This is a genomic window from Kaistia defluvii (genome assembly GCF_040548815.1).
Taxonomy (GTDB): domain Bacteria; phylum Pseudomonadota; class Alphaproteobacteria; order Rhizobiales; family Kaistiaceae; genus Kaistia; species Kaistia defluvii_A.
The window spans coordinates 1-56428 of record NZ_JBEPSM010000002.1 but is presented as its reverse complement, the minus strand read 5'-3'; the positions used below and the strand labels follow the sequence as shown (position 1 = coordinate 56428).

Here is a 56428-nt window from a genome sequence, read left to right as displayed (position 1 = left end):
ACCGCGACCCCGATGCCGAGCGGCTCACGGCGGGCGGAAGCGAGGGTGCGCGAGGTGCACGTTTCGATGGCACTCTCTATGTCGGCGATCCTGGGGTTCTCGACCGGAAACCGCACGCTGTGCTCGGCCGAGATGGTGCCGGCCAGGGTGACGAGGCAGGTATGGACGGCGTCCGGCATCAGCATCATGCCGCAGATCGGCCGGGCATCGGGCGAGAACCAGAGCGGTCGCGCCGGCTTGCCGCCCGCCTCGCTCGGACGGATCGGATTGCCCTCGACCAGCACCTGCTGGTCGAGCAAAGGCTGGACGATGCCGGATATCGTGGTGCGGTTGACGCCGGCCAGCCGCGCCAGCTCCGCCCGGCTTGTCGGGCCGAGGTCGAACAATGTCTGCAGGACCCGGCCGCGATTGGCGGACCCGACCATGGAGGACGACAGCAGCGACCGACCGTGCGGCACCGTCCGCACGTCGCCGGAGACATCCTCCTCGTCCATGGACCAACGCTGGGTGGAAGGTTCGCGCTCCAAGCTGCCCTCGTTGTGCTCGCGGCGGGGTATGTCCGCCCTCCGCTTCCTATACGGAAACTCGGCTGGGTGCGCGCGCTGCCAGTCCGACCTCCGAATTAATTCTTAGCCGATCATCGGGTCGTTGACGAGTTAAAATGTTTGTGCGAGCCTCATACTAACAAGACGATCCGGACGCCGCCACAGCCTTCGATGGGAACCGAGGCTGCATCGGCCAGTAAGAACCCGTGCTCGTCGTGATCAACGAGCGCCAGGCATGGATCTGGCGCCGGACAATGCTTCCAAGAGGAGAGTGGGGACATGAAGTCTGGATTCGATTTCAATCTTTCGCGTCGAAGCCTACTGAAAAGTGGTGCGGCGCTTGCTGGCACCGCGGCCGTTGGCGGCGGGCTGATGCCGCGCCGTGCCATGGCTGCCGACAAGACCTTGCGCGTTCTGCTTGCCGGCGACCCGTTCTACTATGCGATCGAGGGCCTGAAGGACCAATTCGAGCAGGAGACCGGCATCAAGCTGCAGATCGAAGCGATCTCGCTCGAAGCGCTGCAGGCGCGCCTGACCTCGTCCTTCATCAGCAACGAGCCGGACGCCGACGTCATCTCGGTCGACCAGATGTGGCTCGGCCAGTATCTCGAGAGCAAGTGGATCACCCCGCTCAACGAGTTCATCAAGGCGGATAGCGACACCCATATCGAGGATTACATCCCCGAGGTGCTCTATTCGCTGAATACCTGGCGCGGCCAGATCGGCACGCTGCCGGTCGCGGCCTATGGCCAGATGGTGCTCTACCGCAAGGATTTCGCCGACAAGGCCGGCATCACGGTGCCGGAGGATGGCAGCTGGTCGTGGAACGACTATCTCGCAGCCGTGCAGAAGATGAACGGCCAGGATTTCGACGGCCACAAGATGAGCGGCACCGTGCTGGCCGGCCAGCAGCCCGCCCCTGTCGTGCACATGTATTCGCAGCTCGCCGCCAGCATGGGCACCCGCTGGTTCAAGGATTTCCCGGCCGCGACGGCCTGGGACTTCCAGCCCACCATCAACAGCCCGGAAAACCTCGCCGCGCTGAAGATCTTCGCCGAGCTCTACAAGAACGCGCCGGCTGAATCGGTCGGCTACAACTGGTTCGACGCCGGCATGCGCTTCGCCAAGGGCGATGTCGGGATGTTCTACTGGTGGACGCCCTATGCCTACCTTTGCAAGAAGGACGGCTATATGAGCGGCAAGGACTCGGTCGTCGCCGATAAGCTCGGCATCGCCCGCCTGCCCAAGGGTCCGGGCGAACAGGTCGTCTCGCTCGGTGGCCACAGCCTCGGCATCACCGCGAACACCGCCAATCGCGACGCTTCCTGGCAGTTCGTCAAATGGGCGACCTCGGCCAAGACGCAGAAGGCCATGGGCCTCTACAACAAGTATGGCTACCAGTTCTCCGACTTCGCCCGGCCGTCGCTCTACAAGGACGCCGAGCTGCTGAAGATCTACCCGCATCTGACCGCCCAGCTCGGCGATCTGGAGCGCGGCAACGGCAAGATCGTCCGTCCGCCGGTGCCGGTCTATACGACGCTCGAAGGCATTTACGGCCTCAACCTCAACAAGGTCCTGACCGGCCAGCTGACGCCCGAGGCCTGCCTCTCGGATACCTCGACCTTCTTCGAGACCATCCTCAAGGGCAACTTCCTGATCCCGTACCAGCAGGCATCGTTCAACGATACGCTGGATGCGACCAAGAGCCTGCTCAAGTCGCTCGCCTGAGTCTGGCGGCCGGCCGGAACCTCCCTGCCAGGCGGTTCCGGCTTCAAGCAGACCCTCTACCTGAGAGCAAAGAGCCCAAGATCTTTGCTTGACCAAGAGCGGACGGGGCTACCCTCCCGGCCCCGTCCGCTCTCTTTTCCATTGGAGCGTCCATGTCCGCAGTATCCATCGCCACGCCGCCGCGGGCGCGACGGCGCTTGCCCGATTACACCCCGTGGCTGCTGATCAGCCCGTCCATTCTACTGCTGGTGGCGCTGATCGCCTTCCCGCTGCTGTTCGCGCTCAAGAACAGCTTCTATTTCTGGAACCTGCAGATGGGCCCCTCGCCGATGGGCTTCATCGGCTTCGACAATTACAAGATGGCGTTGTCGAACGGCATGTTCCTCGACTCGCTGAAGACGACGCTGATGATGACCGTCGTCGGCACGGCGGTGGAATTCACGCTCGGTCTCGCCATCGCGCTCCTGCTCCTGCGCAAGCTGCGCGGCATCAAGCTCACTCGCGTGCTGCTGATCATGCCGACGACCATCGCGCCGATCGTCGTCGGCTTCCTGTTCCGCTACATGTACGACCCCAATGGCGGTCTGATCCCCTGGCTGCTCACCTCGGCCGGCATCCCCCTGCCCGCCGCCGGCCTGCTAGGCTCGCCTTCGACCGCGCTCTGGGCGGTGCTGTTTGCCGATATCTGGCAGTGGACGCCGTTCTTCGCCATCGTGCTCTACGCCGCCCTGCTCGCCGTGCCCGGCGAGATCGTCGAGGCGGCGAAGATCGATGGCATCACGCCCTGGAAGCAACTGCTGCACATCAAGCTTCCGCTGATCCGCAAGACCGCGATGATCGTGGTGATGCTGCGCTTCATGCAGATCTTCAATACGTTCGACCTGGTCGTGGTGCTCACCAAGGGCGGGCCGGGAACGTCGAGCCGGACGCTTGGCTACAGCCTCTATCAAGCCGGCATGGTCGATTTCAACATCGGCCTCTCCAGCGCCATGACGTGGATGATGGTCATCGTCGTCAACGCGATCATCGGCCTCTTCGTCTTCTTCGCGTTCAAGGATTGGGATTGATATGGAAGGCTCGGAAAGCGTCGCCGGCCGGCTGCTCGGCTATGCAGCCATGGGGCTGCTGCTGCTGATCTTCATCGGCCCGATCCTGTGGTTCGTGCTGCTCGCCATCCGGCCGGCGGAAACCTATTTCGCCATGCCGCCGGTGCTGTCGTTCACGCCCAACTGGGAATCGATCCGGTACACCTTCTTCAACCCCGGCAACAACGCGCCGCAGCTGATGAACAGCCTGATCGTCGCCGTGGGCGCGGTCGCGCTGAACCTGCCGTTCTCGTTTCCGGCCGCCTATGCGCTGTCGCGCTACAAGATCCGCGGCCGCAAGCACATCATGCTTTGGTATCTCGGCCTGCTGATGGCGCCGCCCGTCGCCTTCCTGATCCCCTACTCGATCCTGGCGAGCCTCGCGGGCGTCAAGGGCACCTATTTCTCGATGATCCTGATCTCGCAGACCCTGACCATCCCGTTCTCGGTCTGGCTGATGCGGAGTTTCATCGATGAGGTGCCGATCGAGATCGAGGAGGCCGCGCGCATCGACGGCGCCGGCACGACGACGATCCTGCTCAAGTTCATCCTGCCGATGGTGATGCCGGGCCTGATCGTCACCTCGATGTTCGCCTTCGTGTTCTCGTGGAACAACGCGGCCTTCCCGCTGGTGCTCGCCAACCGCAGCACGACGACGCTGCCGGTCGGCACGCTGCAATATTTTGGCACCGCCGGCGTCACCTGGGGCTTCATCGCCTCGGCGGCCGTCGCTGCGATGATCCCACCCATGCTGATCTTCCTCGTGCTCGACCGCTATGTCGTCCGAGGCCTGACCTTTGGTTCCGTGAAAGGATGAAACGGAAATGACGTCATCGCGCAAAGTCCGCTTCGGCGTAGTGGGAGCGGGCCTCTGGGGCTCGTTCCATTGCAAGACGCTCAGCGCCATCGAGGGCGCGGAGCTCGCTGCCGTCTGCGATCTCGATCCCGCCCGCGTCGCCGACATGCAGAAGCAGTTCGGCGCGGCCAAGACCTATACGGATTACCGCCAGCTGCTGGCCGATCCCGATATCGACGCCGTCACCGTGGCGACGCCCGATTTCGCCCATGGCGACATTGTCCTGGCCGCCATCCAGGCCGGCAAGCATGTGATGAGCGAGAAGCCGCTGGCGACCACGCTGGCCGAGGTCGAGGCGATCGCCGCCGCGGCCGACAAGGCCGGCGTCAAGGTGATGGTCGACTTCCACAACCGGGTGAACCCGGCCATCGTGGCCGCCCGCGAGGCCATCGCTGCCGGCGAGATCGGTATGCCGCTGCACGCCTCCGCCAAGCTGTCGAACACCGTATTCGTGCCCTATGACCTGCTGTCCTGGGCCGGCCGCTCCTCGGCACTCTGGTTCCTGGGCAGCCATTCGCTCGACGCGCTGCGCTTCATCATGGGCGCCGAGGTCAAGCGCGTGCAGGCGATGGTCCGGCGCGGCTATCTTGCGTCGAATGGCGTCAACACCGCCGACGTGCATCTCTCGATCCTCGAATTCGACAATGGCGCCATCGCCCAGATGGAAAACAGCTGGGTGCTGCCGCGCGACATGCCCGGCGTCGTCGATTTCCGGATGGAATTCATCGGCGAGAAGGGTGCGATCCAGACCGACACGGCGCAGAACAGCGCCTTCAGCAAATATACCGGCTCCGGCCGGCGCGCGCATGACCTGCTCGGCGTGACGCCGGCGGCAGGTGGACGCATCGGCGGCTTCGTCATGGAGGCGATCGCCCGCTTCATCGATTCGGTCGCGGATGACGCGCCGCTGCTCGCCGACGCGCAGGACGGCCTGCGCGTGACGCGCGTGCTGACGGCGATCGAAGAGGCTGCAGCGACGGGCAAGATCATTACGCTTGCCGACGGCGTCTAGGCGCGACGAACACAAAAAAGGCAGCGCGGATCCCTCCGCGCTGCCTTTTGATTCCGGTTTGGGCTCAGCGCCCCTTCGGCTTTGGCTTGGACTCGGAAGCGATGCTCTTGCGCAGCGCATCCATGATGCTGACCACATTGCCGTGGCTTGCTGGCGCTTCCTTGCGGGCCGGGGGCTTCTTGCCCTTCTTCTTCGCCGCGATGATATCCAGCAGCCGATCCTGCACGGGATCGCTGACCATCACCGGCGACCAGGGCTTGGTGCGCTCCTTGATCAGCGTCTGCATCATTTCCATCAGCTTCGGGTCCGCCTTGGCATCGCCGATCGCCTCGAAATAATCGTCCTCCTGGCGGATTTCGTCGCCGTAATGGAGGGTCCAGAGCTCGATGCCATTGTCGCGTGGTTTCAGCATCACGGCCCGCTCGCGCCGATAGAGCACCAGCCGGGAAATGCCGACCGTGCCCGTCGCCGCCATCGCGTCGCGAATGACCGAGAAGGCCTCCTCGCCGACCGGATCGTCGGGCACGAGGTAATGCGGCTTGTCGTACCAGATCCAGCCGATGTCATCGGCCGGCACGAACATCTCGATATCGATCGTCCGCGTGCTTTCCAGTGCGACGGAATCGATCTCGTCGTCCTCCAGCATCAAGTACTCGTGCTCGCCGCGCTGGTAGCCCTTGACCTGCTCGTCATCCTCGACGAGGTCGCCGGTTTCCGTGTCGACATACTGGCTGACGACGCGGTTGCCGGTGGCGCGGTTCAGCGTGTGGAACCGGACCTTCTCATTGTCCGTGGTAGCCGGGATCATCGCCACCGGGCAGGTGACAAGCGAGAGCTTCAAATAGCCTTTCCAGAACGAACGCGGCGCCATGATGCTCTCCGACCTCGGCGGCTACTGGATCATGAAATAGACGGCGAGGAAGCCGAGCACCACCGCCGCGATGCCGGCCACCAGCATGTAGCGCAGTCGATGCGGCGCAACGGCCTGCCGGGCTTCGGTGGTGGTCGCGTGTTCTTCGGTAGACTGTCCTACTCGCCGGTCCATGATTGCCTCTTTCTGTCGTGGGGAATTGGGACCGATAACCGTGCGCTCAACCATGCGCCCGATGCTCCGCATTGCGCTTTCGGGTGGCTGCGGCCTTCCTGGCAGCGGCCGATCGATCGGCTGCTGGACGGGCTGCCGAAGCGGCCCCGCCTTTTTCGCCGCCCTTATGCGCGGCGGGATGGCCGGTGTCGGCCCCGCGGCCGGAGCCGGATTTCTTGCCGCCGCCATCGTCCTTGTTGACGGTGGCCCAGGCGCGGCGCTCCGCTTCCTTCTCGGGAACGCCGCGCTCTTCATAGCCTTCGGCGATATGATCGGCCTTGCGTTCCTGCTTGTCGGTGTATTTCGATTTGTCGCCCCGGGGCATGACGCACCTCCGTTTGCTTCAACCGGGGGTCAACGCAGCGGCGCAGCGGGGGTTCCGGCCAGGGCCGCCTGCGGTCAGGCCGCCTCGTCGCACAACGCGGCATAGACCTGCTCGGTCAGCACCGCCTGGCGGATCGACTTGACCACCTTGGGCGAGCGCAGCTTGCGCGCCATGGAGGCCAGCACGTTCAGATAGGTCGTGGAGCTCTGGCCCGGCATCAACAGCAGGCAGACGATGTCGACCGGGATATCGTCGATCGACTCGAAATCGATCGGCTTCTTCAACCGGATCACCATGCCGAACGGCGTCTCGAGGCCGGGAACCGGCGCATGCGGAATGGCGATGCCCTCGCCGACGCCGGTGGAGCCCAGCTTCTCGCGATTGTGGATCGCCTGAAAGATGTCGTCCGCCGGCAGGTCCAGCGCCAGCGCGGCCTGGTCGGACAGGCTGCGCAGCAGCTTCGTCTTGGACGGGGCCGGAAGGTCAATCATCACGCTTTCGGGCTTGATGAATTGGGAAAGGATCATCGTCTCACTCGCATCGGCGCCAAAGGGCGCTTCGGATCACGGCACGGCCTGTGCCAGTTCGGTTCATTCGACGTCGCGCAACCGGTAACCGACACCCGTTTCGGTGGTGATATATTCGGGCTGGTCCGGCTGACGTTCGATCTTCTGGCGGAGCTGGCGCACATAGACGCGCAGGTATTGCACATCTGTCGACCCACCCCAAACCTGGTTCAGGAGATATTGGTGGGTCAGCACCTTGCCGGCGTGCTGAACGAGCACGCGCAGGATGTCGTATTCCTTCGGCGACAGCTTGATCTCCCGGTCTGCGACCTTGACGATCCGCTTGACGAGATCGACAGAAAGCTCGCCCGTCTGGAAGATCGGCTTCTCGCCCTGCTGCTGCAACTTGTGGCGGAGGGCAACGCGAATGCGCGCAACCAGTTCCTTCATGCCGAAGGGCTTGGTCATGTAGTCATCGGCGCCGAGCTCCAGCGCGCGCACGATACCGGCCTCGTCGGTGCGGCTCGATAGCACGACGATCGGGAGATCCGGCAGCTCCGTCCGCCAGCGGCCGATCAGCTCATGCCCAGGCATGTCCGGCAGGCCGAGATCGAGCAGGATCAGGTCCGGCTTTTCGGCCGCGACATGCTCGATCGCGGTGCGGGCATTGGTCGCCTCGTCGATGGCAAAGCCCTCGGATGTGAGCCCGACCCGAAGCAGGCGGCGGATCGGCGGTTCGTCGTCGACGATCAGGATTCGTACCATCGGACTGGTCATGGCAGCTCTTCCAGCGTGGCGGCGTCGGCCGGGACCGGCATCTTGATGGTGAAGACCGCGCCCGAGCGGTCGGTACGGTTGCTGGCCTCTATCGTTCCGCCCATCGCCTCGACGAAGCCACGGCAGATCGAAAGCCCCAGCCCCGTTCCGGCCAGCACATGGTCGGTCTTGCGCACCCGATAGAAGGTATCGAAGACGCGTTCAAGGTCGGCGGGCGGGATGCCCGGCCCCTCGTCCATCACCTGAAGAAGCACGGAGCCGCCATCGGCCCAGCCCTGGATCCGTACCGTCGAGGCCACCGGCGCGTATTTGGCGGCATTGTCGAGCAGGTTGAACAGCACCTGCTCGAACAGAACGGGATCGAGCCGCACCATCGGCAGGTCCGAGGGAATCTCGACCTCGACGACGTGATGCGACAGGATCTTGGCCGCCCGGCGCAGCGCGGTGCCGACGACGTCGCCGACATATTGCGCCGAGGCATTCGGCGCCATCGCGCCGGATTCGATCCGCGTCATATCAAGCAGATTGGCGATGAAACGATGCAGCCGCTCGGACTCGTCGATGACGGTCGAAAGCAGCTCGACCCGGTCGGCCTCGGGAATGGTGTCGGGATAGTCGCGCAGCGCCTCGGCCGCGCCCATGATGGCGGCGAGCGGCGTCTTCAAGTCGTGCGAAATCGAGGTCAGCAGCGCGGAGCGCAGCCGGTCCGCCTCGGCCGCGAGCCGAGCGCGATCGACATCGGCGACCAGTTCAATCCGCTCGATAGCGAGCGCCGCCTGGTCGGCGAGCGAGTCGAACAGCCGCTGTTCTTCCGGCGTCAGCAAGGGCCCCTGCCCGTCATCGTCGAGCCCGACGACGCCGACCGCCGTTCGGCCGGTGCGCAGCGGCAGATAGAGCCGCCGGGCCCCGGGCAGCGTATCGGCGCCCCGCCCGGCCGGGCGATCGTGCTCCCAGGCCCAGCGCGCGGCGGCGATGTCGGCGTCGACCAGCGTGTCATCCGGCGGATAGCCGGCGCGCACGGCAATCGTGCCGCTCTCCGGCAGCAGCACGACAACGCGCACCTTCAGCATCGAGGCGATCTGGTAGACCGTCGCCCACAGCACGTCTTCGAGCGTGCCGGCGCCGGCCAGCTTCTTGCTGAAGAGATAGAGCCCTTCGGTGGTGCGGGCCCGCTGGCGCGCCGCTGCCGCCTGGCGCTGCACGCGGGCGGTCAGGTTGCTGGCGATAACAGCGACGCCGAGGAAGAAGACGAAGGCGATCACGCTCTCCGGATCGCCGATGTTGAGCGTGTAGAGCGGCGGCAGGAAGAAGAAGTTGAAGGCGAGCGCGGCGACGGCCGAGGTGAACAGCGCCGGCCAGAGCCCCGCCGTCACCGCCGAGGTCAGCACCGCCATCAGGAACACCAGCGCCAGGTTGCGCACGTCGAGCACATGCAGCAGCAACATGGCGAAGCCCAGCCCAATGCCGACATAGCCGACGCCGAGCACATAGGGGCGCAGGCGGAACCGGGACGGCGCAGCCAGCGCCACGCCCCGGGCCGGTGGCGCTTCGCGATCGTCGCCGGAGATGACGTGAACGCTGATGTCGCCGGCGAGCCGGATCAGCTCATGCGACACCGAGCCTTCGATCGCCTCGCGCCAGCGCGACTTGTCGGGCTTGCCGACGATGATGTGCGTGACATTGTTCGCCAGGGCGTGGCGGACGATGTCCCGGGCGACGTCCTGGCCCGGCAGCGTGATCGCCTCGCCGCCCAGTTGCTCGGCCAGCCGCAGCGTCGCGGCGATGCGGTCCTTGTCGGCTTCCGACAGGCCGGCGGAGCGCGCCGTCTCGATATAGATCGCCGCCCAGGGCGCCCGCAGCCGGTCCGCCTGGCGGCGTGCATAGCGCACCAGTGAGACGCCGCGCGGCTGCTCGTCGATGCAGACCAGCACGCGATCGCCCGCCGCCCAGGGGCCGGAGATGGCGTGCGCCTGCATGTGGCTGACGAGTTGCTCGTCGACCCGCTGCGCCGTGCGGCGAAGCGCCAGTTCGCGCAGCGCCGTCAGATTGCCGGGCGAAAAATAGTTCTCGATCGCCCGCTTCGCCGTGCCGGCGAAATAGACCTTGCCCTCATGCAGGCGCTTGATCAGGTCGTCGGGGGTGAGGTCGATGACCTCGACGTCGTCGGCGCGGTCGATGATCGAATCCGGCACCGTCTCGCGCACCCGGATCCGGGTGATCTGGGCGACGACGTCGTTCAGGCTCTCGACATGCTGGATGTTGAGCGTGGTGTAGACGTCGATGCCGCGCGCCAGAATCTCCTCGACGTCGAGATAGCGCTTGGGGTGGCGGCTGCCCTCGGCATTGGTGTGGGCGAGCTCGTCGACCAGTACCAGCGCCGGCCGGCGCGCCAGGATGGCGTCGAGGTCCATCTCTTCGAGCACGCGGCCGCGATAATCGACCGTCTTTCGCGGAACGACCTCGAAGCCCTCGACCAGCGCCTCCGTCTCGGCCCGGCCATGCGTCTCGACCACGCCGATGACGACATCGACGCCGTCCGCCTTGCGGGCCCGGCCGGACATCAGCATCTCGTAGGTCTTGCCGACGCCGGGCGCGGCGCCGAGGAAAATCTTCAGCCGGCCGCGCGTCTCGCGCGTCGCCCGCTCCAGCAGCGCCTCCGGCGATGGCCGGTTCGGTGCGTCTCGACTGTCGTCAGGCATCCAATCTTGACCCATCTGTCCAAACGGCCGGAACCGGCGCCGGGGCGCTGGTACCGGCCCCTGCCTGTCATTGCGCGCCGGCTGCGTCCAGCGCAAGGTTCAAGGCGAGCACGTTGACGACCGGCTCGCCCAGGAAGCCGAGCTGCCGGTCCTCGACATGCGCCGTGACCAGCGCCTTCACGGTGACCTCGTCCAGCCCGCGCGCCTTGGCGACGCGGGGCACCTGGAACAGGGCGGCCTCCGGCGAGATATCGGGGTCGAGGCCGCTGCCCGAGGTGGTGACCAGGTCGATCGGCACGGCGGCGCCGGGGTTTTCCGCCTTCAGCTTTTCCGCGTCGGCCTGGATGCGCTCGATCAGCGCCGGATTGCTCGGGCCGAGATTAGATCCGCCGGAAGCCGCTGCGTCATAGCCCTTGCCGGCGGCCGAGGGGCGGCCGTGGAAGTAGCGGTCGGTGGTGAAACCCTGGCCGATGAGTTCGGAACCGACGACCTTGCCATCGCGCTCGATCAGGCTGCCATTGGCCTGGCGCGGGAACAGCGCCTGGGCGATGCCGGTCATCCCCAGCGGATAGATCAGGCCGGTGATCACGGTGAGCGCGACGATCATCAGGATCGCAGGGCGTAGCTGTTTCAACATGACAGATATCCTTCAGACGAGGCCGAGGGCCGTGATGGCCATGTCGATGGCCTTGATGCCGGCGAACGGCACAATGAGACCGCCGACGCCGTAGATCAGCAGGTTGCGCGACAGCAGGGCTCCGGCGCCGACGGCCCTGTATTTGACGCCGCGCAGCGAGAGCGGGATCAGCGCGACAATGATCAGCGCGTTGAAGATGATCGCCGACAGGATAGCGCTCTGCGGGGTGGAAAGACCCATGATGTTGAGCGCGCCCAATTGCGGGTAGAAGGCCAGGAACATCGCCGGGATGATAGCGAAATACTTGGCGACGTCGTTGGCGATCGAGAAGGTGGTGAGCGCGCCGCGCGTCATCAGCAACTGCTTGCCGATTTCGACGATCTCGATGAGCTTGGTCGGATCGCTGTCGAGATCGACCATGTTGCCGGCCTCGCGCGCCGCCACTGTGCCGGTATTCATCGCCACGCCGACATCGGATTGCGCCAGCGCCGGGGCGTCGTTGGTGCCGTCGCCGCACATCGCCACCAGCTTGCCCTTGGCCTGCTCCTCGCGGATCAGAGCGAGCTTCATCTCGGGCGTGGCCTGAGCCAGAAAGTCGTCGACGCCGGCCTCGGCCGCAATGGCCGCTGCCGTCATCGGGTTGTCGCCGGTGATCATCACCGTGCGGATGCCCATCCGGCGAAGCTCCGCGAAACGCTCCCGGATGCCGCCCTTGACGATGTCCTTGAGGTGGACGACGCCCAGCAGGCGGCCATCCTTGACCACGGCCAGCGGCGTGCCGCCGGTCTTGGCGATCTCGTCGGCGATGGTCTGGAGTTCGCGGATCGTGCTGGTGCTGGCGCGGTTACCACCGGTAGCCGCGCTCGCCTGGTCGACATGCTTCAGCACGGCGTCGACCGCGCCCTTGCGGATGGACGACCCGTCGAGATCGACGCCGCTCATCCGGGTCTGCGCCGTGAACGGCACGAAGGTCGCATGCAGGCTCTGCATGTCGCGGGCGCGGATGCCGTATTTCTCCTTGGCGAGCACGACGATCGAGCGGCCCTCTGGCGTCTCGTCGGCAAGCGAGGCGAGTTGCGCCGCGTCGGCCAGTTCCGGCTCGGTGACGCCGCGCACCGGGCGAAGCTCGGTCGCCTGGCGGTTGCCGAGGGTGATCGTGCCGGTCTTGTCGAGCAGCAGCGTATCGACGTCGCCGGCCGCCTCGACAGCGCGGCCCGACATGGCGAGCACGTTGAAGCGTACCAGCCGGTCCATGCCGGCGATGCCGATCGCCGAGAGCAACGCGCCGATCGTCGTTGGGATCAGGGTGACAAACAGCGCCACCAGCACGACGACCGGAATGTAGCCGCCGGCGTAGTTCGCAAAACTCGGGATGGTCACGACGGCGAGCACGAAGATCAGCGTCATGCCGGCGAGCAGGATGTTGAGCGCGATCTCGTTCGGCGTCTTCTGTCGTTCGGCGCCCTCGACCAGGGCGATCATGCGGTCGATGAAGGTCGAGCCGGCGGCCGCCGTGATGCGGACGCGGATCCAGTCGGACAGCACCTGCGTGCCGCCGGTGACGGCCGAGCGGTCGCCGCCGGATTCGCGGATCACCGGCGCGGATTCACCTGTGATCGCCGCCTCGTTGACCGAGGCGACGCCCTCGATGACCTCGCCATCGGACGGGATGATGTCGCCGGCTTCCACCAGCACGACGTCGCCGACCCGAAGGCTGGTGCCGGGCACCAGCTTGAAGGTGGCGGGGTCGTTGCCCGAAAGCAGCTTGGCCTGCGTCTCCGTGCGAGTACGACGGAGCGATTCCGCCTGCGCCTTGCCGCGCCCTTCGGCGACGGCCTCGGCGAAATTGGCGAACAACACGGTGAACCACAGCCAGATGACGATCTGCAGCGAGAAGCCGAGATTGGCGCCGCCGGTGGCGAGATCGCGCAGGAACAGCACCGTGGTCAGGGCCGAGACGACGGCCACGACGAACATCACGGGATTGCGCGCCAGGCTGCGCGGATCCAGCTTGCGGAACGCGCCGCCTATGGCGGGAACGAGGATGCGAGCGTCCATTATGCTCGCGGATTTGGACTGGCTCATCAGAGACTCCAGCATGAAGTTCCGGGACAGGCGGTTGGACCTTCAGGTCGCCGCGATCCACCGGATGAAAAGGTCAACGACCAGCGCGAGCACGAACATCGCCACGGTCAGCCCCAGGATCAGGGACGACGCGCGGGGCGCCCTCCGCTTCCCCCGCGCCAAACCGGCGCGAGGAGATTGGAGCGAGAGGGCGAGGTGCGGGCTGGCCAGCCAGGAACGGTAGCTCATGATGCTTCCTCACAGCCCCGGCGCCTGGATCATGGCGAGGTGTTCGACGATCGGGCCGAGCGCCAGCGCCGGGAAGAAGGTCAGGCCGCCGACGATCAGGATGACGCCGACCAGCAGGCCGACGAAGAGCGGCCCATGCGTCGGGAAGGTGCCAGCCGAAGCGGGGGCGACCTTCTTGGTCACGAGCGAACCGGCGATCGCCATGGCCGGGATGATGACCAGGAAGCGACCCATGAGCATCGCCATGCCGAGGGTGACGTTGTACCAGGGCGTGTTGCCCGACAGGCCGCCAAAGGCCGAGCCGTTATTGGCGGCTGCCGAGGTATAGGCATAGAGAACCTCGGAGAAGCCATGCGGGCCGGGATTGGCGATCGAGCCCAGGCCCGTCGGCAGGACGATCGCGATCGCCGTGAAGCCGAGCATGGTCAAGGGCAGGCAAAGCACGGCGAGCATCGCCATCTTGACCTCCTTGGCCTCGATCTTCTTGCCGAGATATTCCGGCGTGCGGCCGACCATCAGGCCGGCGACGAAGATGGCGATGACGATGAACAGCAGGATGCCGTAGAAGCCGGCGCCGACGCCGCCAACGATGATCTCGCCCAGCATCATGTTGATCATCGGGATCATGCCGCCCAGCGCCATGAAGCTGTCATGCATGGCGTTGACCGCGCCGCAGGAAGCGGCCGTCGTCACCACGGCGAACAGGGCAGAGAGCACGATGCCGAAGCGGGCCTCCTTGCCCTCCATGTTGCCGCCCTCGATGCCGAGCGCATGGACCAGCGGGTTGCCCGACGCTTCCGCCCAGTAGCAGACGACGACACCGGCCAGGAACAGCACGCCCATGGCGGCCAGGATCGCCCAGCCCTGCTTCTCGCTGCCGACCATGCGGCCGAACACGTTGGTCAGCGCCGCGCCGATGGCGAAGATCATCACCATGTGGATCAGGTTGACGAGCGCGGTCGGGTTCTCGAAGGGATGCGCGGCATTGGCGTTGAAGAAGCCGCCGCCATTGGTGCCGAGATGCTTGATCATCATCTGCGAGGCGACCGGCCCCTGCGCGATGGTCTGCTGCGCGCCTTCCAGCGTGGTCGCGACGGTATAGGCGTTGAGGTTCTGCGGCACGCCCTGCCAGACCAGCACCAGCGTGCCGATGACGCAGATCGGCAGCAGGATGTAGAGCGTGGCCCGGACGATATCGGCCCAGAAATTGCCGAGCGTTTTCGCCGACTTGCGCGAGAAGGCGCGGATCAGCGCGACGGCGATGGCGATGCCCGAGGCGGCCGAGACGAAGTTCTGGACGTTCAGCCCCGCCATCTGCACGAAATAGGACATCGTGCTTTCGCCGGCATAGTTCTGCCAGTTGGTGTTGGAGACGAAGCTCGCGGCGGTGTTGAAGGCGAGTTCCGGCGGCACGGCGCCCATGCCGGCTGGATTGTAGGGCAGCCCACCCTGCAGCCTTTGCATCGCATAGAGCAAAAGCAAGCCGGCTAAGTTGAACAGCAAGAATGCACCGGTGTAGGTCGTCCAGTGCTGCTCCTCGCGGTCGCTGGTGCCGGCAAGCCGGAAGAGCCCGCGCTCGAGCGGCCCGAAGACAAAGGAGAGGATTGTGCGCTCGCCGTTGAAGACGCGGGTCATGTAACCGCCGAGCGGCTTCACGAGCGCGAGGATGATCCCGCAGAAGAGCAGGATCTGTAACCAACCGTTGACGGTCATGGGACGTGCTTTCCGAGAATGGCGTCTCGAACGGGGATCGCGCTGGCGATCAGAACCGTTCCGGGCGCACCAGCGCGTAGGTGAGATAGACGAGCAGGAACACCGTCACGGCGCCGCCCAGAATGTAATCGACAAGCATGGTCGGCTCCGGCTCTACAATTTCTGGCAGAGTTTCACGTAAGCGAGGGATGCGGCGAAGAACAGGACGCCCATCCCGACGACGATGAAATCCATAATCATGACTCCTTGCAGTGTTCAGCCCATCCCCCTGCCAATTTCGAATATCGATGCCGTGCAACGACAGGCAAAGCCTGCGCATCCACGTTTGCCGGATCGCTCGGCTGGATCGAAGGACGACGGGAATATGGCCCCGAACCGCATAGGCGTTCGAGAGAGGCCGGGGAGCCAAGATATAAAGATCCCATAGGAATCCGGCCCCGCGGCACTGCCTGTCCGGTCGCATTGGCGTGCGTCGCCGCGGCGTCGCCGAACCTTGGCGAGTCGAGCCGGCGTTCAGCCGGTGAGGCAGAACATCAGCAGGGCCATGCCGCCGAAAAAGGCCATGACCGCGAGAAGGCGGAGGGCAAGGCCGAGTTCTTCTGGATGCTGGCGCGCCAGGGCTACCGCCCTGAAGCGTCCGGCGGCGCGATGGCCGGGACGCGGCGACGAAGCGTCCGAACCGCGCCAATCGTGGCTGGAGGGCAAGACGTCAAAGGGGCTGCGAAGCTGCATGATTCCAATCCTTGTCCGGTCGGCATGCCAACGCGCTTCGCGCCGAAGGCGGCCGGAGGATCCGGACGCGAAATCGGCGGCGCGTCGCTGCGACACAGAAAAGGTAGATCGAACCGCATAGGTTCTCGATCGGGCTGGCGCAGCAACTCTATAAAAATATCATATAGAAAAGATTCGACTTCGTTAATTTTACATCCCGGAATCACGGTTCGACTTGCCAGCGCCATAGCAAGCGCGGCTCGCATCTTGCGGAGGCGACATCCCGAGACGGAACGATCTTGCCAAGCCGGCCGCCTGGTTCACCGCCAGGCGCTTCCTCGGCCGATCGGCCGATATCCGGTTGAACATGGCAGGGTCCATCGCCAAACTATAAGCGAGCCGGATCAACGGGAGGATTTTCGATGTCGCATAATCTGCAGTTCTATATTGACGGCGCCTGGGTCGACCCCGTCGTCCCCAAGGTCATCGACGTGATCGATCCCTCCAACGAGGACGCCTTCGCGCAGATCTCGCTGGGCTCGAAGGCCGATGTCGACAAGGCCGTGGCCGCCGCCAAGCGCGCCTTCGCCACCTTCGGCTTCACCAAGCCGGCCGAGCGGCTCGAATTGCTGCGCAGCATCCTCGCCGTCTACAACAAGCGCGCCGACGACCTCGCCGATGCGATTTCGCGCGAGATGGGCGCGCCGCGTCCCTTCGCGCTCGACAGCCAGGTCGGCATCGGCCGCGCGCATCTCGAAAAGATCATCGAGGTTCTCGGGGACTTCCAGTTCCAGCATCCCAAGGGCACCTCGCTGGTGGTCAAGGAGCCGATCGGCGTCGTCGGCCTGATCACGCCCTGGAACTGGCCGCTCAACCAGATCACCTGCAAGGTCGGCCCGGCGCTGGCCGCCGGCTGCACCATGATCCTGAAGCCGAGCGAGATCGCACCGCTCGACGCCATCATCTTCGCGGAGATCCTCGACGAGGCCGGCGTTCCGCCGGGCGTGTTCAACCTGGTCAATGGCGACGGCCCGACCGTCGGCGAGGCGCTTTCCAGCCATCCCGACATCGACATGATGTCATTCACCGGCTCGACGCGCGCCGGCATCCTGGTGGCCAAGGCCGCAGCCGACACGGTGAAACGCGTGGCGCAGGAGCTTGGCGGCAAGTCGGCCAACATCCTGTTCCCGGACGTCGATTTCTCCGTCGCCGTGCCGAAGGGCGTCGCCAATTGCTTCGGCAATAGCGGCCAGTCCTGCAACGCGCCGACGCGAATGTTCGTGCCGCGCGAGCGCCAGGACGAGGTGATCGGCTACGCTCGGGAAGCGGCGGAAAAGTTCGTCGTCGGCCCGGCCGATGCGCCGAACACCAAGCTCGGCCCGGTGGTCAGCCAGGTGCAGTACGACAAGATCCAGAACCTGATCGAAAGCGGCATCGCCGAAGGCGCGACGCTGGTGACCGGCGGTCCCGGCCGTCCGGCCGATCTCAATCGCGGCTATTATATCCGCCCGACCATCTTTGCCGACGTGACGCCGGACATGCGCATCGCCAAGGAAGAGATCTTCGGGCCGGTGCTGTCGATCCTGCCCTATGACAGCGTCGAGGAAGCAATCGAGGAGGCCAACAACACGGTCTACGGCCTCGCCGCCTATATCCAGTCGGCCGATCTGCAGACGGCCCGTGACGCCGCCGCGAAGATGCGGGCCGGCGCCGTCCACATCAACTATCCGGCCTGGGATTCGGGCATTCCGTTCGGCGGCTACAAGCAGTCCGGCAATGGCCGCGAATATGCCGAATACGGCCTCGAGGACTTCTTGGAGACCAAGGGCATCCTCGGCTACGAGGCGGCTTAAGCAAAAGGGGGAGCCGATCGCATCGGCTCCCCCTTTTCCGCTAAAGATCGGTCCGCTCTACCCGCTGCTGGCGGCCAGCGAAATCAGGGTTAGCCCGCTTTCCGGATCCTCGCGCTTGCGCAGATGGGCGGGCGATTCCGTCAGGATGATCTCGAGAGTCGGGCGCACGACGCCGCTCTTCAGATGCCCCGCGAGGGCGGATCCGTCGGCGCGTCCCAGCACCGCATGCAGATGCAGGGCGGGCTTTCCATCCGGCCCAAGCGCGACGTCGCCGATCAGCGAGGCAACCTCGACCTGCTCCTTCACGGGGATGGTCGAATATTCCTTGGTCTGCCAGTCGAGAAAAGCGAGTTCCGCGCGTTCGAACGCGCCGATTGCCTTCAGACTGGCGGCGGAAAGACCGGCTTCCACGGCGAAGGCCTGGAGGCAGGCCATCACCTCGTCGCCCGCCGAAAGGATCACGGCGTAGGTTTTCTGGCCGTCCGCCTCATGGATCAGTTTGCTTTGCAAGCTCGCCTCCTTTTCCGGCTTAGCACACGCCCCGTTCGGCCAACGCCAGCGGGCCAGGGAACGTTGCCGCGCTGAAGATCGCGCGGCGGGGCGCGGAACCCTGCCCCGCGCTCTCCGTTGCCTCCCATAACCCTCGCGAAGGAGGCCATCATGTCCAATATGCCGCTGGTACCGCCGATTCTCCCGTTGGTGGAAGACGAAGCGAACAAGCCCGAGCCGGGCAGCGAAGCCGAGGCGCGCGAAAAAGCCGAGCGGATCGACCGCCTCGAAAAGGGCGAAGGGACCGTCGGGGACGACCCGTTGGGCGAGCCCGTCGCCGATACGGTACGCCGTGAGATCGAGGAAGCCGAGCGCCTCCAGCGGAACGAACGCGACTCGTAGACAGGGTTGGGCATTGATTCAGAGGCCTGCCTTACCGAGGGAGGGCGGGCTTTAATTGTCCTGATACAACCCCGCGCGCATCCAATCCTCGGATACGCTCGTAAAACCTCTCGGACGACGCTTATGATGTACCGTTGGACGCCTGCCCACCGGCCCATCACGACGACCGAACGGCAAGGTTCAGACTGAATGAATGTATATCCGATTGGAACCATGGATCTCGAAGAGCGCCGGCTCGCGGCGCTCGCGAGCTATGACGTTCTGGATACGCCGCGCGAACGCGAATTCGACGAAATCGCACGCCTGGCATCGGATATCTGCGAAACCCCGATTGCCGTGGTCAACCTGATCGGCACGTCGCGCCAGTTCTTCAAGGCCGAGGTCGGCCTCGGCGTCCGGGAGACGCCTTTCGAGAGTTCCTTCTGCGCCCGGGCCATTCTGGAGGACGACTTCCTGCTCGTCCCCGACGCGACCAAGGACAAGCGCTTCGACTGCAACCCACTGGTCACGGGCGAGCCGCATCTGCGCTTCTATGCCGGTGCGCTGCTGAAGACATCCGACGGCCTGCCAATCGGAACTGTCTGCGTTCTCGGCTACGAGCCGAAGACGCTTACCGAACTGCAACAGCGCACCTTGCGGGTGCTCGCCGGCCAGGTCATGGCCCAGCTGGAGCTCCGCAAGATCCTGCGCACGCAGGCGCGCGAGCTCGCAATCGAACGCCGACTGAGCGCCCGCCGCCAGGCCCAGGCTTCCAAGCTCGGCCGGGTCAGCGACGAGGCGCGGCTGGAGGAAGAACGCTACCGGGCGGCGCATGGCGCCGGGCGCGTCGGCGTGTTCGAGATCGATGTGCCGACCGGGCAGATGACGGTCTCCGAAGAATTCTGCCGCATTTTCGGCGTGCCCGTGCGCCGGCACTATCCGGCCTCGACCTTCGAGAACATCGTGCTGCCGGAAGACCGGCGGGCGATTTCCAGCGACGATAGCCGGCGCGAGGGCACTGCCGAGCTGGATGTCGAATATCGCATCCGCCGCGAGAACGATCAGAGCCTTCGCTGGATATCGCGGCGCGCCCGCTTCACCGTTGGCGAGACCGGCGTCGACCGCATGATCGGCATCATTCTCGACATCACCGAGAGCAAGCAGAAGGACGTGCGGACCCAGGCGCTGCTCTCGCTCGGCGACCGGCTTCGCGTTGCCCAATCGACGCAGGAGGCGGTGCGCATCGCCGCCGAGACCCTCGGCGAAGGCCTCGGCGTGAACCGCGCCGGCTATTCGACGATCGACCTGCCCGCCAATGCCTTCGTCATCGAGTTCAACTGGCTCGAGCCCGGGGCAAGCTCAATGGAAGGGCGCCACCCGCTCACCGCGTTCCAGTCCACCATCTCCCGGCTGGAAAACGGCGAGACCCTGGCGGTCCCGAACATTCCGGCGGCGCCCTGGCTGGGCGAGGACGCCCTTTCCTATGAGGCGGAGGGCATCCGGTCCTTCATCAAGGTCCCCATACTCGAAGCGGGCACGCTGATCGGCATTCTGTTCGCGCATGACGATACGCCGCGTTTCTGGACCAATGACGAGATGGCGTTCGCCTGGGGCGTCGCGGACCGCACCTATGCGGCGCTCGGCAAGCTCAGGGCGGAAGCGCAGCAGCGGCTGCTGAATGAGGAGTTGAGCCACCGGCTGAAGAATACGCTGGCCATGGTGCAGGCCATCGCCGGGCAGACGCTGAAGAACGTTACCGAGCAGGTGGCAGTGAAGGCATTCACCAGCCGCCTCCAATCGCTGAGCGCAGCCCATGACGTGCTGCTGCAGCAATCCTGGACCGCCGCCGACATGCGCGAAATCGTGCAGGCGGTGCTTCGTCCGCATGCCGAGCCGGAACGCTTCTCCATCTCGGGTCCCGAGCTCAAGATCGGGCCGAAGGCGGGCCTGTCGATCTCGCTCATCTTGCATGAGCTCGCGACCAACGCGCTCAAATATGGCTCGCTTTCCAACAGCGAGGGCCATGTCGACATCTCCTGGGAAATCCAGGGCGAGGCAGGCGACAGCCGGCTTGTCTTCACCTGGGCCGAAAGGCTTGGCCCGCCCGTCACCGAGCCGTTGCGCAAGGGTTTTGGTTCCCGGTTGATCCGCATGGGAATTATCGGAACCGCCGACGTGGATAAAAGTTACTTTCCCACGGGTCTCGTAGCAGTCTTCCGTGCCCCGCTGGGGTTGGTCCGGGAAGTCGGATAGAAAGAGCAGACGTGGCATCAGCGCAAAAACCAGTCGCCGCCGTTCTTGTCGTCGAGGACGAGCCCCTGATCCGCATGTCCGCGGTCGACCTTGTCGAGGAAGCGGGCTTCAAGGCCGTCGAAGCCGATAATGCGGACGAGGCCCTGGCTATCCTTCAGAGCGGCGAGCCCATCCATGGCGTCTTCACCGATATCGACATGCCGGGCTCGATCGATGGCGTGGGATTGGCCAATGTGGTCCGCAAACAATGGCCGGGGATCGTGATCCTTGTCGCGTCGGGCAAGCGGCGCGTTTCCGAGGTTCAACTGCCGGATGGGGCTCACTACTTCCCCAAGCCCTATGACGCGAAATCGATCATCCGGACTTTGGAAGATCGCTTGCCGGACTAGCGCATCCGGCCGAGGTAACGCGAGTGCGCCCGACGTCGCAGAAGGCGGGCGCGTACGGCGCGACCGACGCTATCTGGCCAAGAACGCTGGCTGCGAGGAGTCCGGTTTTCCTTGTAAACACCAGGAAACCCGAACTCGGCACATCCGGAACACTTCCTCCGAAGCCAATTTAAACCATAGTATTGTAAACTTATCGACGAGCCTATCGCACAGGTCAATTCGTCGTGAGCCTTGTACTTACACGCTGAACGCGAGTTCAATTCGCACTACTGTTGCCGTGGACGGGGATTTCAGAGGGATACCCGACCATGAAACGTTATCTTCTGATAGCCATTGCAGCTCTGTGTGTCGGATTCGCTGGCCAGGCCACGGCCAAGGAAGTCGACATGTCCAAGCTCACCTGCAAAGAGGTTGGCGCCATGCCACCGGCCAGGATTGCGGGCGTCGCCATGTGGATGAGCGGCTATGTCCATGGCAAGGCCGGCAACACCATGGTGGACAGCGAGGCCGCTCACGCCAATGCCGAGAAGATCGCCGCCTATTGCAAGAGCAATGCGAGCGCCACGCTGACGAGCGCCGTGGAAGCCGTCTTCAAGAAATAGACGAGATGTCCAAGGGAGCGGCCCCTCGCGGCGCTCCGGGTCATGCGCGCCGAGCGCCAAACTCGGTACGAAAAAGGCGCCCTTCCGGGCGCCTTTTTTGTCTTCGACCACTTTCCGCTACCGCGACGGTCCCCCGCCACCGCAGGCTGGGCCAAGCCCAGCTAGATCTGGCGCCTCAAGGCAATCAGCAACTTGCCCTGTTCGGTGGGACGCCAGATTCCGGCAACCCGCTCGATCAGGCCGCGGACCCTTAAAAAATCGAGGTCGGACTCCAAGTTTTCGAGGTCCAATACGCCGAGTTCGATAGCGTTCATGAGTATCCACTGCGGAACCGTCAACGGCGCGCTATCGTGTTCGGACATCGATTTTTCCTCCGTTGTGCGGTCCAACGCCCGACGTCGGAAATTCGTTCACCACCCCGTTCGAATTACTCGCCTGGCGCGAGTGCCGATGCAAAAGCTCCGTTTGCTGCGGCGGCTGCGGCAAAATAGGCTTTTGGGCATATTATACGGGTGCCCATGAAACCGACCGTGACCCTGGCGCGTATCCATCCCCTAGCGGCATCGGGATCGATCGGGGTGGACGTGAGAATGCAGGATTCGGACACGGACAAGGGCCCCGCCATGGAAGCGGCCGAGCGACGCTTGGAAAAATCCATCAAGAAGGGGGCAGCCGCCCTGCGTCGTTCCGCCGATGCACTGAAGAAGATCGACGATCTGCTCAAATCACGGAAGAAGACCCGACCGGGCTCCTGAACGGGTGCTCGAGTTGGCCACCGCGAGGGTCCCTCCCTTGTTCTGCTGCTAGTCGCATATGCTGAGCGTCAGCACGCCGGCGAAGGTGAAGAACGTCGCGACCAGGGCGGCGAGGCTGGCCTGGAGCGCGAGGATGGCCAGGAAGTGCTCCGACGCCTTGCCGCCGCCTCGTCGCCGGGCAAGCAGCGCGGCGACGACACCGGCGCAGGCGGCGAGACTGACGATGAACACCGCGACGAGTTGCAGGCGCAGCAGGCTGAACGATCCCACCACAACGATCTCGTTCCACCCGTAGGCGCACCCGACCGAGAGGAGCGCATAGAGCGCCAGGAAGCCGACGGCCCAGATGGAAAACCCTGCTACGAGGAAGAATGGCTGGCCGAGGAAGGATGTGCGGCTCATCGGGCTCTCCTAGGGGGCGGACCCGATCCACGCAAACAGAAGCGCGATCGTGACGACGACGGCCGAAGCGCCGTGCCACATCGCGCCAATGCGCAGATCGACGCTGCGGGCCGGGGAAAGAAGCCCGCTTCTTTCCCGCCAGAGGCCAAAGGCAGCAAAGATCATTCCGAGCGCCGCGTGGAGGGCTGCGAAGGCGAGCAGGGCGAAGATCGTCGCGCGATTGGCATGAACGGTCGGATCGCCCAGCGCCACTATCATCGCGACCAGGAGCGCCATCGCCGCCAGATGGGCTCCCGCGCAGGCGACGAGCGCCACGGCGAGCGGACGGCCGGACAGGAGACGCCGCACGGCGTGACGACCCGCCAGGGCGGCCAGCCCGGCCGCGGCAATCGCCGGCAGGGCTAGGCGAAGATCCAGCACGGGACCCTGCGAGGCCGGCCAATCCGGCGACACCACCCGCAGGAACAGCACGCCGAACAGCAGCGAGGCGAAGAAGACCCCATCCGCCGTCAGCGTGAAGCTCATCGCCCACCAGGACGGGGGCCGCTCGACCTGCCAATGCGGCGGAGCGGTCTTTCCCGGCGCAATCGGGAGATCCTCGAGATCCCGCCGGCTGCCGGAGCTGACCGTCCAGGCGAGGAAAAGCCCGAGCACGACCAGGAGCGGCACGATCGACAGCGCATAGGCCTTGAACAGCAGGCACAGCACGAAGGCCCCGGTCGCCAGCGCGGTGAAGAGCGGCAGATAGGTCGGCCTGGGGAGGATGACCACTTCGCGCGGCTCGCCGGAGGCGATATCGACGCCGAGCGTCTCCATCCATCCGTTTCGCGCGGCGCCGAGATAGCCGCGGCCAGCGGCGAGCTCAGGCCCGATCCGATCCGGATCGAGACGATCCGCCCGGTCCGAAATGACCGGCAGCGAGGCGAAGGCATAAGAGGGCGGCGGCGTGGGCGTTGCCCATTCCAGGGTCCGCGCGCGCCACGGATTGCGCCGGAACCGCTCGCCGAAGCGGAGCTGAAGGACGATGTCGACGGCGAAGAGCGCGAAGCCCGCTGCCATCACGAAGCTTCCGACCGAGGAAATCAGGTTGAAGATGTCCCAGCCGGCAGCCTCGGGATAGGTCCAGACGCGGCGGGGCATCCCCAGGAGCCCGGTCAGGTGCATGATGAAGAAGGTCAGGTTGAAGCCGCCGAACAGCAGCCAGAAAGCCGGGACGGACACGGAATGCCGCGCCATGCGGCCCGTGATGTGGGGCAGCCAGTAATAGGTGGCGGCGAGCAGCGGAAAGACGAAGCCGCCGACGAGCACGTAATGGAGATGGGCCACGACGAAATGCGTGTCATGAGCCTGGAAGTTGAACGGCACCATGGCCAGCATGACACCGGTCAGCCCGCCCAGGATGAACACGACGAAGGCGCCGCCGAGATAGAGCATCGGCACGTCGAAGCGGGGCCGGCCTTGGGCGATCGTCGCGATCCAGGAGAAGAGCTGGACCGCCGTCGGGATCGCGACCAGCCCGCTCGCGGCCGAGAAGAAGGCGAGCGCGAGATGCGGGATGCCGACGGTGAACATGTGATGCACCCAGAGCCCGAAGGAGAGGAAGCCCACGGCCATCACCGCCAGAATGACGCTGCGATATCCGACGAGCTCGTGCCGGGCAAAGGTCGGGATCATCATCGACACGGCTCCGGCCGCCGGCAGGAAGATGATGTAGACCTCGGGGTGTCCGAACAGCCAGAAGAGGTGCTGCCAAAGCAGGGAGTCGCCGCCGCGCGTCGGATCGAAGAACGGCAGGTCGAACGCCCGCTCCAGCTCGAGAAGGATGGAGCCCAGGATGAGCGGCGGAAAGCCGAACAGCATCATGAAGGCGGTGACCAGCAGGTACCAGGCCATGATCGGCATCCGCTCGATCGACATGCCCGGCGCCCGCAGGCGCAGGATGCTGACGATGATCTCGATCGCCGCCGACAGCGCCGAGATCTCCACGAAGGTGATGCCGAGCAGCCAGATATCCGCGTTGATGCCCGGCGAATAGGGCTGCGAGTTGAGCGGCGTGTACAGGAACCAGCCGCCATTGGGCGCCACGCCCGCCAGCAGCGCCACGATCAGGATCGAGCCGCCGAACAGATAGCACCAGTAGCCATAGGCGGTGAGGCGCGGAAAGGCCATGTCGCGCGCACCCAGCATCTTCGGCAGCAGGTAGATCGCGAACCCCTCGAACATCGGGATCGCGAACAGGAACATCATGATGGTCCCGTGCATGGTGAAGATCTGGTTGTAGATCGGCGCGCCGATGAAGGCGCTGCCGGAGGTCGCCAGCTGCGCGCGGATCAGCATGCCCAGCAATCCGCCGATCAGGAAGAACACGAAGGCGGTCAGCATGAAGCGCTTTCCGATCGTGGTGTGGTTCACCGCGGCCAATCGCCCCCAGCCCGGCGGCGCATCCCAGATGGCGCTGAGCTCCTTGTGCAGCCTGATGCTGCTCCGGGCCCGGGTGTTGCCTTCGTCCATGCTTCCTCTCTGTCCAACGCCGGAGGCAACGGGTCGACGATCCCTCATCAAAGGTCGTTCCGCCCAAGCTGCTGCAGCTGATTCATGAACGCGGGCTCTTCGTGCGCCTCGACGGAAAAGTGCATCTCCGCATGCCGCTCGCCGCAGAATTCGGCACAGATCCCGCCAAAGCGGCCCGGCACATCGGCGTGCAGGCGGATCCGGTTCCGATGCCCCGGAATGGCGTCGATCTTGCCGCCGAGACGGGGTACCCAGAGGCTGTGAATGACATCCTCGGTCGTGACGACGAGATCGACGTCTTCGCCGGCCGGCAGGTGCAGAATGTCGAGCGAGGTCGAACCGCCGGGATAGCGGAATTCCCACTGCCACTGGCGGGCGACGGCTTCGATCTGGATCCTGGCCGGCGCGTCCCGGCGGACCAGAAGCCGCTCGCCCAGCGCGAAGGCCGAGCCGACCAGCGCCACCAGGATCGCCGATGGCAGCACCAGTCCACCCCACAGGATCAGCGTCCGCGACCGGCGCTGTCCGAGCCACGCGGGGCGCCACCAGGCGACGGCAAGGGCCATCGTCGTCGCCGCGAAGATCGCGAAGCCGGCGAACAGCATGATCCACCAGAGCATCGCGATCGCGCTGGCGGAAGGTCCGGCCGGGGACAGCGCCGAAAGGTTGCCTGCGCAGCCGCTCAGGGCGAAAGCGGAGAGCAGCGCCACACTGCGCGGGATCCGACGAAGATGCGGCAGGCCCGGGAACCGGACGGCGGGTCTGGGACTTTGTCTCCGACAAGGAGACAACCGATGAGCGAGACCGCGAATATCGAAAACCCGGTGATCGAGGCGGTGGCCGACAAGAGCGTCACTTCTGCCGTCGCGGTGGCGGGCCACCCGATTCATGCCATGAGCGTGCATTTCCCGATCGCCTTCGTCATGGCGACGCTGGGCACCGATCTTCTCTACTGGCTCACGGCCGACGTCTTCTGGATGCGCGCCGGCCTCTGGGCCTCGGGCATCGCCTTCTTCGGCGGCGTCTTCGCCGGCCTGATCGGATCGGCGGAGCTTCTGCTCGTGCCCGGAATCCGGGGACGGGTCGCCAGTTGGACCCATGCGATCGCCGCCATGATGCTGATCGCGATTTGCGGCATGAACTGGGGGCTGCGGCTCGATTCCGACTACAACGTCCTGCCCAACGGACTCATGATCTCGCTTCTGGCGGCGGTGTTCACCGGCGTGGCTGGTTGGCATGGCGGCAAGCTCGTTTTCGATCATGGCGTGGGTCTCATGATCTCGGAAAAGGAATGAAGTCGGCCAGCAGGTCCCCCAGCGCGCCCGGCCGGCTCATGGCCGCGGGCAGCAGGTCCGGGATATCCGGCTTCGCCAGCACCACAACGAGGATGAGCAGCACGATGGCGAGGTTCGCAGTCGTTGCGGCGGACATGCGCCAGCCCGCGTAGGTCTTGTCCGGATCGAACAGCCGGATGATGACGAGGCCGGCCAGGACATGCATCGCGACCAGGAGGCCCACCAGCCCAAGCTTCACGCCGAACCAGGGCGCATAGGTCGCGCGCAGGAAGATCAGGCCTGTACCGCTGGCGACCGCCAGGAAGGCGGCGGGCGACATCACCACGACATAGAGCCGGCGCACCAGCCGATGCAGGCGGTTCAGGTCCGGCTCGTCCCGCACGCTGTTGCGGCGCAGGAACAGGAGCGGCAGGCCGAGCATGCCGGCGCACCAGACCGAAATGGCCGCGATGTGCACCAGCTTCAGCCAAACCACGCTCCGGCCCTCCTTGTCGAGGCGGGCTCGGCCAGCGAAAGCGACACGCGGTAGAGCGCGGCGGCAAGGTATGGCAGGGCCGCCGGAACCCACATGATCAGGCCGGCCAGTTGCTGGTCGTCCAGTGGGCTCATCCCGAAGACCTGGGTGGTGCCGAAATGCGCGGCGTAGAGCGGCGTGCCGGCAAAAACCAGCAGGGCGCCCAGCATTCCCATCTGCACGATCGTGCCAAGGAGAACGAAGAGAACGGTCCCGGTAGGCTGCCGGCGGTCGAGCACGGCCCGCCAAAGCAGATAGCCGCTGCCGAGCAGGGAAAGCTGCATCAGCCAGTAGAGCGGCGCGCTCACAATGGCGCGCTCATAGACGGCAGGCACGTGCCAGAACCAGAGGATGCCCGCCTGCAGCACGGCGATCCATCCGAGCGGCAGCAGCGTTCGGGCTGGCCCAGGCCCGCGATAGGCCATGGCCAGGAGCGGCGCGACGATCGCGATCAGCAGGACGTGGTGCAGCGCGCGTCCGGCAAACAACGCACTGGTCAGCGCGCAGAGCGGCGAGAGGAACAAGAGCGCCAGAAGGCCGATCCCGAGCGAGAAGACGGCCGGACGGCCGCCTCCCGTCCGGAAATGCAGGGCGACCAGTACGATGCAGAGCCCGATCGCAACAGGATCGTACTGCCACGCCCAGGCGAGGGTCTGCGGCGTTGGCGGTGGCCCGCAATAGACCTGGTCCATCATCCTCACCCGATTGCCGCGGAGCGCGCCGCGCTGGAAACCGCGCCGACTACTCGATGACGCCGCATGCCAGCCTGTCTCCGGCGCCGCCGGAAGGTTGCGTCGCGTAGTCGTCCGCCTTGGCGTGGACCATCAGGGCGCGGCCCTTGATCCCCGTTGCGGCGTCGTCCAGCGTCACGGCAGCGTTCAGGACCTGTGCGCGCAAGGTCCCGTCGGACCCGACATACTGGTTGGGCATGTCGCCGGCATGGGCGCCTTCGGCGACCTTGAAGCCGTGCTTCTTGTCGCCCGGGTTGAAGTGCCCGCCGGCCGATTCATGCTTGGTCGCAGGATCGCAGCTTCCCGTCTCGTGCACGTGGAAAGCGACCCAGCTCCCCGCCGGCAGCCCCGCGACCTCGACCTCGATCAGCACGCCCGCCGGTGTCGAGGAGAGCGACGCGGTGCCATTGGCGGCACCGTCCGCGCCGACAAAGCTCGCCTTGGCCGCCTGCTCCGCCTGCGCGACTACCGGCGCGGTCATGGCGAATGCCGCCAGCACGCCGAATGTGAGGAATGTCTTCATGGCTACCTCCCTGTTGGTTTGCAGGAGAGGATCCTCCCGCAACAGCGTTTCGTTCCGGCGCGGATTGAGCGCCTTGCGAATGGCCGCGCCTTCCCGCTCCGAAATCGCCGAAGCCAAATTTGCGAAGCTGGATATCGGTCGCCATAGGGCGAGGACCCGGCTCCGCCTGGAAGCGATGGCGACATACGCATCGAGACAATCGTCACTGCGGACGGTCCGACGGCGTGACGCCTAGAAAGCTCCGTCGAGAGACCCGCCCCTGCCATACCTTTTTCTCCCCTGAAGAAACATCAATGCGGAGCGGGTGCATGTGTTCCAAAAAATATGTCGAACTGCATGCGTCTTGCCGGATCGCCAACTCCTGTGATTATTCGAAGCGCCAGGTCGCAATGATGTGGGGGATTTATTATGCTTCTGCAGAAGTATTTTACTTCGTATTCTCTCGAATTGCTTGAAGGAATGACCGAATTGGCATGTAGTCGACCAATGACAATGACGAAGCTGAAATGTCCGGCATCTCTTCTGTCGCGCTTCTCGTTTGCCCAAGCGAGTTGAGAAGCTCGCAAAGCTCGACGAGCAGAGACGGCGCACCAGGCTCCTGACCAACAAACCAGCAGCCAAGAGAAACCGCTCAGGAGCCGCCATCGGGCCATCCGCTCCGTATCGCAACTGGCAGGGAAAGAGCAGGTGTCGTATGGTAAGGTTGTGGACGAGACGGGTTCAACCTGTCGTTCAGCCGATGGCGGAATTCTGGATCTTGGAAGACGAGAACTGGAACCGTCTGGGTCGGGAGCGTGAGGCTCTATCAGCGCGGCCCGAGGCAATAGAAGGGCTCAGCGCCTGCTCGCTAGCGAAGGGGTCTACACCACATGACCTTACCAACTCTGGCCTGGATAGCCGTGGCAGCCTACGCCGTTCACATGATGGAGGAATTCTCTTTCAACTGGCGGGATTGGGCCCGCGCCGTCATCAAGCTTCCCGTGGAATGGGGCGATTTCTACGTCACCAACGCGGTGGTTATCGTATTGGGAATTGCCCAGGCCTTCCTGGCCCCCACTCTGGCCGTCGCGCCGCTCGGCTTCGCGTCCCTGATGGCCATGAACGCCATCTTCTTTCATATCCTGCCCGTCATCGTGACAAAGGGGCGCTTCTCGCCAGGACTGTTCACGGCCGTCGTTCTGTTTTTGCCCGTCGCGTGGGTTGTCTGGGCAAGAGCAATCGAGGATGGGCAGGTCGATGCCAAGACGGCCACGATCGCGATCCTCGGGGCGGCGCTCCTGATGGCCTACCCGATCGTCATGCTGCACCTCCGATCCCGTCCCTACTTCCGGCAGACGTGACAACGTTTCAGCGCCTGGGCCGACATCGCATTCTATTGGCTGCGCCCGCGCCTTCGGCGGCGGCTTCCTGATCGACCACACCGCCCTGCCCCCTAGCCGAAGAGCCTCAACTCCGGCGGCATCGAATTCCACGGTCTTCTCGCTGGCCTGTTCATGGACGAGGCCGATAGATCCCGCCGCGCCCGACGCCGACCTGACAGGCTGAAAGCGATCGGCTACACAGATTGTTCAGGACAATTTCGTCAACCAGGACACGCATATGAAGCTTATGGCGAAGCCGATCAGTGGACTGCTCGCAACGGCTTTGGCGGCGCTCGGTTTAGCCGCGCCGGCACAAGCCCAGACTGCGGCGCCCACGGCCGCCGTCTTCGAGAATGTCCGGGTGTTTGACGGCGCCGGACTGACCGCCCCGATGAATGTGCTCGTCGAGGGCAATCGGATCGCCACGATTTCGGCGGAGCCCATCCAGGCCTCGGACACGGCGACCCGCATTGCGGGCGAAGGCCGGACGCTCATGCCCGGGCTGATCGATGCTCACTGGCATACCTTCATGGTACGGCCAACCATGGCCGTGGCGTCGACGGCGCCGATGACGCTGATCACCTTGATGGCGGGGGCGGAAGCCGAAGCGACGCTGTTGCGCGGCTTCACCAGTGTTCGGGATCTTGGCAGCCCCTCCTTCGGGCTCAAGATGGCAATCGACAGGGATGTCGTCGTCGGTCCCCGCATCTGGCCGTCCGGCGCCATGATTTCGCAAAGTGGCGGCCATGGCGATTTCCGCATGCTTCACGAAGTGCCGGCCACTCCTGACAGGCTGAGCTACCCCGAACGGATGGGCATGTCGGCGATCGCCGATTCCCCGGACGAGGTGCGCAAGCGAACCCGGGAGCAATTGCTGCAGGGCGCCAGCCAGATCAAGCTGACGGTGGGCGGCGGCGTGTCGTCGCCCTACGGACCGATCGACACCGTGCAGTTGAGCGTTCCCGAAATCCGCGCGGCCGTGGAAGCGGCCTCCAGCTGGGGCACCTATGTGACGGTCCATGCCTACACGCCCGAGGCCATTCGAAATGCCATCGAAGGCGGGGCCAAGGTCATTGACCACGGCCAGCTGGCAGACGAGGCCACGGCCAAGCTTATGGCGGAAACCGGGACGTGGTGGAGCCTGCAGCCCTTCCTGGCGGACGAAATGGCCAATGCGCAACCGGACGCCGCCGGTCGTGCGCAAGCGGCGGAAGTGCGCGCGGGAACCGACAACGCCTATCGTCTGGCCAAGAAATTCGGCGTGAAGGTCGCTTTTGGCACCGACATTCTCTTCGACGGCGCGCGGGCGGCTCGGCAAGGCGCCCAGCTTCAGACGATGACACGGTGGTATACGCCGGCCGAAGTGCTCAAAATGGCGACGGCCGACAATGCGGCGTTGCTGGCCCTGTCCGACCGGCGCAATCCCTATCCCGGCAAGCTCGGCGTCGTCGAAGTCGGAGCGCTGGCTGACCTGCTCTTGGTCGATGGCGATCCAACCGCCGACATCTCGCTGCTGTCCGACCCAGCCAAGAACTTGCTGGTGATCATGAAGGACGGCAAGATCTTCAAGAATTCGCTGCCAAACTAAGCGCGGCCAACCCTCGCAACACAAGCCCGCCCGCCGCTTGCACATCCGGACTCTCGCGGACCCAAGCCAAGCCAGCCTCGTGGCTGCCCTTGCGCTCGTCGTTATGGTTGGATCGGTCTCTGCACGCGGCGACGCGACTGACTTCAAACCGGCCGCATTCCGCTCGCTTCCGGCCGATCGCATTTCACCGGTTAGACGAACCGCCCTTGCTGTTTTGCCATTCGGCGACGGAGAGCGTCTTGATGTCGAACTGCTCCTTGGTCGACGCGTAGGTATGTCCGCCCATCCGGCCGATCGCATCCATCTTGATCTGATCGATGTGAAGGCTCTGCGGGTCGACGGCATCCTCGCGCACGAAAACGCCGAGCACCTCGCCCAGGATGATCTCGCGGGCGCGGCCGAGTTCGAGCGTCATGTAGCGCCGGCATTCCAGCGCCGCCGGCGCTTCGACGATGCGCGGGCTCTTCACGTTCAGGCCGGGAACGGTCGTCAGCCCCGCCTCGGCGATTTCGTCGACCTCCGGGCCGAACTTGATGGCGCAGATCTCCATCTGCTTGACGAGTGCCTCGTCGACGATGTGGACCGTGAATTCCCCGGTGTCGCGGATGTTGCGCGACGTGTCCTTGAACCGCATGTCGTCATAATTCTCGACGCCGATGGCGACGATAGCCGGATCATGGGTGAGCACGTTGAAGAAGCTGAAGGGTCCGGCATTGCGCCGGCCGTCGCGGTCCACCGTACTGACAAAAGCGATCGGGCGGGGAATGACCGTGCCGATCAGCAGCTTGTAGCGCTGTCGCTCGGTCAGTTCGGCAAAGTCGAAATGCAAATGGCTCTGCGAATGGGCATTCATTTCTGGGGCGCCGTCCTGGGGGGCTTGGTCGTCTGTCGCGCGGTGACCGCGGCGGCGTAGTGCGACAGCACATCGCCGAGCGCAGCCGGCTTTTCGTCGTCGCCACCCAGCAGGGCACGGCGTTCGACGGCGCCGAGATGCGAATGCATGATCGCCACGGCGCCATCGGCGTCGCCGGCCCGCAAGGCGGTGATCAGGGCCGAATGCTCGTCGATGGCGCAATCGGAAGAATGCGGCCGGCCGAATACCGCGAGGATCAGCGAGCATCGCGTGATCAGTTCGCGGAGATATCGCTCCAGCAGGGCGTTGCCGCTCAACTGGGCGAGGCGGAGGTGAAACTCGCCGGCGAGATGGATCGAGACCCGCTCGTCCTGACGCGCGCGAGCCTCGTCTTCCTGGCGCAGCAGACTGTCCAGTTCGTCGGCGAAGGCAGGCTGCCAGCGCTTCGCTACCAAACGGACGGCTTCGGCCTCCAGCGCACGCCGCACCTCGAAAACATTGCGCGCCTCGGCCAGTGTCGGTTGCGCCACGGTGGCGGTACGTTTCGGGTTGGCGTCGACAAGGCCCTCGGCTTCGAGCTTCGCCAGAACGGCGCGCACCAGCGTACGGCTCATGGCGAACTGCTCGCCGATGACGTCCTCCGGCAGCTTGGTGCCCGGCTTCAGGGCCTGCTCAATGATGGCCTGCCGAAGCGCTTCGTGCGCCACTTCGATCCGCGGAGAGGGACGCGCCATGGGAAGACCTCTTGTCCTCTGATTGTCACCCATGCGTACAAGATATGGCTAAGTTAGTATACAGAAATTGCAGATTATGGCGCGAAAACAGGCATAATTTCCGCGTCAATTTGGCGCTTCGACGATCCTGTATGCCGAGGAGAAGATCTCGGAGACCGGCGGATGGCCGACGGTCCGTTCCGGATATTTCGCGATCAAGCCCTCGAACTGGCGCTGCGCTCGGGCGCTGTCCGCGGCGAAGTCGACGCCGGGAAGCGTACGATCCGCCATCACCATGCGGCCATCGATGAAGACGCTGTGCACGTCGCGGCCGCTGCCCGTCAGCATCAGCGTCTGGATCGGGTCGATGATCTGGCCGAGATCCGGATTGCCGAGGTCGAAGACCGTGATGTCGGCCCGGGCGCCGGGCGCGAGCCGTCCCAGATCCGGCCGACCCAGCGCATCGGCGCCGCCCAGCGTCGCGGCGTCGAAATAATCCTCGGAGCGGATGTTGGCGATCTCGCGGTCGAGCACGCGCGAGATCATCATGCCGACCTGCATGTTGAGGATCATGTCGGGTGGCGCCGTATCGGTCCCGAGCGCCATGCGCAGGCCCATCGCCTTGTGACTGGCGAAGCTCGCCAGGGCGTCGCCGTGCCGGGCGGCGACCAGCGGACAGTGCACGACCACCGTGCCGCGCTCGATGAGGACTTCCAGATCGTTTCCGGGTTCCGCCATGTTTCGCGAGGGGCTGACATAGGTGCCGTGCGGCAGGAGCGTGCTCGGCGTCAGGAAGTCGAGGCTGTCCAGCCACTCGACCGAGGTCTTGCCATGCAGGCGTCGCACTGTGTCGCGCTCGAAGCGGCCCTGGTTGCAATGCAGGCGCACGGGCACGCCGAGCTCGCGCCCGGCACGGGCGGTCTGCCGCAGCAATTCCGCCGTGCAGGTTTCGATGCGGTCAGGCGCCAGCATCGTGCGGATGCGCCCCTCTGCCTTGCCTTCGAAATCGCGGCAGAAGCGGATGGCGTCGGCAAGGCCTGCAAGGCCGCGCGGTTCGTGGAAATAGAGGCTGCTCGCGCCGTCGTCACCCACCACCGGATTGCCGGTTCGGTAGGCGGGACCGAGATAGATTCTTAGGCCGAGATTGTCGGCGGCCTGGGCGGCATCGGCGAATTCGGCATAGGTCTCGCCCCATTGCCGATAGTAGAGCGAAGCGATCGGCATGGCGGTGGTGATGCCGTTGCGGATCAGCCTCGAGAAGGCGTGGCGCTTCTGGAAGGCGAGTTCATCCGGCCCGTACATCTCGTACGGCCCGCGATCCATATAGCTCTGCGGCCAGGTCCGACCCTTCTGCCAATCCGGGTGGTTGTCGTAGGAGAAGACGGTGGTATCGAGATCCGACAGGGCGTCGAGATCGATGAAGCCAGGGCTGATCAGGGCGTTGCCATAGTCGATCCGGCGGGCGACTTCACCGGGGAAATCATGGCCGACGAAGATCACGGCGCCGTCCTCAAAGACGATCTCGCCGCCATGCACCAGCGTGTGCCTGCCATCCTCGTGTCCGACGATCCATTTCGACGAAAGCAGCGTTCGTCCCGAGTGATCCATTCGTGCCGGTCCTTTCAGGTCGCGGAGACGGCCGAGAGGCCAGCAAGGGGTGAGGGTCGGGCCGCTGTCAGCGGGAAATGGCAGGCAATCGAGCGACCGTCATCGTCCTTCGCCATGGGCGGAGATACCTTTCGGCAGACGTCCTGCGCATAGGGGCAGCGGGGATGAAAGGTGCAGCCGGATGGCGGATCGATCGGGCTCGGCACCTCGCCGGCCAGGGGCTGGCGGGCGCGATTGGGCGCTTCGAGATCGGGAATGGTGTCGATCAGCAGGCGCGTATAGGGGTGACGCGGATTGCGGAACAGCATCTCGGTCGGCGCCTGCTCGACGATCCGGCCGAGATACATGACCGCGATCTGGTCGGAGGCGTGCCGCACGACGGCGAGGTTGTGGCTGATCAGCAGATAAGTGAGGTCGAATTCGCGCTGCAAATCCATCATCAGATTGAGGATCTGAGCCTGCACCGAAACGTCGAGTGCCGAAGTCGGCTCGTCGCAGACGAGGAATTCCGGCTCGGTCGCCAGCGCGCGGGCGATCGATATGCGCTGGCGCTGGCCGCCCGAGAAGGAATGCGGATATTTCTCGCCGTCGCTGCGCGCAAGCCCGACGAGCCCGAGCAGTTCCGTGACGCGCGCCTGAACAGCAGCCGCGCCCCGGCGCAGGCCGAGCTCGCGGATCGGCTCGGCGATGATGTCCTTCACCCGCCAGCGCGGATTGAGGCAGGCATAGGGATCCTGGAAGATCATCTGCGCGCGCATGCGTCCATCCCGGCCGGCGCCATGCGCGAAATTCAGTTCGCCGCGTGTCGGGTGGTACAGCCCAACCGCAAGCCGCGCGATGGTCGACTTGCCGCAGCCGCTTTCGCCCACGATGGCGAAGGTGCTGCCGCGCGGCACGCTGAAGCTGACGCCGTCGACGGCCTTGAGGATGCGCTTCGGCTTCCGCTCGAGCACGCGCGTCAGCCAGGGCGCCGAGACATCGAACCAGCGCGCGAGGTCCTGCACTTCGAGGGCGGATTGGCTAGACATAGGAATGGCTCTCTCCCGCGCGCCAGCAGGCGACCTGGCTGTTACCGAAGGGCATGAGCTCCGGCCGCTCGTCGCATTTCAGAATCCGCTTGGGACAGCGCGGGGCGAAGGCGCAGCCCGAAGGCACCGCGCCCGGCCGCGGCATGGATCCGTCGATCTGCACCAGCCGCTCGCGCCGGCGGTTGAGGCTCGGAATCGAGCCGATCAGGCCGGCGGTATAGACATGCCGGGGCGAGCGCAGCACCTCCTCGATCGGTCCGATCTCGACCAGCCGCCCGGCATACATAACCGCGACCCGGTCGGCCGTGTCGGCAATGACACCCATGTCGTGGGTGACGAGCAGGATGGCGGTGCCGTGGTCGCGGCACATCTTCTTGAGCAGAGCGGTGATCTGCGCCTGGATCGAGACGTCGAGCGCCGTGGTCGGTTCGTCGGCGATGATCAGCTTGGGATCGGCGCAGACCGCCAGCGCGATCACGACGCGCTGCCGCATGCCGCCGGAGAACTGGTGCGGGTAGTGGTCGATGCGAACGTCAGGCGCGGGGATGCCGACCGCCTTGAGCAGGTCCAGCGCCCGGGCGCGGGCAGCGGCCTGCGACATCGGCAGATGCGTGAGGATGGTCTCTGTGATCTGGTCGCCGATGCGCATCAGCGGGTCGAGCGAGGTCAGCGGGTCCTGGAAGATCGCCGCGATCCGCCGGCCGCGCAGCTTGCGCATCTGGTTGGGCGGCAGATTGTCGATCCGCTTGCCCTCGAAGGCAATCTCGCCTTCCACGACATGGCCGGGCGGGTCGATCAGCCCGATGATGGCATTGCCGGAGAGGGATTTGCCCGCTCCGGACTCCCCCACCAACCCGAGGATTTCGCCCGGCGCCATGTCGAAGCTGACGCGGTCGAGCGCGCGCGAGCTGCCGCGGCGGGTGACGAATTCGACGCTCAGTCCGCGTACAGTCAGCAGCGGCGTAACGGAATTTCCGGCGGTAGCCTGGCGCGCCAGCGGCTGGTTCATCATGCGGCCTCGACCAGGGCTTCGCCGTCGCGCGCCACGATGCGGCCGCGCTTCAACACCAGCTTGCGCTCGGGCAGCGTGACGACGGCTTCGGTGAGCGTGCGACCCTCGACAACCACCAAGTCGGCGAAATCGCCGATTTCGAGACCGTAGTCCGGGAGGTCCATCACCTTGGCGCCGCCGAAGGTGCAGACATCCAGCGCCCGCTCGATCTCGACATCACGGCTCAGATAGTTGCGGTCGGCCAGGATCTGGGCGCGTTGCAGCATGTCGGCATTGCCATAGGGGTTCCAGAGATCGCGCATGCCGTCCGTGCCCGAGCAGAAGGCGATGCCGGCGTCGAGGCCGCGGATCAGGGGCGGTACCGGGACGCCCGCCGGACCCGTCGACATCAGCATCACGCCCGCCGCCGCGATATCGTCCAGCAACTGGCCGATACGAAGATAATCATTCATGCCGAGCGCAAAGGCATGGCTCACCGTCACCTTGCCGGCGAGGCCATGGACGCGGGTGCGCTCGAGGATCAAGCCGAAGGTGAACACACCAAGTTCGCCGGGCTCATGCAGGTGGATGTCGATCGGCTTGCCGTGCTTTACCGCGAGGTCGAAAACCACGTCGAGATGGCCCTTGGGGTCGAAATCGATCGCGCAGGGGTCGAGGCCGCCGACGACATCCGCGCCCTGCCGAAGGGCCTCGTCCATCAGTTCGATCGTGCCCTTGCGGATCATCATGCCCGATTGCGGGAAAGCGACGATCTGCAGGTCCATGACGTCGGCATAGCGGGCGCGCGTGGCGGCGACGCCTTCGAAGCCGGCGAGACCATAGGTGGTGTCGATGTCGACATGACTGCGGATCGCGGTCGTGCCGCGCGCGATCGACATCACCACCTGCCGCGCCGATTGCAGCGCCGGATCGAGGCCGAGCACGCCCTTCATCTCGCGTTCGTTGTCGATCTTGGAGCGGATGCTGGAGGCAACTCGGTTCTCGACCCAATCCATGCCGAGCAGGGTCTTGTCGAGATGGGTATGGGCTTCGATCAGTCCTGGCAGGAGCAGCGCGCCGCCACCGTCTTCCTCGGCAGCGCCATTGGCGGGAAGGTTTGGCCCGATGGCGGCGATGCGTCCTTCGGCGATGGCGATATCGATGGCCGCCTTGCCCAGAGGGCGGACGTTGCGGATGACGAGATCGGTCATGGTCTTCCTACTTCAGTTTGGGGTTTAGCGCGTCGCGCAGCCAGTCGCCGAGCAGGTTCACGGCCAGGATGATCAGGGTGAGCTGGAGGGCGGGGAACAGAACGATCCACCAGGTGCCCGAGAAGAAGAACTGGTTGCCGATGCGGATCAGCGTGCCCAGCGAAGGCTGGGCGCTCGGCATGCCGACACCCAGGAAAGAGAGCGTCGCCTCGGCCAGTACGGCGAGGCCCAGATTGAGGGTTGCCGTCACCAGCGCCGCGGTCAGCACGTTCGGCAGGATGTGGTGCAGGATGATCCGCCGACGCGGTACCTTGATGATCCGGGCGGCCAGCACATATTCCTTGCCGGCCTCGACCATGGTGGCGGCGCGGATCATGCGGGCATAGACGACCCAGCTCGTCAGCGAGAGCGCAACGACCAGGATCAGCGGGGCGGCCGTGTCGCGATAATCGACCGGCAGCATCCCGCGAAAGATCGCACTGATCAGGATGGCGACCAGCAGGGTCGGAATCGACATGACGGCATCGCCGATGCGCATCAGGAAATTGTCGAGCGCGCCGCCGACATAGCCGGCCATCAGTCCGACCAGCACGCCGATCGTCATCGACAGCGCGACGCTGGCCACGCCGATGATGAGCGAGATGCGCGACCCGTAGACGATGGCCGAGAGGATATCGCGGCCCTGCAGGTCGGTGCCCAGCAGATAGGGCATCTGTCCGCCCTCAATCCAGATCGGCGGCAGATTGGCCTTTTCGAGATAAAGCTGCGTGATGTCGAACGGGTTCTGCGGCATCAGCCACGCCGCGAAGAGCGAGGTGAAGGCGACGATCGCCAGAAGCGCCGCCGAGAGGATCGCCATCGGGCTGTGTCGGAAGCTCCAGATCAGGTCGCTGTCATAGAATGCCCAGAGGCGCTGCCGGAGGCTCGGACGCGCGGGGGAAAGTTCAGTGGCCATTGCCGCCTCCGCGCACCAGCTGATCGACGCGCGGATCGACCACGACATAGATCAGATCGACGATCAGGTTGATGGTGATGAAGATGCAGCAGACGATCATGAGATAGGCAGCCATGACCGGGATATCGACATACTGCACGGATTGAACGAACAGGAAGCCCATGCCGGGCCACTGGAAGACGATCTCGGTGACCAGGGTGAAGGCGATCAGGTCGCCGATCAGCATGCCGGTCATCGTCACGACCGGCATCATGCAGTTGCGCAGGCCGTGGCGAAAATAGATCGCGCGGGCCTTGAGGCCGCGAGCCTTGGCGAAGCGGATGAAATCGGTCCGTAGGACTTCGAGCATCTCCGCCGTCACCAGCCGCATGATGAACGAGATCTGGAACAGGGCCAGCGAGATCGACGGCATGACGAGGGCCGCACGGCCGCTGGGCGTCAGGAAGCCGGTGGTCCAGAAACCGAGATCCACGACCTTGCCGCGCCCGAAGGCAGGCAGCCATTTGAGTTCGATCGAAAAGACCAGGATCAGCAGGATGCCGATGACGAAGGCGGGCACCGAAACGCCGATCATCGAGATCAGGTGAAAGACGCGGGCCATGACCGTGCCACCGCGTATGGCGGCGAAGACGCCCAGCGGCAGGCCGATCAGGAGTGCCAGGATCGAGGAAACCAGCACCAGCTCGAAGGTGGCGGGAAAGCGCTCGGCGATCACCTCCATCACGGGCATCTGGTTGCGGTAGCTCATGCCGAACTCGCCGCGCGCGGCATTGAAGACGAATTTCGCAAACTGGACCGGGACGGGATCGTTCAGCCCGAGTCGCTCGGTGAGCTGGTCGCGCTCCTGCTGCGTGGCCTGGGGATTGAGCATCAGCTGAACGGGATCACCGAGGAACTTGAAGATGGTGAAGGCGAGCAGCGATACCGCCAGAATGACGAAGATGGCATTGGCCATGCGCTTGATGATGAGCAGCAGCAACGGCGTGTCTCCAGCGGAGTGAAGGACGTCGGCCCCTTAGGACGGGGCCGGACCGCCGCGCCGGGCGCGACGGTCCATCGATGCGGGGCGTGATCCCGAGCCTACTCGGCCATGCGGGTCAGCCAGTGGCGCGGCTTGTTGTCGGAGAGCTGCAGGACGCTCTCGATGTTGGCGCCGGTCGCCCAGGCCATGGGCTGCTGGTGGACGGGAATGAACATCGACAGCTCGTTGGCGCGCAGCAGGGCCTTCGCCTGCATGGCGAGACGCTCGTCGCGGTCGACGGTGGCGCCGGCCTTGTCGATCAGCGCGTCGATCTCGGCGTCTTTCCAGCCGCCCCAGTTGAACACGCCGGCATTGCCGGTCTTCGAGTGAACGACCTGAACCAGGATCGAATAGCTGTCGATCATCGGCTCATTGGCCCAGCCCAGCGTACCGACGTCGAACTGGCCGGCGTCGAACTTGGCGTCCTGGATGGTGGTCGGTCCGATGTTGAGGTTCGGACGGAGGCCGACGCGGGCCCACATGGCGGATACCGCCTGGCAGATCTGCTCCTCGTTGACGAACTCGGTGTTGCGGCAGAGGAAGGAGAAGGAGAAGCCGTTGGGATAGCCGGCTTCGGCCAGCAGCTTCTTGGCCAGTTCCGGATCGTAGCTCAGCCGCTTGTCGAGCTCGGGGACATAGCCCGGGATCGCCGGGGAGACGAGCGAACCGGTGGTGCGGGACAAGCCGGCCATCACGACCTTCTGGATCGCATCGGCGTCGATGGCGTGATAGAGCGCCTGGCGAACCTTGATGTCCTGCAGCGGGTTCTTGTCCGTCACGTCGGACTCAAACGCCTTGGGCGTCTGGTTCATTACGAAGAAGATGGTCCGCAGCTCGCTGTTCGACAGAACCTTGAGGTCGGACGAGGCTTCCAGCCGCGGGATATCCTGCAGCGGCGCCTGGTTGGTGAAGTCGATTTCACCCGAGATCAAGGCCGCGACGCGTGTCGCCGCCGAGGTGATCGGGGTCATGACGATGCGGTCGACATTGTGCTTGCGCTTGTCCCACCAGTTCGGATTGACCTCGAATACAGTCTCGGCGTCCGGCTTACGGGAGATGAACTTAAACGGCCCGGTGCCGTTAGCATGGCTGGTGGCATAGCCTTCGACGCCCTTGGCGACATCGGTCGGCGCCTCGGCCTTGTTGGCGACGAGCCAGCCCTGATCGAAGATGTGGATGTTGGTCAGGTCGTTGAGAAGCAGCGGATAGTTCTCGGTGACCACGATATCGACCGTGTAGTCATCGACCTTCTTCGACGAGACATAGGACGGCACGTTGCCGCGCAGCGGCGAGGTCGGATCGCTGACGCGCTTCAGCGAAGCGAGCACGTCGTCGGCGGTGAAATCGGCGCCGTCATGGTACTTCACGCCCTTGCGCAGGTGAAAGCGCCAGGTCGTCGGGTTGACGACTTCCCAGCTCTCGGCCAGCGCCGGCTCGATCTGCAGCTTGTCGTCATAGCGGACCAGCCCCTCATAGACGTGGTTCAGCACCGACAGGGTGAAGGTGTCGCCGAACGAGTAGGGATCCATCGAGACGATGTCGCGCTGCGGCGCCCATCGTAGCGTACCCGCATTGGCAGGGGCGATGAGCCCGCCTGCCAGTACCGCCGCCAGCGCGGCCGATCTCCAAGCAACCATTTCCGTCTCCTGATCTGAAAGGGAGTGTGTCTGTTCTTATTGGCCCCGCATGGGGCTGAAACGGTCCGGTGCGTTTCTCACCAGCCTGTATTTCGACGCTAACGCTATCGTGCACATTTCGACTGTCAACTGGGTACTGAAAATAAAATAATCGCGTACAAAAATTGATCAGAATGTATACAGAAACGCCATCCGCTCTCCTTGGCGTGCGCGCCACGGGGACCGGCCCAAAGGGCTGAGGCTCAAACTGAGGCCGGAACCTCTGGCGCTACTTGAGCGCTTGACAGTCCGACGGAATAACTCGTAACAGACTGTAAAGAAAGTTACCAGACGGTAGTTTGATGGAAATCGAAACTCTATCCGGCAGCCCCAGGCTGCTGCGGAATCTCAACGAACGCGCCGTCTTGAAGCGCCTTCTTGCCGAAGGGCCGCTGACGCGCATGGAGCTGGAAGCCTTTACCGGCCTCTCCAAGCCGGCGATGTCGGAGCTGCTGCGCCGCCTCGAGGCCGCCAGCCTGATCCGCCGCGACGGCGAGAAGGCGGGCAGTTTCGGGCCGAAGGCGGGCCTCTGGTGTATCGAGCCGGCGTCGGCCTTCGTCGGCGGCATCGACGTTTCGGTGCATGGCATCCGGGCCGCCGTCGCAGACGTCACGGGTCGTACGATTGCGGTTTCGGGCCGAAACTGCCAACCCGGCGAGCGCTATGACGCGCAGGAGCGCCTGGTCGCCGTGATCGATGACGTCGCTCGCCAGGCCGGCATCTCGCCGCTCGAGATCGACCAGCTGGTAGTGGGGCTGCCCGGCATTGTCGACACCGAAAGCGGCAATCTGCGCAAGGGCCAGCAACTGCCCAATTGGCAGGGCTTTCATATTCCCGAGGCGCTGGAAAGCGTGGTCGGCCATCGCCGCGTGATCATCGAGAACGACGTCAATCTCGTCGCGCTCGAGGAGATGTCGGCCGGCGCCGCGCAGGGCGTTCAGTCCTTCATCCTGTTCTGGATCGGCGATGGTGTTGGTGGCGCCGCGGTCGTCGGCGGCAAGCTTTTACGCGGCTACACCGGTATGGCCGGCGAACTGGGGGGCACGATGGTGCCCGACCGGATGGCCGCTCCCGGCGAGATGGTGCGGATGGCTTTGCTGGAGGACCTGCTCGGTCCCGCTTCCATCGAACGCCTGGTTGACGAGCATGGGCTGGAGGGCGACGGCAGCGCCGACGCTATTGCAAAGGCTGCGACCGGCAGCGGCCATGCCGCATTCTTTGCCGACCTGTCCTACCGCGTCGCGGCCGGACTTACCGGGGCCATCGGGATCCTCGATCCCGAAATGGTGGTGCTGGGCGGCGCGATCGGCCACGCCGCCGGCCGGCGCCTGTCCCGCGGCGTCATCAGCATCCTGAAGACATTGCCGATCGCCCTGCCGCAGATCGTCCCTTCGGCCGTCGGCGTCGATTCCGTCCGGGCCGGAGCCGTCGAACTGGCGCTCGACCATGCGCGGGAAAGGCTCTTTGCCGGCGGCAGCGCCGCGCGCGGCCAGCCCTGAGTTTCGTCCCCATTTCCATCCATACGGGCGCGCGAGGCGCCGCCTCTTTTGCGAGGATTTCCGCCGAAATGCCCTATCCGCTCAAGGTAATCGTGATCAAGGCCCACCCGGATGAGGCCGAGCTTTATGCGGGCGGGACCTGCGCGCGCCTGGCCGACAAGGGCGCCGCGGTCAAGTTCCTGTCGCTGACCAATGGCGATGCCGGCCACTATGAAATGGCGCGCAAGCCGTTGAAGCGTCGGCGCGCGCGCGAGGCCTATGCCGCGGCGCGCCATCTCGGCGTGCTCGACTACGAGATCCTCGATATTCACGACGGCGAGCTGATCTCCGATCTCGCGATCCGCAAGGCCATCATCGCCTCCGTCCGGCGCTGGCAGGCCGATCTCGTGATCACGTTTCATGACGAGCAGCCGGGCCATATCGACAATCGGATGGCGGGCCGGGCGGTCCGGGACGCCTCCGGCTTTTTCACCAATGGCAATGTCGTGCCGGCCTACCCGCCTTTGGCCGCCGCGCCGATCTGCCTGAAGATGACCGATTACGGCGCGCTCTCGACGCATCGGCATGAGGTCGTGGTGGATGTGGACGCCAGCATCGAGCGCAAGCTCAAGGCCTGCGGCGAGCACGCGACGCAGTTCTACGAATTCGCGCCCTTCGAGCGCGGCTTTCTCGATCGTGTCCCGGCCAGCGAAGACTGGGCGATCCGGCGGCAGTTCATCCTGACCCACTGGCACGAGTTCATGTCGGCCGACCCGATGCGGGAAGCGATGCTGGTCAAATATGGCCCGGAACGCGGCGCAGCGATCGCCTATGCCGAGAGCTTCCAACTCGCAGATTACGGACGCGAGACCAGCGCGACCGAGGTCCACGACATCCTGGGCATCTAGATGTCTTCAAGATGCACGCGCTGACGCTGTCCAAATAGCGGCCAGGGCCCTCCCCCCGATCCTTAGGCGCGCTTGCTCAGATGTTCACGGATCCGCGTTCGGTTGAGCTCATCCGAGACGCAACGATGCGCGGCATGCCGATCCATTTCGCCGAGGCCCTGGCGCGATCAACGGCTCAGACATTGCCTATTGTGGGGCGCGCGGCGGAGCGCTGACGCTCTTCGTAGGCGGCCCACATGTTCGGCTTTTTGGCGGGCTGCGCCAGTCCCGCTCGGAGCACTGTCCATATCCCGCCAAGCAGGTTCGCAATGATGGCGATGGCCGCTAGCCAGAGAAACAGAGTCCACATTCCATAGCTTCCCAAATGCATCAATGCCGTCAGGACCGCTAACTGTCTTGCTTCGTTCTGCGCGCCACAATCTGGAGCGTGCCCTCGGGTAGCGGGCGCTGCGGCGCCAATGCCTCGTTCGCCGGCGTCGCCATCCAGACATCGAACTCACACGGCGTTGCCAGAGTCCTGCTCTTTTATACCTACTTGACTGGGATGCTAAACTAACCGTCGGTCAGGCGTCCTATGGTGGTGAAAGATCATCACAGTGTTGCCGGCGGCATCAGGTACAGCGTCATCGCGAAGACCAGGTAGACCATCAGCACGAACACGCCGACGAACCAGGCCGAGCGCCCGGTGCTGGTCATCAGGAACGCGGTGATCGTCGCAATGAACACCATGATCACAGCGCCCGGCCAGAAGCGGAGATCCATCGGCGTCGGCCCGATGACATAGCTGAGCAGCACCAGCACCGGCGCGACGAACAGCGCGATCTGGGCGGCGCTGCCAAGCGCAATGCCGACGCTGAGATCCAACCGGTCCTTGCGCGCGCCGGCAAAGGCCGACGCCATTTCGGCCGCGCCGCCGACCAGCGCCACGACGATGAAGCCGACAAAGGCCGGCGTCATGCCGAAGGTCTTGGCCGCCTCCTGCACGGATTCGACAAACACCTCGCTGGTCAGCGCCACCAGCACCGTGACGCCGGCGAGCACGGCCAGCGCCAGCCCGGTCGGCCAGGTCGCCTCGCCGGCCTCGTGATGGGCCGCGCCGGCGAAGACTTCGCGATGCGTCCAGAGCGAGAACAGCAGGCCGAGCGCATAGGTGCCGATCAGCAGCACGGACAGGCCGACGCTCAATTGCTGGGTGAAGGCAGTCTGCGGCGACTCCGCATCGACGATCGCCGACGGGGTCATGATCGCGATCGTCGCCAGGAACAGCAGGCAGGTCTGCAGGCGCGCACCATGCCGGTTGAATTCCTGCGTGTGGTATTTGAGGCCGCCGAGCAGGAATGATGCGCCGAGCATGAACAGCGAATTGGCGACGATCGCCCCGGCGACCGAGGCCTTGACGAGCGTGTACTCGCCGGCCTTGAGCGCCGCGAGCGCGATGATCAGTTCGGTCAGGTTGCCGAGCGTGGCATTGAGCAGGCCCCCGACGGCATCCCCCGTCTTGGTCGCGACCGATTCGGTCGCGGAACTGAGCAGCGTCGCCAGCGGCACGATCGCCAGGATCGACAGCACGAAAAGCAGCGTATGCGCTTCCGGCCAAAGCTTCGCCGCGACGAAGACGATCGGCACGAACACCAGCAGCCAGAGGATGGGATTGGAACGGATTTCCTTGAGCAAGAGGGTCATTGCACGGTCACGCCTCCCTGTTCCATGGCTCAGTCATTCTGGTTGGAGTCCAGCTCCGTCGCGCGGAGCGCCTGGACGCTGACGGCCGCGACGAGCCCGGTCAGCACGATGCCGAACACCCCGATTCCGACCGCCAGCAATCGCGCCGAAAGATGCTTGGGAGACAGGTCGCCATAGCCGATGGTCAGGCCAGTGACGAAGGTAAAATAGAGCGATTCATCGAGGCGCCATCCTTCGATCCGGCCGGCGACAATCCCGAGGCCGGCCATCGCCAGAAGGATGCCGGAGAAGATCGGCCAGAGAACCTGGACCTGCCGCCAGAGGGCGATGAAGAAGAGACGCCGCATATGGGGCGACCGCCGCACCTTCGCCTTGCCGGGGAGTCTCATACGCATGACGCGGCCTCCAGCCTCGCTGGCACGCGAGGAATCGGGATCGAGCGACCCAACCTGCTTTCACCGGGCTCAACTGGCGATGATCCCGACGATCACCGTGCCCCATGTCGTCAGCAGGATGTGACCGATCGGCACCGCCGGGGTATAGCCGAGCACGGCGACCGGGCTGCCGGACCGTTCCTGGACCGCCGCCATGCCGGCCGTCATGGTCTGCGCTCCGGCGAGGCCGCCGAGCAGCAGGATCGGGTTCATGCGCAGCAGATAGCGCCCGACATAGAGCCCGACGAACATCGGCATCAGCGTCACGACCATGCCGCCGAACAGCAGGCCGATGCCGGCTTCGGCAAGCGCGGAGGCGAAGACCGGCCCGGCATGCAGCCCGGTCATCGCCACGAAGGCAGCAAGACCCAGCGCCGTCATCAGCGAGACGGCGGCATCCGGTATGCGGCCGAACAGGGGGAAGCGCGTCCGCAGATGCCCGACCACCAGCCCGGCCAGAAGCGTGCCGACGCTGGTGCTGAGCGAGATGCGGAGGTCGCCGATCGGGAAGGCCACCAGGACGCCGACCAGACCGCCGAGGAAGATCGCGAGGCCGAGCACGACAAAATCCGTGGTCGTCGTCGGCACGATGACGACGCCGATCTGCTTGGCGGCTTCGGCGACGACGGGCTCCGGCCCGATCAGGCGCAGGATGTCGCCGCGTTCCAGGGTCACGCCCGGTCCGAGCGGAATCTCCTGGCCTCCACGGGTGATGCCGCCCAGATAGAGGCTCCGCGCCCATGCCGCCTGCGCGACGCCATCTATGCTGCGGCCAGCCAGTTTCCGGTTGGTCAGCAGCACCTCGGCGGCCGCGACCGGGATATCGAGCAGTTCGCGATCCTCGACCTCCTCGGCGCGCGGGTCGACGATGTCGACCAGCACTTCCCGGCGGCCCGATACGGCGATCACGTCGCCGACCTCGAACTTCAGATCCGGCCCCGCCTCCAGGATCGCGCCGCCGCGCCGCACGCGCTGGATGAAAAGGCGGTGTTCGGGGAATTTCGCCTCGGCCGCCTGCCGCGACAAGCCGACGATCGGCGCGCCCTCGGCGACGCGATAGGCGCGCAGTTCGAACCGGTGCCAGGCCGAGGCGACCCCGGCATGGGTGCGCTTGATGCCGAGCTCCTGCTCCAGCTTGAGCGCTTCGGCCTTTAGATCGATGCCGAGCAGTTTCGGCCCGACCACGCTGCAAAACAGGATGACGCCGATCGCGCCGAAGATGTAGCAGACCGCATCGGCCACCGCGATATGCGCGACCAGCCGCGCACGCTCCAGTTCCGGCAGCGGCAGCGCGTTGATCGCCTCCGTCGCCGTGCCCATAGCCGGGCTCTCGGTGAGCGAGCCGGAGACGAGGCCCGCGGCAAAGCCTGGATCGAGGCCAAGGATCTTCGCGACCGCGATCGCGGTCAGGAGGCCCGTGACGCAGACGACCACCGCCAGCACGACCGGCTTCATTCCGTCACGCTTCAGGGCCTGCAGGAATTGCGGCCCCACAGAATAGCCGATCCCGAACAGGAACAGCAGGAACAGGAAGGACTTCGCCATGGCCGAGACCGGCACCTCGGCAAACTGGCCTATCAGGATCCCGGCGAACAGCGACCCCGTGACTGGCCCGAGGCCGAAGCCGCCGACCTTGAACCCACCGATCCAGTAGCCGAGGCTGATGGCGAAGAAGACCGCCAACTCGGGATATCTGACCAGGAACTGCTCGAGCCAAACCATGACGGAACCTTCACCACATGTTCGGTCCTGACCGTCGCACCGCCGCGGAACCAGCGGCGCGAAATCAGCGTTCCGCCCTGGCCCGGCGTTTCGCCTTGGCCAGCACGGCCTCGGGCTTTACCAGCTTCAGGCCCCTCGCCTTCTCGTAGCCATGGATTTCCTTCACATCGAGCTTGCGCATGAAGTCGATCGTCTCCTGCGTCAGGACCTGGCCCGGCACCATGATCGGGAAGCCCGGCGGATAGGGAATGACGAAATTGGCCGAGACCATTTCCGGCCCCTCGCGCAGCCGCTTGTCGCACTCGGCGCCGTTAAGCGGCACATATTCGCAGATAGAGGCGTCATAGGCGTTGAAGAAGGCCGCGCGCATGTCGCCCTCTGGCGTGGCCTTGCCGGCATCGCCGCGATAGATCTCGTGGAAATGGCTGAAGTTCGGAAGGTCCGGCACGTCGGTCATCAGCGACTTGACCCGCCCCGCGAAGGCAGCTCGCTCGCCCTCGCCACCATCGGCCAGGCGCTTTTCGATACCGCGGCAGATCTCGACCAGAACCCGGATCAGATGCGCAACATCGCTGCGCGTGTTGTTGATGTTTGACTGCAGGAGCACGCTGTTGCGGGACGTCTTGTTGAGCTGGATGTCGTAGTCATTCGCGAGCAGGCCCTTGAACTGGGTGCCATCGAAGCCGGCGGTGCCACAGACCAGCGTCATGCGCGTCGGGTCGAGATAGAACTCGTCCTCGCGCATCGCCTTCAGCACCGTGCCCCAGGTCGATCCCGCTGCCAGGTAGTCCTGGAAACCCGATTGCCGGTACGCCGCGGGAATCATCTCGTCAGCGCCAAGCACGCGAAAATACTTCGAGATCAATGGATGGGAATTGACCGCCCGACGGATCTTCAGCGCGATTTCGATCGCGTTCATCACCAGCCCGTAGCCTTCCAGCTCCATCTGCCGGCGCGCCACGTCGAGGCTGGCGATCAACTGCTGGTTGGGGCTGGTCGAGGCGTGGGTAAACACGGCCTCGTGGAACTGCGCCTCGACGGTGTGGAAATCGACATCCTTGACCAGAAGCATCGAGCCCTGCCGGATGGCCGACATCGATTTGTGCGTGGAATTGGTCTGGTAGACGCGAAGCCGCACCCGGCTCGGATCGGGTATCAGGTGGGTGGCGAGGAGCGTCTCGTCGGATGGATTGTCGCCGAGTTCGGCGCGCTGCTTCTCATAGGCATCGACGGACGACGGATCGCGCAGCCAGTCCTCCAGATCCGCCGCCGCGCCCATGGCCGTGCGCGGACGCAGGAAGGGCGAGAAACGGGCAAAGCCGGACCAAGCCTCGTCCCACAGGAAGATCAGGTCGGGCTTGATCGCGAGGCATTCCTCCATCACCCGCCGGACATTGTACATGTGTCCGTCGAAGGTGCAGTTGGTCAGGTCGAGCAGCTTCAGCCGGTCGAGGCGCCCCTCGGCCTTGAGCGCCAGCAGCGCGCGCTTGATGGTCGCGAGCGGCACCGCGCCATACATCGAATATTCCGTCATCGGAAAGGCTTCGACGTAATAGGGCTGCGCCCCGGTCAACACCATGCCGTAATGGTGGGACTTGTGGCAGTTGCGGTCGACCACGGCGATGTCGCCGGGCGCCAGCAGCGCCTGCACCGCCATCTTGTTTGAAGTCGACGTGCCGTTGGTCACGAAAAACACATGGTCGGCGCCGAAGGCGCGGGCCGCCATCTCCTGCGCGCGCTTGATGTTGCCGGTCGGCTCCAAAAGGCTGTCGAGCCCGCCGGTCGTCGCGCTGCTTTCGGCCAGGAACAGGTTGAGGCCATAGAACTCGCCGAGATCGCGGATCCAGTCGGATTTGAACACCGACTTGCCGCGGGCAATCGGCAGTGCGTGGAACGTCCCGATCGGCCGCCGAGCGTATTTCTTGAGATTGTCGAAGAACGGCGTCTCGAACCGGTCCTGCACGCCTTCGAGGATGGCGAGATGCAATTCGAGCGGTTCCTCGACCGCATAGAAGATGCGTCGTACCGAATCCGCTGCCGGGTCGCCGGCGATGGTTTCCACCTGGCGGTCCGACAGCAGATAGACATCGAGTTCGGGCCGCACCCGCTTGAGCGTTCGCGACAGGCGCAGAGCCGACAGGTCGGGTCCCTCTGTCTCGCCTAACGGATCCAGCACCGAGCGGAGCACGGGCGCATCATGACGCGAGCGATACGGGAAGCCCTCCGCCAACACGACGGAGATGATGTCGGGGTTGAGGGCCACGGCGCAGAGCGCATCTTCGAACGAGCCGGCGAGCACCGGTTCGTAGATGAATGCGTCTTCCGGCCGGCGCAGCCTACGGATCTCCGCCGCAAAGGCCGGCCAGCGCGCGGCTGGCTGGCTGTTGACGAACAATACCTCGAAATAGGGCCGGCGTAGGCCAGTCTCGCCGGTCGCGGGCGGCAGGACGTCGGCCACCTCGCCCGCCGCCATCTCGTCATGGACGTCCCATTCGCCGGCGCGATCGCGATAGGCATGGGTCAGCAAGCCGTTGGAAATCCGGCGAGCCAGCTTGGCCGTGCCGCCGGCATCGTTGGTGGCGATGCGCTCCGCCAGCGTGGCCAGCAAACGCCCGCCGGGATAGGCGTGGAACTCCTCCACCACCGCCAAGTCGGCCAGGGCCGCCTCCAGCGGAGCTCGCTCGCCATGACCGCCCGCCCATGCATCCGCGAGCCTGGTGATCTCGCGCCAGTTGTCGGCGCGGGCCGAATGAATGAGAAGGAATTGGTCGATCCGTGCGGTCTTGCCTGCCATGATGCGCCACCCCAATGTTGCTCGCGCGTCAGCATGCTCACGCCGACGTCATCAAGATTTCCAAACGCTACGATTGCTTGCCTTCGCTGGCCGCCCAACCGGCAGCCAGGATTCGCCATGGCAAGCCTGGCCTCGGCCGAAAACGTCGACTTTGTTGGTTAGGCCAGCAACATCACCAGCACCATTCCCCAGATCGTCAGCAGCGTGTTGCCGACCGCATAGGTAACGGTATAGCCAAGCCCCGGGATGGTGCTCTTGGCACGGTCATTGATCATGCCGAGCGCGGCCGTCGTGGTGCGCGCGCCGGAACAGCATCCCAGCAGAATAGCCGGATGGAACTTGAACACGTATCGGCCGACATACATTGCCAGCAGCAGCGGCACCGTCGTCGCGAAGATGCCCCAGAGAAACAGGCTGAAGCCGAGCTGCTGCAGGCCGGCGACGAAGCCCGGTCCTGACGAGATACCAACCACGGCGATGAACATGTTGAGGCCGACCGAGTTCATGAACCAGACGGTGGAGGACGGGATGCGGCCAAAGGTCGGGTGTACGGAGCGCAGCCAGCCGAAAAACAGGCCGGAGATCAGCGCGCCGCCCGACGTGGAGAGGGTCAGCGGCACGCTGCCGATCTTGTAGACGAGCGCGCCGATCAGCGCGCCGATCGCGATCGCGGCGCCGATGAAGGCCACGTCGGCGATATCGCTCGGACGATCGGCAACGCCCAGCGCCTTCGCCGCCGCGGTCGTGTCCGGCGTCCGGCCGACGATGGTGAGGATGTCGCCGCGGTTGATCTTGGTATTGGGCAGGATCGGTATTTCGGTCGCGGTGGCACCGCGGGCGATCTTGCGCAGGAACACGCCGCGCGCCGTCGGCCATTGCGCCAACTCGGCCAAAGTCTTGCCATCAGCCTGTTTGTTGGTCACCAGCACGTCAACGCCTTCGATCGGAACGGCCAGCAGTTCGCGATCGTCCACCTCGTCGGCTACGGGCCCGAGCAGGCTAACCAGAATGTCGCGCCGTCCCGCCACGGCGACGATGTCGCCGGCCTGGATCACGGTTTCCGACGTCGCATCCTCGATCCTGCCGCTGCGCCGGATGCGCTCGATGAACAGGCGGTTGTCGGGAACCATTGATTCGGCTTCCCGCGCTGTCAGCCCCACGACGGGGCCGCCCTCGCGCACCTTGTAGGCGCGCAGTTCATAGTGATGCCAGGCCGTGCCTGCACCGCCCTGCTGCCTGTTGCCGCCGTGCTCGGCCTCGTAACGCTTGCATTCCGCCTCGAGGTCAATGCGAAGCAGCGCCGGGCCGACCAGCGCCAGCACGATCGCGGAGCCGACCGTGCCGAAGATATAGGTCACCGCATAGGCAACCGGCATGCCGTCGAGGAGGCGCTTGGTCTCTTCCGGCGGCAGTCCCAGCCGATTGATCGCATCCGTCGCGAGACCCATCGACGCCGATATGGTCTGGGAGCCTGCATACAGGCCAACCGCCGAACCGACGTCGTACCCTGCCAGTTTCGCCGCGACGAACGGCGCCGCCAGGCAAAAGAAACAGACAACAACGGCGAACAGGGCCTGCGGAATGCCGTCTTTCGCGATTCCGCGAACGAATTGCGGGCCGACGCCGTAGCCGATCGCAAACAGGAACAGCAGGAAGAACGTGGCCTTCAACGGCGGAGAAATCGTTATGCCGAGCTGGCCTATGATCACCGCAGCGATCAGGGTAGCGGTGACGGCGCCCAATCCCAGCCCCTTGAAAGTAAAGGAACCGAAGTAATATCCAAGTGCCAGCGAAATGAATAATGCGATCTCTGGATATGTGCGAAGTGTGTTCGCAAACCAGTCAAACATAGCGGCATTCCCCCTATGGATCCGAGAGGTCAGCAACAAATATGCACTGGAGATGATCTAAAGCGCGGCAGACATTACTCCCTTGCAGGATTCTTTCAAGGTGTTAATATAAAAATAGCGGCGTGGAACGGCAGTAAATTTGCTTGTTGTCGCATCCCGCCACCCCTAACAGCAGCGCATACATGGCGAACGCCATGAAAATGATCGGCATATGTTTCAGTTTTCGTAAGGTAATACTGGAATGATAGCCTGCCGAATTGTGATGTCGCGTTCCTGGCGTGAGATGAATGGCCTGGAACAGGGCGATCTCAGTCTATCGATAAATCCGGATCTATGCGTGCGCGCCCCGGCGGACACGCTGCTGCATCGGCTGCATATTGTGTTAAACTTTCGCGCGAACCTCGCAATAGCTTTAGCTAGACATCTTGCAAATGCCCGATCCAGGCAAGATGACGCAGCGCATAGGCGTGGCCGCCGGTTTCGACAAAGCCTTCATTTCATTTTAACTCCATGCATTTCCTGCTTCGCGCCACCGCGAGATGACTCCGGCGTTTTGCCGGATCGCATGTTCTTCGCGCGAACCGGTATCCACTTCGCTCGAAACAATATCGGCACACCCTTTCCGCTGCCGCTCCAATGAGGCGGACGACATTACTGCAGCTCCAATAGAACGGGGATGGAAGCCATGCGAATGAAACATCGGGCACGAAAAGCGGCGACGATGCTTACGCTTGGCGCGCTGACCTCGACAGCGCTGGCCTGTGCGGCGCCAGCGTTCGCCTCCGATGCCGAGGCCGCGAAGGCCGCTACGCCCGCCCCCACGCCAGAGACATGGATTCCAAAGCTGCGCGCCGGTGACGCCGGCAGCTACCTCGAGCTCTACGGGCAGATCAACAAGGGCTTGCTGATCTTCGACGATGGCGGCTCGACGCTGGGCTACGGCCCGGTCGACAACGGCAATTCGTCGACCCGTGCCGGCCTGCGGCTCTATGGCCGCGTCGATGAGGACTGGGGCATCGGCGGCAATCTCGAATGGGAATGGACGCCCTACTCGACCAACTACGTCAACCAGCTCAACCGCGGCGACTATGACTGGGACTCCAACCTGCTGCGCAAGGCGGAGTTCTTTATGGAATCAAAGACCTACGGAAAGCTCTGGCTCGGCCAGGGCAGCATGGCGTCCGATTCCTCGGCCGAGGTCGATCTTTCCGGCACGACGGTCGTCGGCTACGCCCTGGTATCCGACATGGCCGGCGGTCCGTTCTTCCGGTTCTCCGACGGGACGCTGTCCTCAGTGCAGGTCAAGGACGCGTTTACCGACTATGACGGCGTCGGCCGCAAGCTGCGCGCCCGCTACGACACGCCGCAATTCGCCGGCTTCAGCCTGTCGACCTCTGTCGGCACGCAGGTCGTACCGGAGACGACGGATGTCACGGTTTGGGATGTCGCCGCGCGCTACGACAAAACCATCAACGACTTCAAGATCTCCGGCGCGCTGGCCTATTCCCAGCCGGCCTCCGACCAGTCGCTGATCGATGGCTCGATATCGATCCTGCACCAGCCGTCCGGACTCAGCCTGACAGTGGCCGCCGCCTATTCGGACGAAGAAGTGGTGGATGGCCGCTACGGCTATTTCAAGCTCGGATACCAGACCAATATCTTTGAGGTGGGCAAGACCGCCTTTTCCGTCGATGCCTATTTCGGCGAAGACATCGACGCCGCCGACAGCAGCAGCGAGTCGTTCGGCTTCCAGGTCGTGCAAAATCTCGACTACCTGCAGACGGAACTCTACCTCGGCGGCCGGTCCTATTCCTATGACGAGCCTGGCAACAACCTCGACAAAAGCTACGCGGTTCTCGCGGGAGCCCGGCTGAAGTTCTGACGCGCCGCGAATTTCATGCAGATTGCTCGGGCTTCGACCCTGAGCGACGGAAGAGAGGCGAAGCGGGCAATCACGCCCGCTCAGTATTCTGGGAGCGCATCATGACGATCGACTACCGGGAATATGAGAAGATGAGCCCGTTCGAGATCAAGGACGGTCTGATCAAGCTTGCCAAACAGAGCGCCAAGAAGTCGGCGCATGCCCTGCTGAACGCCGGTCGCGGCAATCCGAACTGGGTAGCAACCGCCCCACGCGAAGGCTTCTTCCTGTTCGGCCAGTTCGCTCTGACCGAATGCCGCCGCTCAATGGACGATCCGAAGGCCGGTCTGGCCGGCATGCCGCAGATGCCCGGCATCGCCGGTCGACTTTCAGCCTGGCTGGAGAAGCACGCTGACATGCCCGGCGCCGATTTTCTGACGCGGCTGGTCGATCATGGCGTCAAGGTGCTCGGCTTCGACGCCGACGCCTTCGTATTCGAGCTGGCAGACTCGATCATCGGCGACAATTACCCCGTGCCGGACCGGATGCTGGTCCATGCCGAGAAGGTCGCGCACCGCTACCTGATGTGGGCGATGTGCGGCGATAATCCGCCCGCGGGCAAGTACGACCTCTATGCCGTCGAGGGCGGCACGGCGGCGATGTGCTACATCTTCAAATCGCTGATGGCCAACCGCATCCTGAAGAAGGGCGACACGATCGCGATCGGCACGCCGATCTTCACGCCCTATATCGAGATCGCCGAGCTCGAAGACTATGCCTTCGACGCGGTGCACATCAAGGCGACGCAGGAGAACCGCTTCCAGTATTCAGACGAGGAGATCGAGAAGCTCGCGGACCCCAAGATCAAGGCGTTCTTCGTCGTCAATCCCGGCAACCCTACCTCGATGGCAATCGACCCGCCGACGATGAAAAAGCTCGTCGCCTTCGTAAAGACCAGGCGCCCGGACCTCATTCTCCTGACCGATGACGTCTATGGCACGTTCGTGAACGGCTTCCGTTCGCTGATGGCCGAGCTGCCGCACAACACGATCGGCGTGTATTCCTATTCGAAATATTTCGGCTGCACCGGCTGGCGCCTTGGCGTCATCGCGCTGCACGAGCAGAACATCCTCGACGACATGCTGGCCAAGCTTCCCGCCAAGGAACTGGAGGCGCTCGACAATCGCTACATCTCGATCACGCTGGAGCCGCGCAAACTGAAGATGATCGACCGGATCGTCGCCGACAGCCGCGACGTGGCGCTCAATCACACCGCCGGCCTGTCGCTCCCGCAGCAGGTGATGATGACAATGTTCTCGATGAGCGAACTGATGGACAGCGAGAAGGTCTATCAGAAGGCTTGCATGGCGATCTGCGCCAACCGCGTCAACAGCCTGCTGGAAGGACTGCCATTGGATCTGCAACCCAATGCTAATTTCGCCGGCTATTATGGCACGATCGACTTCGAGTTCTGGCTGCGCCGATACCAAGGCGAGGAAATGGTGACCTGGCTCAAGGCGAACGTGCATCCGCTCGATCTCGTCTACCGGCTAGCCGAAGATCACTCGATCGTGCTTCTGAACGGCGGCGGATTCGAGGCGCCGAATTGGAGCGTCCGCGTCTCCTTCGCCAACCTTCCCGACGATGTCTATGACGATATCGGCCGCGCCGTCCGAGCGGTCGGGCGTAGTTATGTCGATACTTTCCAAGCGCTGCAGAAAAAGTAACGCTCGACGGTCAGTAGCTGCTCCGAGCACGGGAGCCTACCTGCGGAGTAGTCCAGCTGGGAATATAAGAACAGGAGGGGATGACAAATTCCCCTCCTTGCAACCGACTGCCGGGTAGCCGTTTGAAGGCCAGCATCAGCAGGGCCGTTCCAGTCGCAGGACTTCAGGAGGCGAGGAAATTCGATGGACGATAAAATTCACCCGGTGGCGATCGAACACCTGCCGTTTTTCATAACCGCGCCGGGCCAGACGGACATCCTCTTCAACGTGATGGTCG

52 protein-coding genes (1 of these 52 cut by a window edge) are annotated in these 56428 nt (G+C 64.5%); 17 read left to right on the top strand and 35 right to left on the bottom strand.

The annotated features are described in order from the left end of the window. Window positions 1-494 carry the 5' end (the start) of an ROK family protein gene (locus tag ABIE08_RS13310; protein ID WP_354551761.1) on the bottom strand. It extends 727 nt beyond the left edge of the window, so the window shows 494 of its 1221 coding nt (coding positions 1-494); its start codon is at window positions 492-494; its stop codon lies off the left edge, out of view. Window positions 495-824: 330 nt separating this feature from the next. Here ABIE08_RS13310 and ABIE08_RS13305 point away from each other — a divergent pair, with 330 nt between their 5' ends. The 4 genes from ABIE08_RS13305 to ABIE08_RS13290 all read left to right on the top strand — a co-directional run bounded on the left by ABIE08_RS13305 (window position 825) and on the right by ABIE08_RS13290 (window position 5226). Further along, complete coding sequence (locus ABIE08_RS13305; RefSeq protein ID WP_354551760.1) at window positions 825-2273, top strand: substrate-binding domain-containing protein; 1449 nt, start codon at window positions 825-827, stop codon at window positions 2271-2273. Window positions 2274-2425: 152 nt separating this feature from the next. Then, entirely contained in the window at window positions 2426-3340 is a 915-nt protein-coding gene (locus ABIE08_RS13300) for a carbohydrate ABC transporter permease (RefSeq protein WP_354551759.1), read from the top strand. A 1-nt stretch (window position 3341) separates the two neighbouring features. Next, entirely contained in the window at window positions 3342-4175 is an 834-nt protein-coding gene (locus ABIE08_RS13295) for a carbohydrate ABC transporter permease (RefSeq protein WP_266330648.1), read from the top strand. Between the two features lie 7 nt (window positions 4176-4182). Continuing rightward, on the top strand, window positions 4183-5226 hold the full coding sequence (locus ABIE08_RS13290; RefSeq protein ID WP_354551757.1) for a Gfo/Idh/MocA family protein: 1044 nt from the start codon (window positions 4183-4185) through the stop codon (window positions 5224-5226). A gap of 64 nt (window positions 5227-5290) precedes the next feature. Here the strand turns inward: ABIE08_RS13290 and ABIE08_RS13285 are convergent, their stop codons facing one another. The 12 genes from ABIE08_RS13285 to ABIE08_RS13230 all read right to left on the bottom strand — a co-directional run bounded on the left by ABIE08_RS13285 (window position 5291) and on the right by ABIE08_RS13230 (window position 16012). Then, a complete protein-coding gene (locus ABIE08_RS13285) occupies window positions 5291-6097 on the bottom strand; it encodes a Ku protein (RefSeq protein WP_354551756.1) in 807 nt (268 codons plus the stop codon). Between the two features lie 21 nt (window positions 6098-6118). Next, on the bottom strand, window positions 6119-6271 hold the full coding sequence (locus tag ABIE08_RS13280) for a hypothetical protein (RefSeq protein WP_354551755.1): 153 nt from the start codon (window positions 6269-6271) through the stop codon (window positions 6119-6121). A 46-nt stretch (window positions 6272-6317) separates the two neighbouring features. Continuing rightward, entirely contained in the window at window positions 6318-6635 is a 318-nt protein-coding gene (locus tag ABIE08_RS13275; protein WP_266330643.1) for a plasmid stabilization protein, read from the bottom strand. 74 nt (window positions 6636-6709) lie between these two features. After that, on the bottom strand, window positions 6710-7162 hold the full coding sequence (locus ABIE08_RS13270; protein ID WP_354551753.1) for a PTS sugar transporter subunit IIA: 453 nt from the start codon (window positions 7160-7162) through the stop codon (window positions 6710-6712). A 63-nt stretch (window positions 7163-7225) separates the two neighbouring features. Continuing rightward, window positions 7226-7918 carry a response regulator transcription factor gene (locus tag ABIE08_RS13265; protein ID WP_354551752.1) on the bottom strand — a complete coding sequence of 231 codons (693 nt, stop codon included), beginning with the start codon at window positions 7916-7918 and terminating at the stop codon, window positions 7226-7228. Continuing rightward, window positions 7915-10617 (bottom strand): sensor histidine kinase KdpD, encoded by a 2703-nt coding sequence (locus ABIE08_RS13260; protein ID WP_354551751.1) that lies wholly within the window; start codon window positions 10615-10617, stop codon window positions 7915-7917. The genes ABIE08_RS13265 and ABIE08_RS13260 overlap by 4 nt, the downstream gene beginning before the upstream one ends. 67 nt (window positions 10618-10684) lie before the next feature. Then, the gene (kdpC, locus tag ABIE08_RS13255; RefSeq protein ID WP_354551750.1) at window positions 10685-11254 is read right to left on the bottom strand and encodes a potassium-transporting ATPase subunit KdpC; all 570 of its coding nucleotides are present in this window, start codon (window positions 11252-11254) and stop codon (window positions 10685-10687) included. A 12-nt stretch (window positions 11255-11266) separates the two neighbouring features. Further along, window positions 11267-13339 carry a potassium-transporting ATPase subunit KdpB gene (kdpB, locus tag ABIE08_RS13250; protein WP_354551748.1) on the bottom strand — a complete coding sequence of 691 codons (2073 nt, stop codon included), beginning with the start codon at window positions 13337-13339 and terminating at the stop codon, window positions 11267-11269. Between the two features lie 42 nt (window positions 13340-13381). Then, window positions 13382-13567 (bottom strand): hypothetical protein, encoded by a 186-nt coding sequence (locus ABIE08_RS13245; RefSeq protein ID WP_354551747.1) that lies wholly within the window; start codon window positions 13565-13567, stop codon window positions 13382-13384. Window positions 13568-13576: 9 nt separating this feature from the next. Continuing rightward, on the bottom strand, window positions 13577-15280 hold the full coding sequence (kdpA, locus tag ABIE08_RS13240) for a potassium-transporting ATPase subunit KdpA (protein ID WP_354551746.1): 1704 nt from the start codon (window positions 15278-15280) through the stop codon (window positions 13577-13579). Window positions 15281-15329: 49 nt separating this feature from the next. Beyond that, the gene (locus tag ABIE08_RS13235; RefSeq protein ID WP_266330635.1) at window positions 15330-15419 is read right to left on the bottom strand and encodes a K(+)-transporting ATPase subunit F; all 90 of its coding nucleotides are present in this window, start codon (window positions 15417-15419) and stop codon (window positions 15330-15332) included. 374 nt (window positions 15420-15793) lie between these two features. Beyond that, the gene (locus tag ABIE08_RS13230) at window positions 15794-16012 is read right to left on the bottom strand and encodes a hypothetical protein (protein WP_354551744.1); all 219 of its coding nucleotides are present in this window, start codon (window positions 16010-16012) and stop codon (window positions 15794-15796) included. A 401-nt stretch (window positions 16013-16413) separates the two neighbouring features. Here ABIE08_RS13230 and ABIE08_RS13225 point away from each other — a divergent pair, with 401 nt between their 5' ends. Next, window positions 16414-17844, top strand: coding sequence for an aldehyde dehydrogenase family protein (locus ABIE08_RS13225; RefSeq protein ID WP_354551743.1), 1431 nt, complete (start codon window positions 16414-16416; stop codon window positions 17842-17844). 57 nt (window positions 17845-17901) lie between these two features. Here ABIE08_RS13225 and ABIE08_RS13220 read toward each other — a convergent pair whose 3' ends face one another. Next, window positions 17902-18354, bottom strand: coding sequence for a PPC domain-containing DNA-binding protein (locus ABIE08_RS13220; protein ID WP_354551742.1), 453 nt, complete (start codon window positions 18352-18354; stop codon window positions 17902-17904). 150 nt (window positions 18355-18504) lie between these two features. On the opposite strand from ABIE08_RS13220, the gene ABIE08_RS13215 reads away from it, so the two are divergent. The 4 genes from ABIE08_RS13215 (at window position 18505) to ABIE08_RS13200 (ending at window position 21958) form a co-directional block, all read left to right on the top strand. Then, on the top strand, window positions 18505-18735 hold the full coding sequence (locus ABIE08_RS13215) for a hypothetical protein (protein ID WP_354551741.1): 231 nt from the start codon (window positions 18505-18507) through the stop codon (window positions 18733-18735). Window positions 18736-18948: 213 nt separating this feature from the next. Further along, entirely contained in the window at window positions 18949-20967 is a 2019-nt protein-coding gene (locus tag ABIE08_RS13210; protein WP_354551739.1) for an HWE histidine kinase domain-containing protein, read from the top strand. A 74-nt stretch (window positions 20968-21041) separates the two neighbouring features. After that, on the top strand, window positions 21042-21356 hold the full coding sequence (locus ABIE08_RS13205; RefSeq protein ID WP_354552779.1) for a response regulator: 315 nt from the start codon (window positions 21042-21044) through the stop codon (window positions 21354-21356). Window positions 21357-21664: 308 nt separating this feature from the next. Then, the gene (locus ABIE08_RS13200; protein ID WP_354551738.1) at window positions 21665-21958 is read left to right on the top strand and encodes an HdeA/HdeB family chaperone; all 294 of its coding nucleotides are present in this window, start codon (window positions 21665-21667) and stop codon (window positions 21956-21958) included. 161 nt (window positions 21959-22119) lie between these two features. On the opposite strand, the gene ABIE08_RS13195 is transcribed toward ABIE08_RS13200, so the two are convergent. Further along, window positions 22120-22320 carry a hypothetical protein gene (locus tag ABIE08_RS13195; protein WP_354551737.1) on the bottom strand — a complete coding sequence of 67 codons (201 nt, stop codon included), beginning with the start codon at window positions 22318-22320 and terminating at the stop codon, window positions 22120-22122. Between the two features lie 156 nt (window positions 22321-22476). On the opposite strand from ABIE08_RS13195, the gene ABIE08_RS13190 reads away from it, so the two are divergent. Beyond that, a complete protein-coding gene (locus ABIE08_RS13190) occupies window positions 22477-22713 on the top strand; it encodes a hypothetical protein (RefSeq protein WP_354551736.1) in 237 nt (78 codons plus the stop codon). A 48-nt stretch (window positions 22714-22761) separates the two neighbouring features. On the opposite strand, the gene ABIE08_RS13185 is transcribed toward ABIE08_RS13190, so the two are convergent. Genes ABIE08_RS13185 through ABIE08_RS13175 form a run of 3 tightly spaced genes read right to left on the bottom strand, consistent with a single transcriptional unit; the run spans window position 22762 to window position 26336 of the window. Then, complete coding sequence (locus tag ABIE08_RS13185; protein ID WP_354551734.1) at window positions 22762-23115, bottom strand: hypothetical protein; 354 nt, start codon at window positions 23113-23115, stop codon at window positions 22762-22764. 9 nt (window positions 23116-23124) lie between these two features. Continuing rightward, entirely contained in the window at window positions 23125-25626 is a 2502-nt protein-coding gene (gene ctaD, locus ABIE08_RS13180) for a cytochrome c oxidase subunit I (RefSeq protein WP_354551733.1), read from the bottom strand. Window positions 25627-25673: 47 nt separating this feature from the next. Further along, window positions 25674-26336: a cytochrome c oxidase subunit II gene (locus tag ABIE08_RS13175; RefSeq protein ID WP_354551732.1), complete on the bottom strand. Its 663-nt coding sequence runs from the start codon at window positions 26334-26336 to the stop codon at window positions 25674-25676. Window positions 26337-26420: 84 nt separating this feature from the next. On the opposite strand from ABIE08_RS13175, the gene ABIE08_RS13170 reads away from it, so the two are divergent. After that, window positions 26421-26921: a DUF2231 domain-containing protein gene (locus tag ABIE08_RS13170; protein ID WP_354551730.1), complete on the top strand. Its 501-nt coding sequence runs from the start codon at window positions 26421-26423 to the stop codon at window positions 26919-26921. On the opposite strand, the gene ABIE08_RS13165 is transcribed toward ABIE08_RS13170, so the two are convergent. Genes ABIE08_RS13165 through ABIE08_RS13155 form a run of 3 tightly spaced genes read right to left on the bottom strand, consistent with a single transcriptional unit; the run spans window position 26899 to window position 28689 of the window. Further along, window positions 26899-27396 carry a CopD family protein gene (locus ABIE08_RS13165; protein WP_354551729.1) on the bottom strand — a complete coding sequence of 166 codons (498 nt, stop codon included), beginning with the start codon at window positions 27394-27396 and terminating at the stop codon, window positions 26899-26901. The genes ABIE08_RS13170 and ABIE08_RS13165 overlap by 23 nt on opposite strands. Next, a complete protein-coding gene (locus tag ABIE08_RS13160; RefSeq protein WP_354551728.1) occupies window positions 27384-28127 on the bottom strand; it encodes a cytochrome c oxidase assembly protein in 744 nt (247 codons plus the stop codon). The genes ABIE08_RS13165 and ABIE08_RS13160 overlap by 13 nt, the downstream gene beginning before the upstream one ends. Window positions 28128-28176: 49 nt before the next feature. Then, the gene (locus tag ABIE08_RS13155) at window positions 28177-28689 is read right to left on the bottom strand and encodes a superoxide dismutase family protein (RefSeq protein WP_354551726.1); all 513 of its coding nucleotides are present in this window, start codon (window positions 28687-28689) and stop codon (window positions 28177-28179) included. An 899-nt stretch (window positions 28690-29588) separates the two neighbouring features. Here ABIE08_RS13155 and ABIE08_RS13150 point away from each other — a divergent pair. After that, window positions 29589-30029, top strand: coding sequence for an HXXEE domain-containing protein (locus tag ABIE08_RS13150; RefSeq protein ID WP_354551725.1), 441 nt, complete (start codon window positions 29589-29591; stop codon window positions 30027-30029). A 259-nt stretch (window positions 30030-30288) separates the two neighbouring features. Then, a complete protein-coding gene (locus ABIE08_RS13145; RefSeq protein ID WP_354551724.1) occupies window positions 30289-31638 on the top strand; it encodes a metal-dependent hydrolase family protein in 1350 nt (449 codons plus the stop codon). Window positions 31639-31822: 184 nt separating this feature from the next. On the opposite strand, the gene ABIE08_RS13140 is transcribed toward ABIE08_RS13145, so the two are convergent. The 9 genes from ABIE08_RS13140 to ABIE08_RS13100 form a co-directional block, all read right to left on the bottom strand. Beyond that, window positions 31823-32491, bottom strand: coding sequence for a flavin reductase family protein (locus ABIE08_RS13140; protein WP_354551722.1), 669 nt, complete (start codon window positions 32489-32491; stop codon window positions 31823-31825). Further along, entirely contained in the window at window positions 32488-33225 is a 738-nt protein-coding gene (locus ABIE08_RS13135; protein ID WP_354551721.1) for a GntR family transcriptional regulator, read from the bottom strand. Before ABIE08_RS13135 ends, ABIE08_RS13140 begins: the two co-directional genes overlap by 4 nt. 105 nt (window positions 33226-33330) lie before the next feature. Next, window positions 33331-34812 (bottom strand): amidohydrolase family protein, encoded by a 1482-nt coding sequence (locus tag ABIE08_RS13130; RefSeq protein WP_354551720.1) that lies wholly within the window; start codon window positions 34810-34812, stop codon window positions 33331-33333. Window positions 34813-34826: 14 nt separating this feature from the next. After that, entirely contained in the window at window positions 34827-35840 is a 1014-nt protein-coding gene (locus tag ABIE08_RS13125; protein ID WP_354551718.1) for an ABC transporter ATP-binding protein, read from the bottom strand. Beyond that, entirely contained in the window at window positions 35833-36852 is a 1020-nt protein-coding gene (locus ABIE08_RS13120; protein WP_354551717.1) for an ABC transporter ATP-binding protein, read from the bottom strand. The genes ABIE08_RS13125 and ABIE08_RS13120 overlap by 8 nt, the downstream gene beginning before the upstream one ends. After that, window positions 36849-38042 carry an amidohydrolase family protein gene (locus ABIE08_RS13115; protein ID WP_354551716.1) on the bottom strand — a complete coding sequence of 398 codons (1194 nt, stop codon included), beginning with the start codon at window positions 38040-38042 and terminating at the stop codon, window positions 36849-36851. The genes ABIE08_RS13120 and ABIE08_RS13115 overlap by 4 nt, the downstream gene beginning before the upstream one ends. A gap of 7 nt (window positions 38043-38049) precedes the next feature. After that, on the bottom strand, window positions 38050-38997 hold the full coding sequence (locus ABIE08_RS13110) for an ABC transporter permease (protein ID WP_354551714.1): 948 nt from the start codon (window positions 38995-38997) through the stop codon (window positions 38050-38052). Then, the gene (locus tag ABIE08_RS13105) at window positions 38987-39976 is read right to left on the bottom strand and encodes an ABC transporter permease (RefSeq protein WP_354551713.1); all 990 of its coding nucleotides are present in this window, start codon (window positions 39974-39976) and stop codon (window positions 38987-38989) included. Before ABIE08_RS13105 ends, ABIE08_RS13110 begins: the two co-directional genes overlap by 11 nt. 101 nt (window positions 39977-40077) lie before the next feature. Continuing rightward, entirely contained in the window at window positions 40078-41655 is a 1578-nt protein-coding gene (locus ABIE08_RS13100; protein ID WP_354551712.1) for an ABC transporter substrate-binding protein, read from the bottom strand. 404 nt (window positions 41656-42059) lie between these two features. Between ABIE08_RS13100 and ABIE08_RS13095 the strand changes: the two genes are divergently transcribed. After that, on the top strand, window positions 42060-43193 hold the full coding sequence (locus ABIE08_RS13095) for an ROK family transcriptional regulator (protein ID WP_354551710.1): 1134 nt from the start codon (window positions 42060-42062) through the stop codon (window positions 43191-43193). Between the two features lie 68 nt (window positions 43194-43261). After that, window positions 43262-44080, top strand: coding sequence for a PIG-L deacetylase family protein (locus ABIE08_RS13090; RefSeq protein WP_354551709.1), 819 nt, complete (start codon window positions 43262-43264; stop codon window positions 44078-44080). Window positions 44081-44671: 591 nt separating this feature from the next. Here ABIE08_RS13090 and cax read toward each other — a convergent pair. The 5 genes from cax to aspT (ABIE08_RS13065) all read right to left on the bottom strand — a co-directional run bounded on the left by cax (window position 44672) and on the right by aspT (ABIE08_RS13065) (window position 52563). Then, complete coding sequence (gene cax / locus ABIE08_RS13085) at window positions 44672-45763, bottom strand: calcium/proton exchanger (RefSeq protein WP_354551708.1); 1092 nt, start codon at window positions 45761-45763, stop codon at window positions 44672-44674. A gap of 29 nt (window positions 45764-45792) precedes the next feature. Further along, window positions 45793-46158: a potassium channel family protein gene (locus ABIE08_RS13080; protein ID WP_354551706.1), complete on the bottom strand. Its 366-nt coding sequence runs from the start codon at window positions 46156-46158 to the stop codon at window positions 45793-45795. Between the two features lie 69 nt (window positions 46159-46227). Next, window positions 46228-47919: an aspartate-alanine antiporter gene (gene aspT / locus ABIE08_RS13075; protein WP_354551705.1), complete on the bottom strand. Its 1692-nt coding sequence runs from the start codon at window positions 47917-47919 to the stop codon at window positions 46228-46230. A 64-nt stretch (window positions 47920-47983) separates the two neighbouring features. Continuing rightward, window positions 47984-50713, bottom strand: coding sequence for a decarboxylase (locus tag ABIE08_RS13070; protein ID WP_354551704.1), 2730 nt, complete (start codon window positions 50711-50713; stop codon window positions 47984-47986). A 158-nt stretch (window positions 50714-50871) separates the two neighbouring features. After that, the gene (gene aspT / locus ABIE08_RS13065; RefSeq protein ID WP_354551703.1) at window positions 50872-52563 is read right to left on the bottom strand and encodes an aspartate-alanine antiporter; all 1692 of its coding nucleotides are present in this window, start codon (window positions 52561-52563) and stop codon (window positions 50872-50874) included. 721 nt (window positions 52564-53284) lie between these two features. Between aspT (ABIE08_RS13065) and ABIE08_RS13060 the strand changes: the two genes are divergently transcribed. After that, entirely contained in the window at window positions 53285-54445 is a 1161-nt protein-coding gene (locus ABIE08_RS13060; RefSeq protein ID WP_354551701.1) for a porin, read from the top strand. 101 nt (window positions 54446-54546) lie between these two features. Next, window positions 54547-56151: a bifunctional aspartate transaminase/aspartate 4-decarboxylase gene (locus ABIE08_RS13055; RefSeq protein ID WP_354551700.1), complete on the top strand. Its 1605-nt coding sequence runs from the start codon at window positions 54547-54549 to the stop codon at window positions 56149-56151. Window positions 56152-56428: the final 277 nt, after the last annotated feature.

What these genes read in the sequence shown, in the direction of transcription:
- ABIE08_RS13305 (WP_354551760.1), top strand. Translation starts at nt 825, where the DNA reads ATGAAGTCTGGATTCGATTTCAATCTTTCGCGTCGAAGCCTACTGAAA.
- ABIE08_RS13300 (WP_354551759.1), top strand. Translation starts at nt 2,426, where the DNA reads ATGTCCGCAGTATCCATCGCCACGCCGCCGCGGGCGCGACGGCGCTTG.
- ABIE08_RS13295 (WP_266330648.1), top strand. Translation starts at nt 3,342, where the DNA reads ATGGAAGGCTCGGAAAGCGTCGCCGGCCGGCTGCTCGGCTATGCAGCC.
- ABIE08_RS13290 (WP_354551757.1), top strand. Translation starts at nt 4,183, where the DNA reads ATGACGTCATCGCGCAAAGTCCGCTTCGGCGTAGTGGGAGCGGGCCTC.
- ABIE08_RS13285 (WP_354551756.1), bottom strand. Translation starts at nt 6,097, where the DNA reads ATGGCGCCGCGTTCGTTCTGGAAAGGCTATTTGAAGCTCTCGCTTGTC.
- ABIE08_RS13280 (WP_354551755.1), bottom strand. Translation starts at nt 6,271, where the DNA reads ATGGACCGGCGAGTAGGACAGTCTACCGAAGAACACGCGACCACCACC.
- ABIE08_RS13275 (WP_266330643.1), bottom strand. Translation starts at nt 6,635, where the DNA reads ATGCCCCGGGGCGACAAATCGAAATACACCGACAAGCAGGAACGCAAG.
- ABIE08_RS13270 (WP_354551753.1), bottom strand. Translation starts at nt 7,162, where the DNA reads ATGATCCTTTCCCAATTCATCAAGCCCGAAAGCGTGATGATTGACCTT.
- ABIE08_RS13265 (WP_354551752.1), bottom strand. Translation starts at nt 7,918, where the DNA reads ATGACCAGTCCGATGGTACGAATCCTGATCGTCGACGACGAACCGCCG.
- ABIE08_RS13260 (WP_354551751.1), bottom strand. Translation starts at nt 10,617, where the DNA reads ATGCCTGACGACAGTCGAGACGCACCGAACCGGCCATCGCCGGAGGCG.
- kdpC (WP_354551750.1), bottom strand. Translation starts at nt 11,254, where the DNA reads ATGTTGAAACAGCTACGCCCTGCGATCCTGATGATCGTCGCGCTCACC.
- kdpB (WP_354551748.1), bottom strand. Translation starts at nt 13,339, where the DNA reads ATGAGCCAGTCCAAATCCGCGAGCATAATGGACGCTCGCATCCTCGTT.
- ABIE08_RS13245 (WP_354551747.1), bottom strand. Translation starts at nt 13,567, where the DNA reads ATGAGCTACCGTTCCTGGCTGGCCAGCCCGCACCTCGCCCTCTCGCTC.
- kdpA (WP_354551746.1), bottom strand. Translation starts at nt 15,280, where the DNA reads ATGACCGTCAACGGTTGGTTACAGATCCTGCTCTTCTGCGGGATCATC.
- ABIE08_RS13235 (WP_266330635.1), bottom strand. Translation starts at nt 15,419, where the DNA reads ATGCTTGTCGATTACATTCTGGGCGGCGCCGTGACGGTGTTCCTGCTC.
- ABIE08_RS13230 (WP_354551744.1), bottom strand. Translation starts at nt 16,012, where the DNA reads ATGCAGCTTCGCAGCCCCTTTGACGTCTTGCCCTCCAGCCACGATTGG.
- ABIE08_RS13225 (WP_354551743.1), top strand. Translation starts at nt 16,414, where the DNA reads ATGTCGCATAATCTGCAGTTCTATATTGACGGCGCCTGGGTCGACCCC.
- ABIE08_RS13215 (WP_354551741.1), top strand. Translation starts at nt 18,505, where the DNA reads ATGTCCAATATGCCGCTGGTACCGCCGATTCTCCCGTTGGTGGAAGAC.
- ABIE08_RS13210 (WP_354551739.1), top strand. Translation starts at nt 18,949, where the DNA reads ATGGATCTCGAAGAGCGCCGGCTCGCGGCGCTCGCGAGCTATGACGTT.
- ABIE08_RS13205 (WP_354552779.1), top strand. Translation starts at nt 21,042, where the DNA reads ATGTCCGCGGTCGACCTTGTCGAGGAAGCGGGCTTCAAGGCCGTCGAA.
- ABIE08_RS13200 (WP_354551738.1), top strand. Translation starts at nt 21,665, where the DNA reads ATGAAACGTTATCTTCTGATAGCCATTGCAGCTCTGTGTGTCGGATTC.
- ABIE08_RS13195 (WP_354551737.1), bottom strand. Translation starts at nt 22,320, where the DNA reads ATGTCCGAACACGATAGCGCGCCGTTGACGGTTCCGCAGTGGATACTC.
- ABIE08_RS13190 (WP_354551736.1), top strand. Translation starts at nt 22,477, where the DNA reads ATGAAACCGACCGTGACCCTGGCGCGTATCCATCCCCTAGCGGCATCG.
- ABIE08_RS13185 (WP_354551734.1), bottom strand. Translation starts at nt 23,115, where the DNA reads ATGAGCCGCACATCCTTCCTCGGCCAGCCATTCTTCCTCGTAGCAGGG.
- ctaD (WP_354551733.1), bottom strand. Translation starts at nt 25,626, where the DNA reads ATGGACGAAGGCAACACCCGGGCCCGGAGCAGCATCAGGCTGCACAAG.
- ABIE08_RS13170 (WP_354551730.1), top strand. Translation starts at nt 26,421, where the DNA reads ATGAGCGAGACCGCGAATATCGAAAACCCGGTGATCGAGGCGGTGGCC.
- ABIE08_RS13160 (WP_354551728.1), bottom strand. Translation starts at nt 28,127, where the DNA reads ATGGACCAGGTCTATTGCGGGCCACCGCCAACGCCGCAGACCCTCGCC.
- ABIE08_RS13155 (WP_354551726.1), bottom strand. Translation starts at nt 28,689, where the DNA reads ATGAAGACATTCCTCACATTCGGCGTGCTGGCGGCATTCGCCATGACC.
- ABIE08_RS13145 (WP_354551724.1), top strand. Translation starts at nt 30,289, where the DNA reads ATGAAGCTTATGGCGAAGCCGATCAGTGGACTGCTCGCAACGGCTTTG.
- ABIE08_RS13140 (WP_354551722.1), bottom strand. Translation starts at nt 32,491, where the DNA reads ATGAATGCCCATTCGCAGAGCCATTTGCATTTCGACTTTGCCGAACTG.
- ABIE08_RS13135 (WP_354551721.1), bottom strand. Translation starts at nt 33,225, where the DNA reads ATGGCGCGTCCCTCTCCGCGGATCGAAGTGGCGCACGAAGCGCTTCGG.
- ABIE08_RS13130 (WP_354551720.1), bottom strand. Translation starts at nt 34,812, where the DNA reads ATGGATCACTCGGGACGAACGCTGCTTTCGTCGAAATGGATCGTCGGA.
- ABIE08_RS13125 (WP_354551718.1), bottom strand. Translation starts at nt 35,840, where the DNA reads ATGTCTAGCCAATCCGCCCTCGAAGTGCAGGACCTCGCGCGCTGGTTC.
- ABIE08_RS13120 (WP_354551717.1), bottom strand. Translation starts at nt 36,852, where the DNA reads ATGATGAACCAGCCGCTGGCGCGCCAGGCTACCGCCGGAAATTCCGTT.
- ABIE08_RS13115 (WP_354551716.1), bottom strand. Translation starts at nt 38,042, where the DNA reads ATGACCGATCTCGTCATCCGCAACGTCCGCCCTCTGGGCAAGGCGGCC.
- ABIE08_RS13110 (WP_354551714.1), bottom strand. Translation starts at nt 38,997, where the DNA reads ATGGCCACTGAACTTTCCCCCGCGCGTCCGAGCCTCCGGCAGCGCCTC.
- ABIE08_RS13100 (WP_354551712.1), bottom strand. Translation starts at nt 41,655, where the DNA reads ATGGTTGCTTGGAGATCGGCCGCGCTGGCGGCGGTACTGGCAGGCGGG.
- ABIE08_RS13090 (WP_354551709.1), top strand. Translation starts at nt 43,262, where the DNA reads ATGCCCTATCCGCTCAAGGTAATCGTGATCAAGGCCCACCCGGATGAG.
- cax (WP_354551708.1), bottom strand. Translation starts at nt 45,763, where the DNA reads ATGACCCTCTTGCTCAAGGAAATCCGTTCCAATCCCATCCTCTGGCTG.
- ABIE08_RS13080 (WP_354551706.1), bottom strand. Translation starts at nt 46,158, where the DNA reads ATGCGTATGAGACTCCCCGGCAAGGCGAAGGTGCGGCGGTCGCCCCAT.
- aspT (WP_354551705.1), bottom strand. Translation starts at nt 47,919, where the DNA reads ATGGTTTGGCTCGAGCAGTTCCTGGTCAGATATCCCGAGTTGGCGGTC.
- ABIE08_RS13070 (WP_354551704.1), bottom strand. Translation starts at nt 50,713, where the DNA reads ATGGCAGGCAAGACCGCACGGATCGACCAATTCCTTCTCATTCATTCG.
- aspT (WP_354551703.1), bottom strand. Translation starts at nt 52,563, where the DNA reads ATGTTTGACTGGTTTGCGAACACACTTCGCACATATCCAGAGATCGCA.
- ABIE08_RS13060 (WP_354551701.1), top strand. Translation starts at nt 53,285, where the DNA reads ATGCTTACGCTTGGCGCGCTGACCTCGACAGCGCTGGCCTGTGCGGCG.
- ABIE08_RS13055 (WP_354551700.1), top strand. Translation starts at nt 54,547, where the DNA reads ATGACGATCGACTACCGGGAATATGAGAAGATGAGCCCGTTCGAGATC.